Origin of the sequence: Mucilaginibacter sp. 3215, from assembly GCF_050433785.1 — a bacterium.
Lineage (GTDB): Bacteria > Bacteroidota > Bacteroidia > Sphingobacteriales > Sphingobacteriaceae > Mucilaginibacter.
In genome coordinates, this window is sequence record NZ_JBNPWO010000018.1 from 1 (window position 1) to 57,671 (window position 57,671).

53 protein-coding genes (1 of these 53 running past the window's edge) are annotated in these 57,671 nt (G+C 42.3%); 22 read left to right on the top strand and 31 right to left on the bottom strand.

Annotated elements, in window-relative coordinates:
* Positions 1-111 precede the first annotated feature (111 nt).
* From ABIC84_RS22420 to ABIC84_RS22445, 6 genes are all read right to left on the bottom strand, one after another.
* Positions 112-1,434 carry an MFS transporter gene (locus tag ABIC84_RS22420; protein WP_429264998.1) on the bottom strand — a complete coding sequence of 441 codons (1,323 nt, stop codon included), beginning with the start codon at positions 1,432-1,434 and terminating at the stop codon, positions 112-114.
* A gap of 193 nt (positions 1,435-1,627) precedes the next feature.
* On the bottom strand, positions 1,628-3,010 hold the full coding sequence (locus ABIC84_RS22425) for a M20/M25/M40 family metallo-hydrolase (protein ID WP_429264999.1): 1,383 nt from the start codon (positions 3,008-3,010) through the stop codon (positions 1,628-1,630).
* A 209-nt stretch (positions 3,011-3,219) separates the two neighbouring features.
* Positions 3,220-5,319, bottom strand: a complete 2,100-nt coding sequence (gene recG, locus ABIC84_RS22430) for an ATP-dependent DNA helicase RecG (protein ID WP_429265000.1) — start codon at positions 5,317-5,319, stop codon at positions 3,220-3,222.
* A gap of 433 nt (positions 5,320-5,752) precedes the next feature.
* Entirely contained in the window at positions 5,753-6,130 is a 378-nt protein-coding gene (locus tag ABIC84_RS22435) for a RidA family protein (RefSeq protein ID WP_429265001.1), read from the bottom strand.
* Complete coding sequence (locus ABIC84_RS22440) at positions 6,127-6,270, bottom strand: DUF6728 family protein (protein ID WP_243485652.1); 144 nt, start codon at positions 6,268-6,270, stop codon at positions 6,127-6,129. Before ABIC84_RS22440 ends, ABIC84_RS22435 begins: the two co-directional genes overlap by 4 nt.
* A 137-nt stretch (positions 6,271-6,407) precedes the next feature.
* Complete coding sequence (locus ABIC84_RS22445; protein ID WP_426585069.1) at positions 6,408-7,772, bottom strand: OmpA family protein; 1,365 nt, start codon at positions 7,770-7,772, stop codon at positions 6,408-6,410.
* Positions 7,773-7,921: 149 nt separating this feature from the next.
* On the opposite strand from ABIC84_RS22445, the gene ABIC84_RS22450 reads away from it, so the two are divergent.
* Positions 7,922-9,211, top strand: coding sequence for an aminopeptidase P N-terminal domain-containing protein (locus ABIC84_RS22450; protein ID WP_429265002.1), 1,290 nt, complete (start codon positions 7,922-7,924; stop codon positions 9,209-9,211).
* A gap of 68 nt (positions 9,212-9,279) precedes the next feature.
* On the opposite strand, the gene meaB is transcribed toward ABIC84_RS22450, so the two are convergent.
* Positions 9,280-10,164 (bottom strand): methylmalonyl Co-A mutase-associated GTPase MeaB, encoded by an 885-nt coding sequence (meaB, locus tag ABIC84_RS22455; RefSeq protein ID WP_429265003.1) that lies wholly within the window; start codon positions 10,162-10,164, stop codon positions 9,280-9,282.
* 332 nt (positions 10,165-10,496) lie between these two features.
* Here meaB and ABIC84_RS22460 point away from each other — a divergent pair, with 332 nt between their 5' ends.
* Together ABIC84_RS22460 and ABIC84_RS22465 are read left to right on the top strand one after the other, a co-directional pair.
* Positions 10,497-11,489, top strand: coding sequence for a glycosyltransferase family 9 protein (locus ABIC84_RS22460; protein ID WP_426585063.1), 993 nt, complete (start codon positions 10,497-10,499; stop codon positions 11,487-11,489).
* Positions 11,486-12,547: a glycosyltransferase family 4 protein gene (locus ABIC84_RS22465; RefSeq protein ID WP_429265004.1), complete on the top strand. Its 1,062-nt coding sequence runs from the start codon at positions 11,486-11,488 to the stop codon at positions 12,545-12,547. Before ABIC84_RS22460 ends, ABIC84_RS22465 begins: the two co-directional genes overlap by 4 nt.
* Here the strand turns inward: ABIC84_RS22465 and ABIC84_RS22470 are convergent.
* From ABIC84_RS22470 to ABIC84_RS22480, 3 genes are read right to left on the bottom strand one after another with little or no spacing between them, the layout of a single operon-like run.
* Positions 12,520-13,788, bottom strand: a complete 1,269-nt coding sequence (locus tag ABIC84_RS22470) for a glycosyltransferase family 4 protein (RefSeq protein ID WP_429265005.1) — start codon at positions 13,786-13,788, stop codon at positions 12,520-12,522. The two genes, ABIC84_RS22465 and ABIC84_RS22470, sit on opposite strands and share 28 nt — an antisense overlap.
* 18 nt (positions 13,789-13,806) lie before the next feature.
* Positions 13,807-14,460 (bottom strand): glycosyltransferase family A protein, encoded by a 654-nt coding sequence (locus tag ABIC84_RS22475; RefSeq protein WP_429265006.1) that lies wholly within the window; start codon positions 14,458-14,460, stop codon positions 13,807-13,809.
* Positions 14,460-15,776 (bottom strand): glycosyltransferase family 2 protein, encoded by a 1,317-nt coding sequence (locus ABIC84_RS22480; RefSeq protein ID WP_429265007.1) that lies wholly within the window; start codon positions 15,774-15,776, stop codon positions 14,460-14,462. Before ABIC84_RS22480 ends, ABIC84_RS22475 begins: the two co-directional genes overlap by 1 nt.
* 48 nt (positions 15,777-15,824) lie before the next feature.
* Here ABIC84_RS22480 and ABIC84_RS22485 point away from each other — a divergent pair, with 48 nt between their 5' ends.
* Positions 15,825-17,705 (top strand): ABC transporter ATP-binding protein, encoded by a 1,881-nt coding sequence (locus tag ABIC84_RS22485; protein ID WP_429265008.1) that lies wholly within the window; start codon positions 15,825-15,827, stop codon positions 17,703-17,705.
* 105 nt (positions 17,706-17,810) lie between these two features.
* Here the strand turns inward: ABIC84_RS22485 and ABIC84_RS22490 are convergent, their stop codons facing one another.
* Genes ABIC84_RS22490 through ABIC84_RS22500 form a run of 3 tightly spaced genes read right to left on the bottom strand, consistent with a single transcriptional unit; the run spans position 17,811 to position 20,183 of the window.
* Positions 17,811-18,176: a CoA-binding protein gene (locus ABIC84_RS22490; RefSeq protein WP_429265009.1), complete on the bottom strand. Its 366-nt coding sequence runs from the start codon at positions 18,174-18,176 to the stop codon at positions 17,811-17,813.
* Positions 18,169-18,636: a DinB family protein gene (locus ABIC84_RS22495; protein WP_429265010.1), complete on the bottom strand. Its 468-nt coding sequence runs from the start codon at positions 18,634-18,636 to the stop codon at positions 18,169-18,171. Before ABIC84_RS22495 ends, ABIC84_RS22490 begins: the two co-directional genes overlap by 8 nt.
* The gene (locus tag ABIC84_RS22500) at positions 18,633-20,183 is read right to left on the bottom strand and encodes an NAD(P)/FAD-dependent oxidoreductase (protein WP_429265011.1); all 1,551 of its coding nucleotides are present in this window, start codon (positions 20,181-20,183) and stop codon (positions 18,633-18,635) included. Before ABIC84_RS22500 ends, ABIC84_RS22495 begins: the two co-directional genes overlap by 4 nt.
* A 506-nt stretch (positions 20,184-20,689) precedes the next feature.
* Between ABIC84_RS22500 and ABIC84_RS22505 the strand changes: the two genes are divergently transcribed.
* The 6 genes from ABIC84_RS22505 to ABIC84_RS22530 all read left to right on the top strand — a co-directional run bounded on the left by ABIC84_RS22505 (position 20,690) and on the right by ABIC84_RS22530 (position 24,473).
* Complete coding sequence (locus ABIC84_RS22505; RefSeq protein ID WP_254780124.1) at positions 20,690-21,265, top strand: RNA polymerase sigma factor; 576 nt, start codon at positions 20,690-20,692, stop codon at positions 21,263-21,265.
* 291 nt (positions 21,266-21,556) lie between these two features.
* A complete protein-coding gene (locus ABIC84_RS22510) occupies positions 21,557-22,138 on the top strand; it encodes a LemA family protein (protein ID WP_090528807.1) in 582 nt (193 codons plus the stop codon).
* Between the two features lie 126 nt (positions 22,139-22,264).
* Entirely contained in the window at positions 22,265-22,699 is a 435-nt protein-coding gene (locus ABIC84_RS22515; RefSeq protein ID WP_426585043.1) for a TPM domain-containing protein, read from the top strand.
* Positions 22,700-22,710: 11 nt separating this feature from the next.
* Positions 22,711-23,499: a TPM domain-containing protein gene (locus ABIC84_RS22520; protein WP_426585041.1), complete on the top strand. Its 789-nt coding sequence runs from the start codon at positions 22,711-22,713 to the stop codon at positions 23,497-23,499.
* 25 nt (positions 23,500-23,524) lie between these two features.
* Positions 23,525-23,929 (top strand): hypothetical protein, encoded by a 405-nt coding sequence (locus ABIC84_RS22525; protein WP_429265012.1) that lies wholly within the window; start codon positions 23,525-23,527, stop codon positions 23,927-23,929.
* Complete coding sequence (locus tag ABIC84_RS22530) at positions 23,922-24,473, top strand: NUDIX hydrolase (RefSeq protein ID WP_429265013.1); 552 nt, start codon at positions 23,922-23,924, stop codon at positions 24,471-24,473. The genes ABIC84_RS22525 and ABIC84_RS22530 overlap by 8 nt, the downstream gene beginning before the upstream one ends.
* A 5-nt stretch (positions 24,474-24,478) precedes the next feature.
* Here the strand turns inward: ABIC84_RS22530 and ABIC84_RS22535 are convergent, their stop codons facing one another.
* Entirely contained in the window at positions 24,479-24,934 is a 456-nt protein-coding gene (locus ABIC84_RS22535) for a nuclear transport factor 2 family protein (protein ID WP_429265014.1), read from the bottom strand.
* A 164-nt stretch (positions 24,935-25,098) separates the two neighbouring features.
* Here ABIC84_RS22535 and ABIC84_RS22540 point away from each other — a divergent pair, with 164 nt between their 5' ends.
* Positions 25,099-25,983: a PhzF family phenazine biosynthesis protein gene (locus ABIC84_RS22540; protein ID WP_429265015.1), complete on the top strand. Its 885-nt coding sequence runs from the start codon at positions 25,099-25,101 to the stop codon at positions 25,981-25,983.
* Positions 25,984-26,073: 90 nt separating this feature from the next.
* Here ABIC84_RS22540 and dnaA read toward each other — a convergent pair whose 3' ends face one another.
* The 3 genes from dnaA to ABIC84_RS22555 form a co-directional block, all read right to left on the bottom strand.
* Positions 26,074-27,498, bottom strand: a complete 1,425-nt coding sequence (gene dnaA / locus ABIC84_RS22545; protein ID WP_090528828.1) for a chromosomal replication initiator protein DnaA — start codon at positions 27,496-27,498, stop codon at positions 26,074-26,076.
* A gap of 434 nt (positions 27,499-27,932) precedes the next feature.
* Positions 27,933-29,537: an acyl-CoA mutase large subunit family protein gene (locus ABIC84_RS22550; protein ID WP_429265016.1), complete on the bottom strand. Its 1,605-nt coding sequence runs from the start codon at positions 29,535-29,537 to the stop codon at positions 27,933-27,935.
* A complete protein-coding gene (locus ABIC84_RS22555) occupies positions 29,488-30,018 on the bottom strand; it encodes a hypothetical protein (protein WP_429265017.1) in 531 nt (176 codons plus the stop codon). The genes ABIC84_RS22550 and ABIC84_RS22555 overlap by 50 nt, the downstream gene beginning before the upstream one ends.
* A gap of 92 nt (positions 30,019-30,110) precedes the next feature.
* Between ABIC84_RS22555 and ABIC84_RS22560 the strand changes: the two genes are divergently transcribed.
* Complete coding sequence (locus ABIC84_RS22560) at positions 30,111-30,458, top strand: HesB/IscA family protein (RefSeq protein ID WP_426585027.1); 348 nt, start codon at positions 30,111-30,113, stop codon at positions 30,456-30,458.
* Positions 30,459-30,585: 127 nt separating this feature from the next.
* On the opposite strand, the gene ABIC84_RS22565 is transcribed toward ABIC84_RS22560, so the two are convergent.
* Positions 30,586-31,314 (bottom strand): TlpA family protein disulfide reductase, encoded by a 729-nt coding sequence (locus ABIC84_RS22565; protein WP_429265018.1) that lies wholly within the window; start codon positions 31,312-31,314, stop codon positions 30,586-30,588.
* A gap of 152 nt (positions 31,315-31,466) precedes the next feature.
* Here ABIC84_RS22565 and ABIC84_RS22570 point away from each other — a divergent pair, with 152 nt between their 5' ends.
* Complete coding sequence (locus ABIC84_RS22570) at positions 31,467-32,705, top strand: ABC transporter permease (protein ID WP_112652769.1); 1,239 nt, start codon at positions 31,467-31,469, stop codon at positions 32,703-32,705.
* 387 nt (positions 32,706-33,092) lie between these two features.
* Here ABIC84_RS22570 and ABIC84_RS22575 read toward each other — a convergent pair whose 3' ends face one another.
* The 5 genes from ABIC84_RS22575 to ABIC84_RS22595 form a co-directional block, all read right to left on the bottom strand.
* Positions 33,093-33,833 (bottom strand): tyrosine-protein phosphatase, encoded by a 741-nt coding sequence (locus ABIC84_RS22575; protein ID WP_426585023.1) that lies wholly within the window; start codon positions 33,831-33,833, stop codon positions 33,093-33,095.
* A 3-nt stretch (positions 33,834-33,836) separates the two neighbouring features.
* Positions 33,837-34,889 carry a dTDP-glucose 4,6-dehydratase gene (gene rfbB / locus ABIC84_RS22580; RefSeq protein WP_426585021.1) on the bottom strand — a complete coding sequence of 351 codons (1,053 nt, stop codon included), beginning with the start codon at positions 34,887-34,889 and terminating at the stop codon, positions 33,837-33,839.
* Positions 34,890-34,904: 15 nt separating this feature from the next.
* On the bottom strand, positions 34,905-35,927 hold the full coding sequence (gene galE / locus ABIC84_RS22585) for a UDP-glucose 4-epimerase GalE (RefSeq protein WP_426585019.1): 1,023 nt from the start codon (positions 35,925-35,927) through the stop codon (positions 34,905-34,907).
* Between the two features lie 112 nt (positions 35,928-36,039).
* A complete protein-coding gene (locus ABIC84_RS22590; RefSeq protein ID WP_091165770.1) occupies positions 36,040-37,023 on the bottom strand; it encodes a UDP-glucuronic acid decarboxylase family protein in 984 nt (327 codons plus the stop codon).
* Positions 37,020-38,336: a UDP-glucose dehydrogenase family protein gene (locus ABIC84_RS22595; protein ID WP_426585016.1), complete on the bottom strand. Its 1,317-nt coding sequence runs from the start codon at positions 38,334-38,336 to the stop codon at positions 37,020-37,022. Before ABIC84_RS22595 ends, ABIC84_RS22590 begins: the two co-directional genes overlap by 4 nt.
* A gap of 153 nt (positions 38,337-38,489) precedes the next feature.
* Here ABIC84_RS22595 and ABIC84_RS22600 point away from each other — a divergent pair, with 153 nt between their 5' ends.
* From ABIC84_RS22600 to hemH, 9 genes are all read left to right on the top strand, one after another.
* Positions 38,490-39,740, top strand: coding sequence for a 3-deoxy-D-manno-octulosonic acid transferase (locus tag ABIC84_RS22600; RefSeq protein WP_429265019.1), 1,251 nt, complete (start codon positions 38,490-38,492; stop codon positions 39,738-39,740).
* A 220-nt stretch (positions 39,741-39,960) separates the two neighbouring features.
* Entirely contained in the window at positions 39,961-40,770 is an 810-nt protein-coding gene (locus ABIC84_RS22605) for an alpha/beta fold hydrolase (protein ID WP_429265020.1), read from the top strand.
* 2 nt (positions 40,771-40,772) lie between these two features.
* Positions 40,773-41,396, top strand: a complete 624-nt coding sequence (locus tag ABIC84_RS22610; RefSeq protein ID WP_426585010.1) for a lysophospholipid acyltransferase family protein — start codon at positions 40,773-40,775, stop codon at positions 41,394-41,396.
* A 121-nt stretch (positions 41,397-41,517) separates the two neighbouring features.
* Positions 41,518-42,144 (top strand): 1-acyl-sn-glycerol-3-phosphate acyltransferase, encoded by a 627-nt coding sequence (locus tag ABIC84_RS22615; RefSeq protein ID WP_090528862.1) that lies wholly within the window; start codon positions 41,518-41,520, stop codon positions 42,142-42,144.
* A 3-nt stretch (positions 42,145-42,147) separates the two neighbouring features.
* The gene (locus ABIC84_RS22620; RefSeq protein ID WP_429265021.1) at positions 42,148-43,236 is read left to right on the top strand and encodes a glycosyltransferase; all 1,089 of its coding nucleotides are present in this window, start codon (positions 42,148-42,150) and stop codon (positions 43,234-43,236) included.
* Positions 43,233-43,892: a carotenoid biosynthesis protein gene (locus tag ABIC84_RS22625; protein ID WP_429265022.1), complete on the top strand. Its 660-nt coding sequence runs from the start codon at positions 43,233-43,235 to the stop codon at positions 43,890-43,892. Before ABIC84_RS22620 ends, ABIC84_RS22625 begins: the two co-directional genes overlap by 4 nt.
* A gap of 94 nt (positions 43,893-43,986) precedes the next feature.
* Positions 43,987-44,838 carry a 4-hydroxy-3-methylbut-2-enyl diphosphate reductase gene (locus ABIC84_RS22630; RefSeq protein WP_429265023.1) on the top strand — a complete coding sequence of 284 codons (852 nt, stop codon included), beginning with the start codon at positions 43,987-43,989 and terminating at the stop codon, positions 44,836-44,838.
* Between the two features lie 28 nt (positions 44,839-44,866).
* Positions 44,867-45,556, top strand: a complete 690-nt coding sequence (locus ABIC84_RS22635; RefSeq protein WP_429265024.1) for a fatty acid desaturase — start codon at positions 44,867-44,869, stop codon at positions 45,554-45,556.
* Between the two features lie 458 nt (positions 45,557-46,014).
* The gene (gene hemH / locus ABIC84_RS22640; protein ID WP_429265025.1) at positions 46,015-47,034 is read left to right on the top strand and encodes a ferrochelatase; all 1,020 of its coding nucleotides are present in this window, start codon (positions 46,015-46,017) and stop codon (positions 47,032-47,034) included.
* Positions 47,035-47,169: 135 nt separating this feature from the next.
* On the opposite strand, the gene ABIC84_RS22645 is transcribed toward hemH, so the two are convergent.
* The 8 genes from ABIC84_RS22645 to ABIC84_RS22680 all read right to left on the bottom strand — a co-directional run.
* Complete coding sequence (locus tag ABIC84_RS22645; protein WP_090528875.1) at positions 47,170-47,361, bottom strand: cold-shock protein; 192 nt, start codon at positions 47,359-47,361, stop codon at positions 47,170-47,172.
* A gap of 168 nt (positions 47,362-47,529) precedes the next feature.
* Positions 47,530-49,467, bottom strand: coding sequence for an alpha-amylase family glycosyl hydrolase (locus ABIC84_RS22650; protein ID WP_429265026.1), 1,938 nt, complete (start codon positions 49,465-49,467; stop codon positions 47,530-47,532).
* A 210-nt stretch (positions 49,468-49,677) separates the two neighbouring features.
* Entirely contained in the window at positions 49,678-50,655 is a 978-nt protein-coding gene (locus tag ABIC84_RS22655) for a glycoside hydrolase family 43 protein (protein ID WP_429265027.1), read from the bottom strand.
* Positions 50,656-51,031: 376 nt separating this feature from the next.
* Complete coding sequence (locus tag ABIC84_RS22660) at positions 51,032-52,036, bottom strand: family 43 glycosylhydrolase (protein ID WP_429265028.1); 1,005 nt, start codon at positions 52,034-52,036, stop codon at positions 51,032-51,034.
* 3 nt (positions 52,037-52,039) lie between these two features.
* A complete protein-coding gene (locus ABIC84_RS22665; protein ID WP_429265029.1) occupies positions 52,040-54,007 on the bottom strand; it encodes an alpha-L-arabinofuranosidase C-terminal domain-containing protein in 1,968 nt (655 codons plus the stop codon).
* A 7-nt stretch (positions 54,008-54,014) separates the two neighbouring features.
* Positions 54,015-55,187 carry an aldose epimerase family protein gene (locus ABIC84_RS22670; RefSeq protein WP_426584990.1) on the bottom strand — a complete coding sequence of 391 codons (1,173 nt, stop codon included), beginning with the start codon at positions 55,185-55,187 and terminating at the stop codon, positions 54,015-54,017.
* Positions 55,188-55,398: 211 nt separating this feature from the next.
* Positions 55,399-56,058 (bottom strand): fructose-6-phosphate aldolase, encoded by a 660-nt coding sequence (gene fsa, locus ABIC84_RS22675; RefSeq protein ID WP_429265030.1) that lies wholly within the window; start codon positions 56,056-56,058, stop codon positions 55,399-55,401.
* A 17-nt stretch (positions 56,059-56,075) separates the two neighbouring features.
* Positions 56,076-57,671: the 3' portion of a sodium:solute symporter family transporter gene (locus tag ABIC84_RS22680; protein ID WP_090528891.1), read on the bottom strand. It continues 105 nt past the right edge of the window; only the last 1,596 of its 1,701 coding nucleotides appear in the window; its start codon lies off the right edge, out of view; its stop codon occupies positions 56,076-56,078.

The window sequence follows — 57,671 nt, forward strand, 5'->3', positions numbered from 1 at the left end:
ACAGGCAATAAGCACTATAACTCGGTCGGCCACACTGCACGGTTCAGCAAATCTATGTCATTTCACCTTCAGAGGCCACGGATTTAAACACTCAGTATGACGGTTGGGGATCTATCCTTCCTTTATCCCCTCCTCACCCGGCGCGTGGATCTGTTGCAGGGATAGAGGGATCAGTTTCTTAGTTTTCAGATAAGTAATACCCACAATAATCATAGTCATGCTACCGCCAAATAACACCGACGGAACAGTACCCAACAACTGCGCGGCAGTACCAGATTCAAAAGCGCCTATCTCGTTAGATGAACCAATGAACATCTGGTTCACTGCCGATACCCGGCCACGCATATGATCGGGCGTTAAAAGCTGCATCAGGGTACCACGGATGATCACACTGATACTATCAAAAGCACCTTCGGTAAATATAAACAACAGCGACAAATAAAAATTAGTAGATAAACCGAAGCATATAATAGACAAGCCGAAACCCGTCACTGCAATAAGCAAGTTACGCCATGGTTTTCCCATTGGCGAAAAACGCGTCATCACCAGCATGGTCAATACTGCACCCAAAGACGACATGGCCCTCATAATACCCAATCCTTCGGCACCTACTTTTAATATTTCGTTGGCAAAAACCGGTAGTAAAGCCACAGCACCACCAAAAAACACCGAGAACAGGTCAAGGCTCATGGCGCCGATCATCATCTTATTTCCAAATACAAAATGGATCCCTTCAGAAAGGCTTTTCCAGATACTTTCTTTAGGGACATATTGCGCCGGATATTGCCTGAGCATGTATACCAACACCAGCGATACCAATAGCAAAAACAAGATACAGCCAAAAGTGGCGGTAATACCTGTTAAGCCCGGTATCACTTTGTCCGCGTAACCATATATCAAGCCACCAGCCGCCGGACCCAAAATAGATGCCACCTGCCAGCTACTGCTACTCCAGGTACTGCCGTTTGGATACAACTCTTTCGGAATACTGTTGGCATAAATGGTGAAGGTTGCCGGGCCATAAAAGGCACGGGCTACGCCATTGCAAAATATCATAGCATACATAATGGGCACAATCCAACCTGTATGAATAATGCCACTCATGCTTTTAAGGGTAGCAGTAAACATTACCAGTGATGTAAGCAATACGCCGCTAAAGATCAGCAAAAGCATTTTACGCTTTTCAGATTTATCAGCTATATAACCGCCATAAAGTGCGATGCCAATAGCCGGAATAGCCTCGCATAAGCCAATGAGGCCAAGGGCTATTTTACTATGGGTAATGCTGTAGATATAGAAGCCGAGTACCACGGCCTGCATAGAATATGCAAAGGTGAAACAAAAACGCATGCCTATGTAAGATCTGAAATCTTTATAACGCAATGCTGCAAAGGAGTCTATTTTCCGGGGTTTACTATCGCCTTCTTCGGTCACTATTTATTAATTTTTAGATGCGCCGCAAAGGTAGATACGATTTAAGGATTTTTAGAGATTAAAAATCATTTTTCTCATAACAGTTTTTTTATAACGTCATTGCGAGGCACGAAGCAATCTCAAGCTATACAGAGCTAACCTGCTTATAGGGGATTGCTTCGTGCCTCGCAATGACGAGAAGTAGAGCAAGGGCTTACAACCCATGCTGATCTATCAAATAAATAAATGCAGCCATACCTGCCGCACCAAGCTCGAGCTCACGTTTGTTTACGTTTTCAAAAACGTCTTTCGCGGTATGGTGTAAATCGAAATACCGTTGTGAATCCGGGCGGAAGCCAATCAATACTACTCCCGGTATCGTTTCTTTCAACGGCTCAATATCCGTACCTGCCCCTCCGATGGTTAACTTGTCGACATCGTATGGCTCGAGGATTGATTTAAAGTTATCGTTTATTTTTTTGATAAAATCTTTTGATACATCGGCAAAGCTAAATCCACGTGGAGTAAAACCGCCTTCGTCTGTTTCAATAGCGGCAATGTGTTGCTCTTTATTTTGAGCAGCCAGCTCGGCATATTTAGTGCCGCCTTTATGGCCGTTCTCTTCGTTCATGAAAAGTACCGCGCGTACCGAGTTTTTGGGTTTGTATCCTACTGCTTTAAAAATACGCAATACTTCAACCGACTGCATTACACCTGTACCATCGTCATGAGCACCCTCGGCCAGGTCCCATGAATCAAGATGGCCACCAACGGTAATGAATTTATTAGGATTTTCAGAGCCGGTAATTTCGCCTATAACGTTATATGATTTTACATCGGCCAATAACTCACAGTTTTGTTTAAAGTAAAATTTAGCGGCAGGAAATTTCCTCATTTTAAGCATGGCACTCAGCTTATTCGCGGCTTTTGTAGAGATAGCCGCGGCCGGAATCATTTTACTGCCGGGGGCAGCAAGCGTAGCGCCGGTGTGTGGATAATCATCAATGACCTCGGTAAGTGAACGTACAATTACACCAGCAGCGCCAAGTTTAGCTGCAACCGCCGGACCCATAAAACGCTGATCGCCGGCAGTGCCATAGGCCATACCCGTTTCAATAAAACGAGGATCAAACGCACGGTTAAAGAACACGATCTTTCCTTTCACTACACTTTCGCCAAGGCCTTCAAGTTCTTTGATACTTTTAACTTCTATAACATCAGCAGTGATGCCGGTTTTGGGCGTAGCTATGCTCATGCCCAGGGCAACAATTGGCACCGGAACGCGGCTTTTACCATCAATAATAGCCGCTTCTTCTTTCGCTCCGCGAACCCAATGTGGCACCATTACTTCCTGCAGGTAAACTTTGTCAAAGCCGTAGCCGTCCATCAGTTTTTTACTCCAGTCGACAGCCTTTTGCGCATTAGCCGAGCCGCTGAGGCGCTGACCTATATTTTTACACAGGTAATGCAGGTTTTCATAACACTGACCGTTAACCAGTGCTTCATCATACATTTTGCGGATAGCTAAGGAATCTTGCGCTTTTACCTGCGTACAAAGCAACGCGGCAGCAGAAAATAATAAGGAAAATTTCTTCATATATAAATAGTAAGATCAGTTTTAACAAATGTACTATTTGACAGCTAAAGGAGGAAGGGCTACGGGCATTATACTAAATTAAAAAAGACCTCATTGCGAGGTACGAAGCAATCCCAAACTTTACAGGGCAAACCTGCATATCTACTCTGCACATCGGGGATTGCTTCGTTCCTCGCAATGACGCGGGATTATTCTGTAGTATTCCTGGCTTACGATATCTTATCCCAGCTCAGCCCAGCATTTTTTTCTTCAAAAGCATGGTGCAAGATCTGGTTTTCGGGATGGGCCAGTTGAGGGTCTTTTTCAAAAATGGTTTCCACGCATTTACGTACTTTGAAAAGTAACTCCTGGTCGGTTGCCAGGTTGGCCAGCTTCAAGTCGAGCACGCCACTTTGTTGTGTCCCTTCAATATTACCCGGCCCGCGCAACTGCAGGTCAATCTCGGAAATTTCAAAGCCGTTGTTGGTTTTCACCATGGTATCCAGGCGGATTTTGCCGTCATGGCTCAATTTATGGCTGCTCATCAAAATGCAATAGGATTGCTCGGCCCCGCGTCCCACCCTTCCCCGCAATTGGTGCAATTGCGACAAACCAAAGCGCTCAGCATTTTCAATGACCATAACCGAGGCATTGGGCACGTTCACACCTACTTCGATCACCGTGGTAGCTACCATGATCTGCGTTTCATGTTTGATAAACCGCTGCATTTCAAAATCCTTATCGGCAGGTTTCATTTTACCGTGTACAATACTTAGCTGATATTCAGGTTTCGGAAACTCCCGCGACATGGCTTCAATACCATCTTCCAGGTTTTTCAGGTCGAGCTTTTCGCTTTCCTGTATCAGCGGATATACTACATAAACCTGTCTGCCTAATGCTATCTCCTGCTTCATAAAACCGAACATCCGCAGGCGTTGGTTTTCATAAAAATGAACCGTTTTAATAGGTTTACGCCCTGCCGGGAGTTGGTCAATCACAGAAACATCCAAATCGCCATATAGTGTCATGGCCAGCGTGCGGGGTATTGGGGTCGCCGTCATCACCAATATATGCGGCGGGACAATATTTTTACGCCATAGTTTCGAGCGTTGCTCAACCCCAAATCGGTGCTGTTCGTCAATCACTACAAAACCCAGGTTCTTAAACTGCACCTTATCCTCAATAAGCGCATGGGTGCCTACCAATATTTTCAGGTCACCATCCTCAAGCCTTTGATGCAAAATTTTTCGCTCTTTCTGCTTAGTTGAACCGGTTAACAAAGCTACTTCAATAAAATCATCACCCACCAGGCCTTTAATGGTTTGGTAGTGCTGCGTGGCTAATATTTCAGTAGGCGCCATGATGCAGGTTTGAAAACCGTTATCAATAGCTATCAGCATGCTCATCAGCGCTACTACGGTTTTACCGCTGCCCACATCACCCTGAAGCAGGCGGTTCATTTGTATGCCACGCTGGGTATCCTGCCTAATCTCCTTCAACACCCGCTTTTGCGGATCGGTTAGCGTAAAAGGCAGCTTGTTATGATAAAACTCATTAAAATAATGACCAACTTTATCAAACACATTGCCTTTAAATTTTTGCGTATGCAGGAGCTTATTCTTAAGCAACTTAAGCTGAAGAAAAAACAACTCCTCAAACTTTAACCGATATACTGCCTCATTAAGCAAGGTAGCATCTCCCGGAAAATGAATGTTGCGATAGGCATCGGCCCTGTTGAGCAGCTTAAACTGATTTATAATATATAAAGGAATATTTTCACGGATATCTTTAGCATGCAGATCAAGCAATACCGCAGTAAGTTTTTGAATCCCTTTGCTATCCAGCGAAAATTGTTTGAGCTTTTCTGTTGAGTTGTAAACAGGTTGTAAGGATAGGTTGCCTTGTTTTTGGGCACCCGGCATATACAACTCCATTTCGGGATGCGCCATCTGTGGCATCATGTTAAAAAAGCCGGGCTTCCCGAACAATATATAAACCTTACCGGGAATAATGGTTTTCTCTATCCAGTTAATGCCTTTAAACCATACCAGCTCAATAATACCAGTATCGTCCTTAGCCTTTACCACCAGGCGGCGGCTTTGTTTTTCACCAACAATTTCTTTGTTGATAATTCGCGCCAGCACCTGTACATAAGGCAGTTCTTCACGTATCTCCCTTACCTTATAAAAGCGGGTACGGTCAATATACCTGAACGGGAAATGGCGCAGCAGATCCTCAAAGGTGTGCAGTTCAAGTTCCTTTTTCAAAACCTCGGCCCTCGACTGGCCTACACCTTTTAAGTATACAAGTGGCGTTTGAAAAGGATTCATTGATTAACTGTTTTAACCTTTCTTTATAGCGGTAGAGTAAATGTAGTTTATGTGGTTTCCTTAAATTAACAGATGGCTATAAATAACCTATCGACTAATCTATAATATAACGAGACAATCGTTGGTTGGGCCAGGATGCAAGGTAAATGGAGCGTTCTTAAAATCTGCTTATCGAGTTTCATATGCAAACCTAATCTCTAACCTCTAACCGCCAATCTTTAATTTTGGGCGTTCCTGCGGCCGGGCTATCCGCTCATACGCCTGCAGGCCTTAGGCTCGGGCCGGTATCCGCTACTATCCCTAACGCATTTGTCTGAATCAGTATTTACAAAATTTAAGGATTTATAGAATGCTAAATAAATCCTTAAATCTGCTTAATCCCAGTTCAGAGAAAATCCGAAATCGAACATCCGAATTCCGAAATCAAAAAATATTATTTGACCGCTATAACCGATATCTCGACATTTACCCCTTTAGGTAGGGCCGAAACCTGGATAGTTTCGCGGGCCGGAAAATCGGCAGTAAAATAGGTTCCATAAACTTCATTAACCTGTACAAAGTTTTGCAGATCGGTTAAGAAGATACTGGTTTTTACAATATTATCGAAACCTACACCGGCTTCGGTTAAAATAGCTTTGATGTTTTCCATCACCTGCGTAGCTTCGGCCTTGATGTCGCTGCTAATGAGTTCGCCGCTTAGCGGATCAATAGGGATCTGGCCCGAAACAAATAAAAATCCGCCGGCTAAAGTTGCCTGGCTATATGGCCCTATAGGGGCAGGTGCATTGTTAGTATTGATGATTGTTTTCATTTTTTAAATATAAATACCTGTACCAGTTTCCAGATAATCCCGGCCAGGAACATAATAATAGCCAGCGCATTTATAAAATGCATTACCCGCAAGTTAAAGTTGTCGGGCCTGTTTGGATCTTTTTTCCTGAAGAAATACATTACACAAACTTACGCAAAATTTTGCCTCTGTAAACCCATGCCTATTATATAAGGTATAACTATCAAATACGAAACATTATGAAACAAAGAAGGCTCCGGGTTATCCGGAGCCTTCGAAAATAATATTTAATCAGATATTATTTCTTTTTGAATTGAACACGACGGTTAAGTACGCGGCCTTCTTCAGTTGAGTTGTCAGCAATTGGGTTAGTTTCACCGTAACCTTTTACTTTTACTTTCTTAGCATCAACACCAGAGTTAACTAAGTAAGTTTTTACTGAGTTAGCACGGTCTTTAGATAAAGATAAGTTGTGAGCAGCAGTACCTTCAGATGAAGCGAAACCGTCAACTTCAACAGCTGAACCAGATGAACGTAAGTCAGCTGAAGTAGCATCTAACACTGGGTAAGATGAAGTACGTAATACTGAGCTGTCAAATTCAAACTGGATGTTTGAGTAAGCAGTAGCAGCTGGAGCAGCAGCGGTGGTATCTTTAGGGAATACAATAACGCAACCAGAGCCATCAACTACGCTACCTGCAGCAGTACCTGGGCATTTGTCAAACTGATCAGCAACACCGTCACCGTCAGAATCTTTTTTCAGGTCGTTAACAGCAGTTTCAACGTTAGCAACACGGCCTTTTAATGCTTCTACTTCCTGACGTAAAGCTGCATCATACAGCTCGTCATACATCATAGCAACCGGGTTCACCCACTCCAATACTGGTTTTGATTTTGAACCTAAAGTAAATTCTAAACCAGCGTAACCGTATGAGTAGTGGTCTTTAGTTGGATAGTATCTTTTGAAACCATCTAAGTTATCACCATCAACATAGTTTTGAGTATAACCTAAATCCAGGGCAACAGCATCGCTTAACCTGAATTTAACACCCGCACCAACAGGGATAACCAATTCTTTTACGTAATGAGTACCACTGGTCCCATCATTTTTGAAGTGACTGGTTACTTGAGTTCCATTATTAATCCTTGTAATAGTTGGGTCATACGCTGCCAAACCAAAACCGGCTTTAAAGTAGAAGTTAACTGCATTTTTACGACGGATGAAATCGATAGTAGCAACGTTAACAACCGCGCTTAAGCTTCCCTGCCAGAATTTGGTATCGTAGTTAACATAACCATTACGGTAAGTACCGCCAGTACCATCATTTTCGCCTTTAATTTTACCGCCGTTCAGGTCTAATTGTAAAGCAAAAGAATGTGCTAATTGCTCTTTCAATGAAATACCATAACCAAGGCTAAGTTTTTTCTTTTGGAAATCGCTTGAACCACCGGTTGCTAATGATTGTGAAGTAACACCACCATTTACACCAATGCTAAATTTCCTGTACTGGCCTAAACCACCAAATACCTTAGCGGTTGAGGTTTCAGATGACGTTGTAGTTGCCGTTGTTTTGGTTGAGTCGGTTTGCGCGTTCGCCAAACCTGCAACCATCAAAGAAGCAAATGACAATGCGACTGTTTTCTTTAATGTAGAATAATTCATAGTTTTTAAGATTAAACGATTTTAATTGTGATTTTTTTTCAAATTTAGTAATTATGTTTGAATCCATGACCAAACATTGTTCCAAAAATTGTAATAGTTACACAAATAACTAAAAAAAAATGATTTAATAAAATATTCAACCGATAAATATGAAATATCTGCCGATAAAAAATAGCTTATTTACAAATAATAGAAAAAATTTCGTTTCAAGAACAAAACCCAATTCAATCGCTATTTTTCATGCCAGTGACGAGTTCCCGCGCAGTGGTGATCAGGCATTTATGTTTAAGCAAAACCCGGATTTTTTTTACCTAACGGGCATCGATCAGGAACAAAGCATCCTGGTTTTGTACCCCGATTGTCCTAATAAAGCATACAGAGAAGTACTTTTTTTAAGACAAACCAACGAACATATAGCTATTTGGGAGGGCCACAAATACACTAAAGAGGAAGCACGCGAAGCATCGGGCATTGAAAGTATTTTTTGGCTGAATGAATATGATACCATACTTCATAGCATTATTAACTATAGCGAAAATATTTACATCAACACTAATGAAAATGACAGGTACGCTCATACTGTTCCATATCGGGATTACCGCATGTATGAAGCTCTTAAATTAAAGTACCCGCTTCATAATTATACCCGTTCGGCGCCAATTTTACGCGATCTCAGGGTAATAAAGTCAGATATTGAAATAGAGCTCACGCAAAAAGCCTGTGATATTACGCGAGATGCTTTTGTACGTGTTTTAAAATATACCAAACCCGGTGTAACCGAGTATGAAATTGAAGCTGAGATCATTCATGAATTCATCAGGCAGCGTGCTACGGGCCATGCTTACAATCCCATTATTGCTTCAGGTGCCAACGCTATTGTGCTACACTACAACGATAATAACCAGGTATGTAACAAAGGCGATGTAATACTGCTTGATTTCGGTGCCGAATATGGCAATTATAACGCTGATATGACCCGGTCAATACCTGTTAGCGGCCGTTTCACTGAGCGGCAGCGCCAGGTTTATAATGCCGTTTTAAAAGTGATGCGGGAGGCAACCAAACTCATTGTGGCAGGCACAGTATGGAATGAATACCAGGAGGAAGTTGGTAAAATCATGACGGGAGAGCTGATCGATCTGGGCTTGCTTGACAGGCATGATGTTGAAAAACAGGATAAAAACACACCTCTGTATAAAAAATACTTCATGCATGGCACCTCGCATCACCTGGGCTTGGATGTTCATGACTATGCCAGCAGGTATAAACCTTTTGAAGCAGGGAATATACTAACGTGCGAACCAGGCATTTACATTGCCGCGGAGGGGTTGGGTATCCGCCTCGAAAACAATATCCTCATCACCGGCACCGGTAATATAGATTTAATGGGCAGCATCCCGGTTGAAGCAGAACACATTGAAGAAATTATGAACAGCTAAAATTCACATTAATTTATATAAACAAAAAAGCTCAATCTGTATTTTCTTTACATTAAGCTATCAAATAACTATACATAAGTATCCACAAAACTATACAGGTTAAAATTTCCGGATTCCAAAGCTTCAGTTATATCAAGCTGAAGCTTTTTTTTATCGATTCCAGTCATCATTTTTTGCTGAATAAGTTTGTATACTTTTTCGGTCAGCAGTAATTTACGCCTGTTATTTTGTTTTAAATTGGTGTGTTGTATAAAGGCGGCTATATCCCCGAGCCCCTGGTTTTTAGAGGCTATAGTTTTAAAAATAGGCGGCTGCTCGTCAACGCTGTGTCCAATGATCTTTTTTAAGTTATTGGCAAAAACATCGGCCCCTTCCCGATCAGCTTTATTGATAATAAAAGCATCAGCAATTTCCATCAAGCCCGATTTAATATGCTGAATCTCGTCGCCTGCCTCTGGCACCAATACAACCAACGTAATATCGGCAAGGCCGGTAATTTCAATTTCAGACTGACCTACCCCTACTGTTTCAATCAGCACATAATCGAACCCTGAGGCCCTTAACACATCAGTCATCTCAATAATTTTTGCGGACAAGCCGCCTAAAGAACCCCGTGTGGCTAATGATCGGATAAAAACATCGGGATGATTAAAATGGGAAGCCATTCTGATCCTATCGCCCAGCAACGAGCCAAAATTAAAGGGCGATGTGGGGTCAATGGCCAGCACAGCTATTTTTTTTCCGCCTCTTAAAAGTATATCAATAATACCATTTACCAGGGTGCTTTTACCTGCACCTGGTGGCCCTGTAATGCCAATAACCGGGCAGATTTTATCAAGTTTAAGGGTTTTAAGCAGTTCACTGCTGCCGTCAAGATCATTTTCAACAACAGTTAAAGCACGTGCAATTACACGAAAGTTTAATTGGCCGATGATATTTTGATGCAGGTTCAAAGCAAGTGATAATAAAGCTCAAATCTATTCATTATGTAACAAAGACTTATAAGAATATTTAAACCGTGCTGTGCGGCAATTGGCGTATTTACTGCCTATCATACGCATTATATAATTAACATACATAACTAATATTTAAGCAAAAGTCAATAATTTAAAACTATAAACTATTGGCCAAATAAATAAAATATCTATAAGCCACCTTCCATAAAAGATACAGATTAAATATGACATTGAAATAAAATTACATTAACCCTGTAACAGATTTAATCTTATCATTGCAAATTAATGTGTAGCATTTTATTAATCTGCCCGTATAATTCTTCAAAGCAATGGCCGATATCAATCATATAAAAACACCGCACATCTTAATAAGCAGGGTTGATGCCATTGGCGATGTTGTACTTACATTACCCGTAGCAGCATACATTAAGCAATTGTTCCCTGGTACTATAGTGTCTTTTTTAGGTCGTACCTATACACAGCCCGTAATCAACACAATGAGTTCAATAAATTCATTTATTAATTACGACGAGTTAAAAAAGCTCTCCAAACCTCATCAAATTGAATATCTGCAAAAGCAAAATATTGATGCTGTAATACATGTACTGCCTAATAAACATATTGCTAAGATAGCAAAGCAGGCAGGTATTAAGCTCCGGATAGGAACAACAAACAGGGTATTTCATTGGTATACTTGTAACAAGCTGGTAAAATTAAGCCGCAAAAAATCTGATCTGCACGAGGCGCAGCTTAACCTGGTTTTGCTTAAGCCGCTGGGACTTGAGCATGTCCCACCCTTATCAGAAATCATATCCCATAATAGCTTTCATAATAAAGTTGAGCTTACGCCTGCATTAAGTGCTATGCTTGTAAGTGATAAGTTTAACTTGATTATCCATCCTAAATCGCACGGCAGCGGCATGGAATGGGGATTGGATAATTTTACGGAACTTATACATACGTTGCCCGCCGACAAATTCAACATTATTATAACAGGGTCTGAAAACGAAAAAGCTTTGCTTGCCACCTGGTTAAAAACACTCCCCTCAACAGTAAAGGATATGACCGGAAAAATGTCGCTGGGGCAATTGATAGCTTTTATAAGTAAAGCCGACGGCCTTATTGCTTCAGGTACCGGTCCGCTGCATATTGCTGCTTTAACAGGGATTAATACCCTTGGGTTATTCCCTTCATTAAGACCCATACATCCGGGCCGGTGGGCTCCCGTTGGCAAAAAAGCCAGCTATATGGAAAGCGGCACAAACAATTTAGACACAATAACCCCGTTTATGGTGTCAGAGAAAGTTAAAACATGGATATGAATAAACCACGTGTACTGATAACGTTTGACTCAATGCAGTATCCTAACACGGGCTTATTTTATTTTGGAAGAAGCCTCGGGAAAGCACTGATAAAAGAAAACAAAGATTTTGAATTGAGTTACTTTTTATACGATGCTACAACTGATTTTGACAACGACGACGTAAAGCGGGTTTATCGTCAAAAATATCATAAGTTCTTTTTCGTAAATAATGACAATATTAAGTTATTTCATTTTACCGACCAGTTTTCAAGGCTGAAACCTAAAAAAGTACGTAGTAAGTACAAGAAAATCATGACTATACATGATATCAACCAGGTTCACGAAAATATTGGCGAAAAAAAACTAAATCATTACCTGAAAAAGTTAGGTGAACGTATTAATAAATGCCATCGTATAGTAACCATCTCCAAATTCGCAGCCAGGGATGTTATCACTTATTTTCCGGAGGTAGCTAATAGATTGACAGTGATTTACAACGGTGCCGACAAACTTGAACCGCTTCACGGCCACTTACCGGTATATCACCCTAAACGCAACTTCCTGTTTACTATAGGCATTGTATCTGCAAAGAAGAATTTTCATGTTTTACCAGCTTTGTTAGCCAATAATAACTTTGAACTCGTTATTGCAGGGATAAAAACCCCATACGAAAACGAAGTTATGGCAGAAGCAAAAAAATATGGTGTGGAAAGTAGGGTAAAAATAATAGGAACAATATCAGATAATGATAAAGCATGGTATTATAAAAATTGCGAAGCTTTCGTTTTCCCGTCAATAGCCGAAGGATTTGGCTTACCGGTGATAGAGGCTATGCACCACGGTAAGCCTGTTTTTGTTTCAACCCATACTTCGTTGCCTGAAATTGCAGGAGATTGCGCTTATTATTTTTCCGGCTTTGATGGCGGGGAAATGCAAAAAGCGTTTAATGAGGGTATGCAGCATTTCCGGCAACATAACCCATCAGAGAAAGTCAAAGCGCATGCGCAGAAATTTAACTGGAATGAAACAGCAAGGCAATATCTGCAGCTTTACTGTGAAATGCTTGACGAAGAATAGCCGGTTACATGATCGATAGCCGTATCAAATTTCTCTAACACTTTTACCCAGGTATAATTTTCGGCTACATATGTTTTGGCTTTTTCGCTCAGATCCATAATATTTGTATTACTGCTGAAAGCTGTTTGAATTGCCGTTGTAAAAGTTTCCTGGTTTATATACAGAAAGCCGGCCCCGCTTTTATTAATATGATCTTTAATAACCTCACATTTTTCATTGGCTATAACGGGGATACCATGCGCCATGCTTTCGAGCGTTACTAATGATAAGCTTTCAAATATTGAGGGGATTATCAACGCCCTGGCATTTTTGAGCAGGTTAAATTTAGTGTCTTCATCAACAAAACCGGTGTAAATTATTGAGGGATGCTCTGTAACCGGCATAAATGCCCTGCCTACAAATACAAGCTTTATATCATTATCAGTGCCGGCCTTAAACTTTATAAAGTTGCTGATAAGTTCATCACAAGCCTTAGCAACCTCTATACGCCCGATATAAACAATATAATTGCCGGCCTGTTTTATCAGGGCATCGGCACCTGAACTGGGTTGAAGTGCCGGCACATCAATTCCAACCCCAACAATGTCTGAATAGATATCCTCATTATCAAAAAGTTTGTTAACAAAGCGCTTTTCACTTTCAGTATTGTAAAGAATAGCCTTAGGCCGTTTAAAAAAGCTTCTGAAAAATTCAAGATATATCGGCGGCTCGTCGTGAGCGGTAGGTATCAGTATAGATTTATGAGGGGCCACTGAAATACCTATAGCAGTAGGATAATACAAATAGGTAAAAAAGATAAAGGCATCATAATTTTCCTGATTTGTTTTCAGAAACGTAATGAGGTCAGGCACATAAGGTCCCTGTTCCTTTATCCACGCTAATTCGTTTTCGGCCCGGGATTTAACTTTGGTTAGTTTTTCAAAGTTTTTCAGTTGCCCGAAGTAGCTGAGCAACTTTTGATATCTTCGTTGCTTTCTTTTCCGTAACCTGCGTCCTGCAAGTTTAAATCTTTCTAAATCTCTTGGGTGTAGAACGCTAAAACGCATCACTTTAACACCATTTATAAATTCGGTTCCGGCAGCATACTCGTTTGCCCACGACATATAATCTTTGGCACAGGTAGTAAGCACCTCAACATTAAAACGGTCATTAAGTTTTTCAGCAACTAAACGGCAATGATACTCGGCACCGCCATTAACCTCGATGCCATACCGTTGAACAATAAAAGCTATACGTTTCACTAAAATAATTGTGTTTGGTCAGGATTGCAAGGTATCATAAAAATTGTTCTGAGCTTCCTGTCGGTCAAGGTTTTTAATGTGCATCAGGCAATATTTCTCATTTTTTCGCGGCAAATAGCAGCTTTTTTCAAAACCATACAGCTCTTCATGCACCTTATTTTTCCATTTGATATGCCCGTTTAGTTTAAGGATCCTAAACTGGTAGTCCGGAAAATTAACGCGGTTTAAATTATCAATCGTCCAGTTCCATTTTTGTATATGCGCCTCTGTAAGCCCTTCAACAATATTAACCCTTGGTACCAGGAAGCAATCGCAATCTGGCTTCCGGTACAAACGTTTTTTTATACGTTTGATAAGCGTCTTCTTAGGCATTTCATCGGCATCTATCTGAAACAGGTAGTCGCTGGATGCATTTCGCACCAGGTTATTTTTAAACGATGCAAAATCGCTGTTAAGCTTCGCCTTTAAATGTAATACACGATGCTTATATTGTTCAATTACCGCAGTAGTTTTTTCATCCTCCGTAGTAATGTCCTGCAATATTATTACCTCATCATTTTTATCAATGTTTTTAAGCAAATGAGCCAGCAACTCGTTTAATTGCTCATATTCGTTACAAACGGTTATGCCGTAAGATATGCTTATTTTATTTTTGTAAAAACTGAAAAACATTATTTTCTTTTAATGAGCAGGTGTTCATAAGTCGCAAAGTTAGATATCCTGATCCGGAAAATATTCTTTTTAAATATCATATTACCTAATCCTAATATCTTGTAAACTATCGCCGTTCGTTTTTGTCGTTTGCGTGCAATTATACCGCTCAGATTTGCCAGGATCTCCAGCGAGCGCGCATTAATTTTCTTACCATCAAAAAAAACAAGGATATCATTTTCTTTTTTTTGATGGTATGATTTTATCTTATTATTTAAATTAAACAGGGTATTCCGTTGCTCCCGATCAATATATTCGTCGAAATCACCATCTACATAAACAGTAGCACAAAGTGGTTCTATTTTTTCAAGCAACTCTGTGCTTCCATTCTTTACTACAAACCCAACGTCGTATTTTATTTTTACTGCCGATGAATTTTTGAAACCCCACTTCCTGAAAAAATTACGGTTGGAGTTGCGTTCAATCTGCATGGTACGATTTTGATACTCCTCCGAAAATCTGGATGTTTTACTAACAAAGTGATAGCACAATGCATTAACTGTTACATACCCTGTAAGGCCGAGCAAACCAAGCCTTATAATCATATCATCATCCTCACAAAACATCGGATTGTATAAAGGATCAAATCCACCGATATCCAACAGTGTGTCCCTCAGCATACAGAAAAAAAAAGTTGTAGCATCGTTTTTAATATCGGGCTGATTTTTGTTTTGAATATCAGTAGCGTACTTGTAAAACCCGGCAATATCAAAGGTATTCATATCAGCTCCAAAATCTTTTACAAGTTTGCCAGGCCTCTCATCATCAGCAAAAATGGGAGGTTCAACAGTGGTAAATTTGGTAATATTTTGTTCTGATATACTTTTCTCCAGGGCTTCAATAAAATTGGGGGCAATTATAATATCGTTATGTAATAACGCAACGTATTTTTTTGTAGCTATTTCGATACACTTGTTATAGGTATCCGAAAATGTTTTTTCTTCAGTCGAATAATAATATCTAACATTGCTGTCATTCAAACTATCTAACCATAAATGGGTTCCGTCGGTACTATTGTAACTTGTAAAAACAATTTCAACATCAGGGTAAAGCGCGCGGGTAGTAGCATAGAAGTTTTTACTGTAGTCTAAATTATTCTTAAGTCCTACCAGTAATGCTATATTATTATTCATTTTTTTAACGTTGATATGCCTGATATAGTTAAGCATGATCTTTGATAAAGGTATAATAAAATTAGGTAGTTTCTTAAATGGCACATTTTCTATACCCTCGTTAAGGCTTACCCGGGATACCGGATCTGTTCTATATTTTCGCACCTTTTAATTACTTAATTACTATTAGCTTTGCACTTTTAAAATTATTTAATGAAGATTTATTTCAGGCTTCTGTCCTTTGCCCGTCCTATAGGGAAATTCGCGTTCCCTTATTTTATATGCACGTTGTTTTCGGTAATATTTAATACGCTCAATATAGCGTTGCTTGCACCCTTACTTACTACAATTTTTGATAAACACGCTGCAAATGCCGTAATTGTTAAACCCAAAAACTGGTGGGACCCTATTAAGGACTTTGAATTTTTCGCTCATACAGCTAATCAACATTATGGCCCGCTTGGCGCTTTAAAGTTTGTTTGCATAGCAATCGTTACATCAGTTTTACTGAGTAATTTATTCAGGTATTTATCGCAGCGCATAATGGAAAACCTGCGTATTTATACATTGCTTAACCTTCGCCGTACTGTATTTAACAATGTAATGAACCTGCACCTTGGTTATTTTAGTAATGAACGCAAGGGCGATATCCTTTCAAAAATTTCGGCAGATGTGCAGGTGGTGCAGTTTTCGGTTACCGGTACTTTACAGGTTGCTTTCAAAGAACCTTTTCAATTGATAGCCTACCTGATAATGCTGTTTGTAATATCCGTTAAACTAACCTTGTTTTCCATGCTGATAATTCCTGTTTCGGCGTTTATAATATCGAGGATAGTTAAACGGCTTAAAGAACAGGCTGCCGAATCACAACAAACCTACAGCAACATGATCAGTAATCTTGATGAAGCATTATCGGGTATTAAGATCATAAAAGCATTTAATGCTGTTTCATTTATAAAAAACCGTTTCGATCACGAAAACAAGGAATATTCAAGAATTACCCGATCAATGGCCAAGAGGCAGCAAATGGCCTCGCCTGTATCCGAATTTTTAGGCGTTTTAATGGTTGCCGGCATCGTGTTATATGGTGGCTCGCTAATTATAAGCGGTACCGGCACTTTAGCCGCCTCGGATTTTATCGTTTATATTGCCCTTTTTTCGCAGGTTATGCGTCCGGCTAAAGCAATTTCAGATTCTTTTAGTAACATTCACTCCGGCATAGCAGCAGGCGAACGCGTACTGGCGCTGATAGATGAGAAACCACTAATTGTTAACGCTCTTGATGCCACAGAGCTTACCGGCTTTGAAGACAAGGTTACATTTGAAAATGTATCATTTGCTTATGCAGTTAAACCCGATGTTAAGCAATCCGCTGATACCGGAAAGCCATTGATTGAAACTGAAAAATATGTACTTAAAAACATTAACTTCGAAATTCCGAAAGGAAAAACAGTAGCCCTGGTCGGGCCATCCGGCGGAGGAAAATCAACTTTGATGGATCTGCTGCCACGGTTCAGTGAGCCTCAATCTGGTACGATCTCTATCGATGGTAAAAATATCCAAACCGTTACCATGGAATCATTAAGAGCTTTAATGGGTATAGTTAACCAGGAGTCCATTTTATTTAATGATACCATTTTTAACAATATCGCTTTTGGTAAAACAGGTGTAACGCAGGCAGAGGTTGAAGCGGCTGCGCGAATAGCCAACGCTCATAATTTTATTATGGAAACGCCAAACGGATATCAAACCAATACCGGCGACCGCGGCACAAAATTGTCCGGCGGCCAGCGCCAGCGGATCTGTATTGCGCGCGCGGTGCTCAACAACCCGCCAATCATGCTATTAGACGAAGCTACCTCTGCATTGGATACCGAATCCGAAAAACTGGTACAGGAAGCATTGAACAACCTAATGCAGAACCGGACCTCGCTTATAATAGCCCACCGTTTAAGCACCATACAAAATGCAGATATCATTCTCGTTCTTGAAAATGGCTGCATTGTTGAACGTGGCTCGCATTTGGAATTATTGCAAAACAATGGTTTGTACAGGAAACTGATAGATATGCAGGCCTTTAACAGCGGAGAGTGAGTTGAGAGTCTAAAGTCATAAGTCCTAAGCCCTACAAGTTCAAAGTATTAATCTGATCATGTCTGACAGACATCCGACTTTGAACTATCGACTTAGACTTCGAGCTTAATACTCCCCTATCGATAGCATTACCAGCGTACAGGCATACTCCGTTTCGATGCCCTGCTCATTAGCCTTGCGCCTCAGTTCGCTGTTTTCAGTACCAGGGTTAAATATGATCCTTTTAGGCTTTGTGTTTAATATATAATCATACAGCGGAGGCTGATTCTGCGGGCCTACGTACAGCGTTATAGTATCAATATCGCGGTGTATGGTTTCGGGCTTTTCGATAGGCACACCGGCAACCTCTCCTGTTTTTATGCCAACATTAACAATGGTATGTCCACTTTCAACCAAACGGGTAGCCGCAAAGTTGGCATACCTGCTGGTATCGGGCGTTGCTCCTAATATTAACGTTTTCTTATCAGCCATTGATCATCCTGTTTAATAACGCAATTTGCGCGGAATGATAAATATGATGTTGTATCAAACCGCTCACCTGATATTCGTAAGTTTCGGCTTCTTTACCGCCAACAGGTTTGTTCCAATTCTCCTCTGGAAAATTTTGAATAAAACCTGCCAGGTTTACGTTCACCAGTTTTAGATCTTCAACAATCCATTTCCATTTTTGTTCGTCGGGCATGCCGGGTTCGGGCCAATCTCCACGCACTGGCAATTGGGCGTTCATGCCATTCATGCGGTCCATTACCTCTTCTGTCCAACCCACCATATGCAAAATGATTCCGGCAATGTTATGAATTGATCCGGCAGGCTTTTCATAAGCTGCCTCAAAACTGATGGCATCTACAATAGAATAAACCGATGGGCCATACCATGGTTCGCCCGACAAAACGCTTTCAAGCTGGTTAAATAATTTTTGAGATGTTGTCATGATAATATTTTTAAAGCAGCAGTTGCGCAATTAATCCCATCAATAGCAGCAGAAATTATACCACCCGCATAGCCCGCCCCCTCTCCGCAGGGGAATAAACCTGTAATCTGCGGATGTTGCAAGGTTTCCCTATCCCGCGGAATTTTCACAGGAGATGATGTACGCGATTCAACGCCAACCAAAATGGCCTCATTGGTATAATAGCCTTTCATTTTTTTACCGAATACCGGCAGCGCTTTACGTAAGCGCTCATTGATCCACCCCGGTAAAATTTCTTTCAGTTCAACGCTTTTAGTACCGGGCAGGTATGAATTAACAGGCAAATCGTTTGATAAACGGTTCTGTACGAAATCAACCATGCGCTGGCCGGGTGCTACAAGATTACCGCCACCGGCTACAAAAGCAGCCTGTTCAACCTGCTTCTGAAAATTAAGCATCTTGAAGGGGTTGTTATCGTTGCCCGCAACATCTTCCAGGTCAATCTGTACAACCGTACCCGAATTGGCGAAAGGGTTGTTCCGTTTTGACGGACTCCAGCCATTTACTACGATCTCGCCGGCTTCTGTTGAGCAGGGCGCAATGATACCGCCGGGGCACATGCAAAAAGAAAACACACCGCGGTCATCAACCTGTTCAACAAGACTATAGTATGATGGCGGCAGATCAGGGCCACGATGTTCACAATGGTATTGTGCACGGTCAATTATTTCCTGCGGATGTTCTATCCGTACCCCCAAAGCAAAAGGTTTGGCCTCAATCAGGATATTCTGGCTGTGCAGCATTTCAAACACATCCCTTGCTGAATGGCCCGTAGCCAGGATCACAGCGTCAGCCATGATCTTTTCGCCCGCTGATGTTTTCACACCTTTAATTTTCCCAAAATCAACCAACAACTGGGTTACTTTAGTATCAAACATAATTTCTCCACCAGCGTTCAGCACTGTTTCGCGCATAGCAGTAATGATTTGCGGCAGTTTATTGGTGCCGATGTGGGGGCGGGCATCAATCAAGATATCTTCGGCCGCCCCATGGGCCACAAACATTTTAAGCACCTGGTTCACGTCTCCCCGCTTGGTTGATCGGGTATACAGCTTACCATCCGAATAAGTACCTGCGCCGCCCTCGCCAAAACAATAATTTGATTCGGGGTTAACAAGGCCTTGTTTGTTGATATTAGCCAAATCGCGGCGGCGCTGCTTTACATCCTTGCCACGCTCAATAACAATTGGTTTTAATCCAAGTTCGATGCATTGCAGGGCAGCAAATAACCCGGCCGGGCCTGCACCAACGATGATTACTGGTCGGCCAAATTGCACGTTGGGGTAATTAACATTAAAAATTTCGGGTTGGTAGGCCTCCTGCATAAACACCCTTACCTGCATGCGGTAAACCACCCGGCGGCCGCGCGCATCAATGGAACGCTTTAAGATTTTTAACGCCGTAATATTTTTCAGGGGAATTTTCAGCGCTGCTGACGCCAGTTGCTTTAAAACTGCTTCATCTTCCTGTTGCCCGGGAGGGCAAACTATCTCTGTTTCTTTTGTCATGACTGATGCCGGGTTTTTATCCCGGATGATGCAAAGTTAAGAAACCCCCTCTAAATCTCCCCCAAAGGGGGAGACTTTGATTAGCAATTTTTACCTGAGCTTTTTTTCACCCGGAAGCTGTATCATAATCAAGATTAGCCTCTTTTTCTTATTAAACTTTAGGCGGTATATAGTTTTGGATTGGATTGACGCTACTAACAAAGGGGGTTAACAGGGTTAACAGAATTCAGGGTTAGCATTTACACATATAACTAATAATCAAACAATTGGGAGTTTTTTGTCCAAAAAAGTGTTAACCCCCATTTTGTATAAATATTATGGGCTAATTTCAATTATTACCCCCATTCCAATGGTGCTCAAAACCCTCAAAACCGTTCGCCTTTGCACAATGACCGTACGCTATCGAACAGTTTTAAAATCCTCTAAAAAATAATTTACTGAAAATCAATTAATTACAAAATGGCACTCGGATTGGCATGCACCTCATGTATTTAAATAATAAAAAAATGACTACCGCCGACGAACGCTTACAAACAATATGGAATGGCTGCATGACCAATGACAGGAAGAGCCAGGAGCAATTATACAGGTTATTAGCACCACGTATGCTTGCAGTTTGCATGCGTTATGCAACCGATAAAGACGAGGCACAGGATATATTACAGGAAGGTTTTATAAAAATGTTCCGCAACATGAAAAACTACCGTGGCGAAGGCAGTTTGGAAGGATGGATCCGCCGCATCATGGTACATTGCGCCATATCACGTTATCGCAAATTAAAGCCAATAGTTTTGGTTGATGATTTTGCAGCGGAAGAAGCTGCCGTTATACCTATCAGCAGCTCCTATAATGATAATGGACTTGAAGCTAAAGACCTGATGAAACTGGTACAAAAACTACCAAAAACGTATCGGTCTGTTTTTAACATGTACGCCATTGAAGGTTACTCGCACCAGGAAATAGGCTCATCTCTGGGTATGAGCGAGCTATTATCGCGTACCACCTTACACCGCGCCCGTACATTGTTAAAAGACATGGTAGCCAAACTAACCATGCGCGAAGAACATTGCCTGGCAGGATAAACCGGTCTCGCCATTAACCTTATACAAATCATTTACAAAGACGCAGCCCCTGATGGGGGCTTTCTGCTTTTATGGGGCAAAAGAACAGAACATTATCATTTCCCATATCTCACGTCTCATATCTCAAATCCATCTAATTATTTCTCATATCGCGCGTCTTATACCACACATCCTTCTATAATTTCCCAAAAAGCCGTAACTTGACACCTTGTCAGCAACTCACTCCCTTTGTAACAACGGTACGTGATTTGCACTCTAACCCAAAACATCACAAAAACACACGAAAAACAAATGAAAAAGTTATTCTCGGTTATATTAATCATAGCTGCAGCTATGTCCTTAAGCTCATGCAGCTACAACAGCATGGTTAAATTGGATGAAACTGTTAAAGCCAAATGGGGTGCCGTACAAAGCGACTATCAGCGCCGCAGCGACTTGATCCCTAACTTAGTTAATACCGTAAAAGGCGCAGCTAATTTTGAAAAAAGCACCCTTACAGCTGTAGTTGAGGCTCGTTCAAAGGCAACATCGGTGCAAGTTGACCCCAACAAGCTTACACCCGAATCAATAAAAGCTTTCCAGGCATCACAAGGTGAGTTAAGCGCGGCCCTGGGCAAATTGCTTTCCATTACCGAAAACTATCCCGATCTGAAATCGAACTCCAACTTCCACGACTTGCAAATTCAATTGGAAGGCACCGAAAACAGGATCAATGTATCGCGCAAAGATTTTAATGACGCCGTGCAGGAATACAACAGCAAGATCCGTTCGTTCCCGGCCAATATAACTGCCAAAATGTTCGGTTTCTCCGAAAAGGGTTATTTCACTGCCGAACCAGGCGCCGACAAAGCCCCTAAAGTAGAGTTTAATTAATTTGATGGAATTACACCAATTGTTTTATTTTTTGATTTTACCGATTTTTTGAAGGTTAACGAAATACCTGGTAATCGGTGAAATCAAAATCAATCGGTGAAATCCCCAAAATAATCATAAAAATATATGGCTGTATTTAACGAAGAGGAACAGCAGCGCATCCGCAAAGCTATTGAAGACGCTGAGCACCGCTCGTCGGGCGAGATCAGGGTTTGCATCGAAAAGCGGTGCAGCGAAGATGTTCTCGACCGTGCTGCAAAATATTTCCAGCAGCTCAATATGCATAAAACCAAGCTCAGGCATGGAGTGCTGGTATACGTGGCTACTGTCGACCGTAAATTTGCCATCATAGGCGATGCGGGCATTAACCAGGTAGTCCCACCCAATTTTTGGGACACAACCCGCGATGATATGCTACAGCATTTTAAATATGGCGATATAGTTGAGGGGATTGTAACAGGCCTGAAAATTGCCGGCGAGCAACTGCAAAAGTACTTCCCTCACCTGGACGGCGATCAAAACGAACTTCCCGATGACATTGCCTTTATGGATGGCGATTAAAAACTAAAAACATGTTCAAAAAATTTATACTGTTCTTCGGGTTTATACTTTGCGTGATTGCCGCAACGGCTCAGGATTTCCCGCAGCGCTCAAATACCCTTGTTACAGATTATACCAATACCTTAAGCCAGGCTGATAAACAGCAGTTGGAGGCTAAATTAGTTGCCTTCAACGATTCTACCTCAACGCAAATTGCAGTAGTGATCTTAAAATCTGTTGGCAACTATGATATTAACGACTATGGAGTTCAACTCCTGCGTAAATGGGGCATCGGACAAAAAGATAAAAACAACGGTGTATTGGTGCTTGTAGCTATCGGCGACCGTAAAATGAGCATTCAAACCGGCTACGGCGCCGAAGGCGCCTTGCCTGATATTGTTACGCAGGATATTATCCAAAACGACCTTAAACCCCATTTTAAACAAGGCGACTATTATGGCGGACTTGATGCTGGTACCAACAGCATCATCAAAGCTATGAAGGGCGAGTATAAGGCGGCAAAAAAACAAAAGCAAAGTAACGGCGGCCCGGCGGGTTTTATAGTTATAGTCATAATCGTAGTTATCCTGATCCTGGTGTTTCGCAACCGTGGGGGCGGCGGCGGCAGGCAGATCATCGGCCGCCGGGGGGGTGCAAGCCCGTTCTGGTGGTTCCTGGCAGGCAATATGCTTGGCGGCGGAGGCCGGAGCGGCGGTGGCGACTGGGGAGGCTTTTCCGGTGGCGGTGGTTCTGGCGGAGGGGGCTTCGGTGGTTTTGGCGGCGGAAGCGGTGGCGGCGGCGGTTCAAGCGGCAGCTGGTAGTCACTCACTGTACAACATCCTAACCATGCAAAAAGACTACATCTTACGCGAGATTGAAAAGATCATATATTCAATATCAAAGCTCGCGGGTTTTAAAAACGCCGTAAATCCCGAAGCATTTGATCAACATGCTGATCAAATGCTTCGGGATGAGTATGATCTAAAATTGAACGATCTACTTAAACTAACCATCGAAGATTTTGACATTTTACTCGACCAGAGAAACTATTCGCCGGAAAAACTGGATGCTTTAGCTCAGTTGTTATATATGTATTATGAACCTTTTGCAGCTAATGACGAAACCTTAGCCGGTCTACAAAAGGTCATTTCTATATTTAACCGGCTGGAGAAGAATCACAATCGTACATCATTCGAAAACATAAACAAGCGTAACGCTATCTATCAATTTCTGCAAAACAACTATGAGTAAAGACCTCACCTGGAAACTACTTTCATCATCATACATCCATAAAGGCCCATGGGCTACCCTCCGCATCGACAGATGCGAAATGCCAAACGGTAAAATTGTTGAAGATTATTATGTACTCGAGTATTCAAACTGGGTTAACGCGGTAGCCATAACCGAAGACAATAAAGTATTGATGGTGAAACAATACCGTCATGCCGCAGATGTTATCTCGCTCGAAATTCCGGGCGGTGTGATTGATGCCGGCGAAGAACCTGTACATGCCATACGTCGGGAATTGCTGGAAGAAACCGGCTACCAGTTTGACGAATTTGAATTGATCTGCACCGTATACGGCAACCCGTCAACAGCTAACAATAAAACATTTACCTATTTCACCAAAGGCGGCAAAAAAGTGCAAGGCCAGCACCTTGACGAATTGGAAGACCTGATTGTTGAAGAATACACCATTGATGAAGTAAAGCAATTGCTGCTTAATAACGAAATTAAACAGGCCATGCATTGCGCCGGTTTGTTTTATGGAATGATGAAGTTGGGGGTGATGTAATAAAATCACTCCGGGCAATTATCCTTGCGCCTTGTATCAACTATGTAAATGATCTTCCAGCCATCTGTGGTTTTCATTAGCTGAAAAACGTCTACCCCGCAATGGCTGTATTTGTCATCTAAATAAAACTTATATGGCGCCCAAACGCTGGCGAGCGGGCCATCAATCTTGATATCGGCAAAGGTTACGCGCTCATCGTAAACACCTTTATGCGGCGTGCCAACCATTTTAACGAAGTCATCAGGGTTTTCAATTTCCAAAGCTATTGAGCCATCTTTTTTGTTGGCTACGCTATGAAAAGCGATTCCTTTAGCAAAGGTGGATCTAAGCATCGTGCTATCGCCCTTACGCATGGCATTAAACATAGTATTGATGGTTTGCTTAATAGCATCCTGCTCCGTTTGCTGAGCAAAGGATTGGAACGATAATAAAATAAATACTGCGAGGATAAGTTTTTTCATAACTAAATATACCTCATTTGTAATCAAGTTGATATGCTGATTTAATCATTTGTCGATAACAGAAAAAACCAAAACAACTCAAATCAGTCTTTCTTCATTTTTAAACTGTGTTGACATTTAATCTGAAGGCCTTCACTACCTTGCGGCAAGCAAAAATCTACCAAATGAAAAAATTATCCTATTATATACTTGATGTATTCACCCACCAACCATATAAAGGCAATCCGCTATCGGTAGTGTGGTGTGACGACGAGTTGGAATTATCTCAATACTACAATATAGCCCGCGAATTCGGCTATTCCGAAACGTCCTTTGTTTCGTATTCTGACGCTGAGAAGTCACTTAAGGTACGCTCATTTACTCCGGGTAATTATGAGGTTGGAGGCGGTGGTCATAATTTCCTGGGGGCTGTATCATTGGCACTATTAAAAGGGTGGGATATTTTTAACGGTCAGGGTGATGAGCATTGGGTAACCATGAAGAATGAAAAATTGCCCGTTGTGATCAGTGAAGAAAATGGCCTTATATTGGTAGCGGTCAAACAACAGGCCGCGAAGAACCTTGGTACTGTTAGTCCGGAAATTGTGGCAGCAGCGCTTGGTTTAAAAACAACCGACTTAGAACTAAATAATTGGAAGCCCACCATCATGAAAACAGAGGTAGCTCACATCATGGTTCCTGTAAAAAACAGGGCACTTCTTAACCAGGCCATCCCGAGCCCAGATAAACTTAAAGAAATTTCAAAAGATTACGGCTTTGAGGGCTTTTACCTGTATACCACTGATGTTTCGGAAAATGGCTATCTAAGCGAAACCCGCTTTTTTAACCCGGCATATGGCATTGATGAAGATCCTGCCACAGGAACAGCTGCCGGTCCCCTTGCTGGATTTTTGCAGCAGGTCGGTTACATAAACACAGACCAGGATTATACAATTTTGCAGGGAGTATTGGTAAATCATCCATCTACCATCCATATCAAGGTAACGCCCGAAAATGTGCTGGTAAGTGGCTCGTCAGTGATTGTAATGGAAGGCACCTTATTTTTATAACACCGCGTCAATGAATTTTCAGGGATAGCATAATTAAACAAAAAAAGCCCTGCATGAGATGCAAGGCCTTCGTATTAAATGTCGTGTTTATTACGACATTTTCAATTTCTTCTGAATATCGGCAACATACCCTTTAAATTTCTTATCCGTGTCAATCAAATCTTCCACAGTTTGGCAGGCATAAATCACGGTTGAGTGGTCGCGACCGCCAAAAAAATGGCCGATTGACTTCAATGAGCTTTTGGTATGGGCTTTGGCCAGGTACATCGATATTTGACGGGCCTGTACAATTTCACGTTTGCGGGTTTGCGACTTCACCATTTCAATAGGCACTTCAAAATACTCGCAAACTAAACTTTGGATATACTCCATCGAAATCTCTTTAGATGAGTTCTTCACAAAGTTTTTCAACATTTGTTTAGCCAGGTTCAGGTCAATCTCCTTCCGGTTAAGGGTTGATTGTGCCAGTAATGATACCATGGCACCTTCCAGCTCACGTACGTTATTATCAATGTTATGAGCAACGTACTCGATCACATCGTTTGACAGATCGATACCATCCTGGTAAATTTTATTTTTCAGGATAGCCATACGGGTTTCCAGGTCAGGGATCTGCAAATCGGCAGATAAGCCCCATTTAAACCTCGAAAGCAGACGTTCTTCCAAACCAGCCAGATCCTTAGGCGCTTTATCTGATGTAATGATCAGTTGTTTGCCCGATTGGTGCAGATGGTTAAATATATGGAAGAAGAAATCCTGTGTTTTTTCTTTGCCGGCAAAGTTGTGCACATCGTCCATGATCAGCACGTCAATAGCCTGGTAAAAGTTCACAAAGTCGTTAATGTTGTTGTGCTTTAAGGCATCAACAAATTGCTGCGTAAATTTTTCGCATGATACATACAGTACCAGTTTATCCGGCAGGGTACGCTTAATTTCGTTACCAATGGCTTGTGCCAGGTGGGTTTTACCCAAACCTACACCGCCGTAAATCATTAAAGGGTTAAATGAAGTACCTCCGGGTTTAGCGGCAACGGCATAACCTGCAGAGCGGGCCAAACGGTTGCAGTCACCCTCAACAAAGTTTTCGAAGGTGTAGTTACGGTTAAGCTGAGGGTCTACGTTCAACTTTTTGAGCCCGGGTATAACAAAGGGGTTCTTAATATCCTTGTTAATTGAAATAGGTATCGGCATACTCTGATGTTTTGAATCAGCGCCATTTCCGTTTGAAGGCATATTAGTTGTGTATGGTTTACTTGATGATTGCTCAACAACTATATTATACTCTAAACGTCCTTCATCACCCAATTGTTTTTTGATCGTCTTGCGCAGTAACCCTACATAGTGCTCTTCAAGCCACTCGTAAAAGAATAAACTTGGTACTTGTATGGTTAATACGCTCCCTTCCATTCTCAAAGCTTTTATCGGCTCAAACCAGGTTTTAAAACTCTGGGCCGGTATGTTGTCTTTGATGATCTGAAGGCAGCTATTCCAAACGTTCGTACAAGTTTTTTCCATATAAATAAAAGTAAAATATTGATTTCCAACCCCCAGCGAAACAACTTTTGGCCTTGCTACGGAACATCGAATATTGCCAAAAAAAGCTTATAAAAAAATTAAATTTTCACTTTTTTAACAATTGACTATTTACTAACAAATTCGATTTTTAAATGAAATTTTTGTATGGATAACATAATTTTTGGTATAAAAATCACAATCCAAATAATTCTCGATTGTTTTTTTCTTTTTTTGAAATTTCAAGAAAAAGAATAATAAAACCGTCGATTACAACCCTTAATTATACGCCAAAACGGGGGTAATTGTTGAGCCGTTCCAGCTATTATTACAAACTAAAAAATAATACGCTGGTTTAGTGTTTGATAAAATTAAAAATTATCCTTTTTTGATTGATGGCACGCTATAAACACATACCCAAAAAACGCACCCCGATCCTAATATTCCCCAAAAACGCCGCGCAATACGTCGGCAATCTCTCCCAGGGTTGCATAGCTCTCTACCGAAGTTACTATAAAAGGCATTAAGTTTTCAGCACCGGCTGCGGCTATTCCCAAAAGATGTAAACTTTTCTCAACATCTTCACTATTGCGCTCCCGTTTTAGTTGCGCAATTTTCTCTGACTGCATTTTTCTGATCGCGTCATCCACCCTAAACACATTAACAGGGGTTTCCTCCTGCTGGGCAAACCGGTTAACACCTACAATCACTTTTTCGCCGGTTTCAATCTCCTGTTGGTACTGATAAGCTGAAGCCGCTATTTCCTGCTGGATATAATCCTGCTCTATGGCTTTTACCGCGCCACCCATAGCATCTATTTTATCTATATATAATTGGGCTGCTGCTTCTATCTCATCTGTCAATGCTTCGATAAAATATGAACCGGCTAATGGATCAACCGTATCGGTAACACCGCTTTCAAAAGCGATGATCTGCTGGGTGCGTAAAGCTATCTTTGCAGCTGCCTCAGTGGGTAGTGATAGTGCCTCGTCATACCCGTTGGTATGCAGTGATTGTGTGCCTCCCAATACCGCAGCCATCGCCTGGTTGCTTACCCTTATAATATTATTAAGTGGTTGTTGTGCTGTTAATGTTGATCCGCCCGTTTGCGTATGAAAGCGAAGTTTTTGAGCGCCGGCATCGGTAGCCCCCAATTGTTTAGTAATATGCGCCCACATACGCCTGGCGGCCCGGAACTTGGCTATTTCCTCAAAAAAATTACTGTGGCAGTTAAAAAAGAAAGAAAGGCGCTTGGCAAACACGTTAATATCAAGTCCTTTATCCAGTGCGGCTTTTAAATAGGCTTTGCCGTTGGCCAAAGTAAATGCCAGTTCCTGCACAGCGGTTGAGCCTGCTTCGCGGATGTGGTAGCCGGATATGGAAATGGTGTTCCATTTAGGAACCTCTTTACTACAGTATTCAAACACATCGGTAATGAGCCGCATGGAAGGCTCGGGTGGATATATATAGGTACCGCGGGCGGCATACTCTTTTAATATATCGTTTTGGATAGTACCCGAAATCTGTTTCAGATCAGCCCCCTGTTTTTTTGCCAGGGCGATGTACATGGCCAGCAAAATAGGAGCGGTTGCGTTAATGGTCATGGAGGTTGTAATATCCTTTAGCTCAATACCAGCAAACAGGATTTCCATGTCCTTCAACGAATCAATAGCTACCCCTACCTTGCCCACCTCACCTTCGGCAAGAGCATGGTCGGAGTCGTAGCCTATTTGTGTTGGGAGATCGAAGGCTACCGAAAGACCGTTTGTACCCTGGCTTAATAAATAATGATAACGCTTGTTTGATTCTTCGGCAGTTGAGAAGCCTGCATACTGCCGCATAGTCCAGGGTTTGCCCCGGTACATATCTTTTTGGATGCCGCGGGTAAAAGGGAACTCACCTGGCAATTCACTCATATTTGAAGGTTCGGTATAAACCTCCTTAATTTCGATACCCGATGTAGTGGTAATTTTTTTATCCCTGGCCATAAGCTTAGTATAATTCTTCCATGTCCTGCCTGATGAGCCCAAGCGCCACATCATAAGGGTTATCTTCAAGCTTACTTAAATGTACCAGGATAACCTTACTTAACTCAAGTGCTGAGGTATCGGGAGGTAAAGCCTTTACAGCATTATTGATCATATTAATGGTATCGTCCTTTACTCTTTTTACCACGTTCCAAACCCGGGCGCTTACATAAATTTGCTGCGTAATGTTATGCTGAAACTCGTTGCGCACCTCGTTAATAATAACGGCCTGCAATTCGGCGGCAGTATCGGCTGATCCGTTAAGGCGGATAAGCAAGCTTGCAGGATTAACCCTTTCAATAAAAAGTACAACCCTTTCATAGGCCTGTAGGCGTAATGGCAGGGTTTGATTACTGATGGTGCGTTTTAATTCCAATAACTGGATACTTTCTGATTTATCAAGATAGGGTTTAAACAGGTAAAAAGCGATATACACAACGCCTAAGCCCGAAATAGTGTACTTTAAAATATCAAACAAAAAAGGTAGAGTGGGCATGTTTATAAATGTTATACAGGGGTCATAAAATTATGACACTAACAAAAATCTGCATTTTACGTTATATTTGTGTGGAATAAATAAAAATAAAGATGAGTATAGCTGTTGAAGCGGCTCCGGTTTCTTTTACACCGGGCGCAGTAAAAGAACTTTTTAAATTAAAAGACCAGCAAGAAATAAACGACGAATTTGGTTTACGTGTTGGTGTTGAGGGGGGTGGCTGTTCGGGCATGAACTATATTTTAGGCTTTGACATGAAAAAAGACGGCGACCAGGAATATATTATTGATGGTATTAAAGTTTTTATGCACAAGGCCCATGGCATGTATTTGGCCGGTATGCAAATTGATTACCAGGATGGACTAAATGCCCGTGGCTTTACTTTCAACAACCCTAATGCTGCCAGCACCTGTGGCTGCGGCTCTTCTTTCTCGGTTTAAATAAACCCGGTTAAAATATGGAAAGCCGTTTCATTGTAAATATGAAGCGGCTTTTGTTTTGTATTTCGATAATGTGGCAAATTATCAGCAGCGTGCCTATTTAGTTAGCCGGTGATATTTAAAACCATTACTTAATTTCAGATATCGTTTTCCTGATCCAGTTTGGCACCATTCCATCGCTATAGCCCTGGCTATTAAACCGTATAACCCCGTCCCTGTCAATAACCAGGCTCACCGGGCACTCATCAACCCTATAGTAAGAAAACAAAGGCATCGAATCGCTAACCACATGGTATTTAAATGGCAACACCTTCAGAAATCGCTCCACCTGTTCAGTTTTATCTAACGAAATTGCAATAAATACAACATCCTTATTATTCTGATAAGCGTCGACAAGGCGGTTCAGTTCGGGCATTTCATATCTGCATGGCGGGCAGGCAATAAACCAAAAGTTGAGCACAACTATTTTCCCTTTCAGCTCCGCAGCTGTAATTACATTACCGTTAACATCTCTCATATTGAAAAAGCTAAAGGTATTTCCCGTTTTAAAAAACCTGGTTTCGGGCGGCTTAATAGCATTAGCCGGCAAAATACCATCGGCAAGCGGATCACGTTTTGTTAATATAAAAGCAGAGCTATCACTATCATGCTGTACGGGCTTCAACATATAATAGCCGGTTGCCATCAATTCACGCCATTTAGCATAAGTATATTTTTCGCCTTTGGCATTGGTAACTACCGTTTTTTGATTGAAACCATATTGTTCTATCGGCCGTGTTATCTCAATCTGACCATATGCGCTTGAAATACTAAAAACAAGCAATGGGATAGCAAACAGGATATAATAATTTCTCATTTTAAGGTTTAAATTCAACGGAAAATTGTAACATAAATAGCACGTTACCAAATCGGGGCCTTAGCCACACCAATCACAAAAATAAGTTAAATCAGCATGTAACAAACTGGTATAATGCTTAGTCATACCACCAAGTTTTTTATATTTATACCATGCCGGTAAAAACCTCTTACAAAGAAAACATTTCCATTGCATTACAGTCCATAGCCGGCAACAGGCTGCGCACCTCATTAACTGCGCTGATCATAGCTATTGGTATCATGGCGTTGGTGGGTATTTTAACGGCCATTGAAGGCATAAGGCAGTTCACCAACGATGCTTTCGCCGATCTTGGCGCCAACACATTCACCCTGCAAAACCGCGGTGAGGGATTGAACTTCGGCAACGGCGGGCATCGTAAAGTGTATCCGGCCATTACTTATGACCAGGCGGTGCGCTTTAAAAATACTTTTAAATTGCCGGTAGCTGTAGCCATTAATTTAGAGGTAAATGGTACCGCAGTAGCCAAATACGGCAATCAAAAAACAAATCCAAACATATCCATCTCCGGATCAAACGAAAATTACCTGGTTACAGCTGGTAAAAAGCTGGCTTTCGGGCGTAATTTTTCCGCTTCTGAACTGGAACATGGATCGAACGTGGTTATTATTGGCGACGAGATCAAAAAGAAACTGTTTAAAACTGAAGACCCGATAAATAAATCGATATATCTCGGTACCGATAGGTTCAGGATAGTTGGTGTATTTGCATCAAAAGGCTCAAGTTCATTCGGAGGCGATAAATTTTGCGTGATCCCTGTATTGAAAGCTAAACAGATAGACAGTACCAAGAATGCGTCGTTCACGGTAACTATTAAAGTAGCCAGTCCCGGCGCCCTTGACGCTACCATTGGCGAAGCTACCTCCTTATTCAGAAACGTAAGAGGACTTAACGTAATTAACCAGGATAACTTTGAAATAAGCCGGAGCGATTCCATTCAAAAAGAGCTATCAGGCCAGCTTGCGGGTATTACAGCCGCCGGTTTTGCTGTGGGTATTATCACGCTCATCGGTGCCGCCATAGGGCTTATGAATATCATGCTGGTATCGGTAACGGAACGCACACGCGAAATTGGTGTGCGAAAAGCTATAGGAGCAACTCCGGCAATCATTCGTAAACAATTTTTAATAGAGGCAATAGTGATCTGTCTTATAGGCGGTGCAGCAGGTATGATACTGGGCATGGCTGCCGGAAACCTCATTGCCGTACAAATAAGCGGCGCATTTGTAGTGCCATGGGGATGGCTATTCTTCGCGGTAGTGCTTTGTACGTTTATCGGTTTAATATCAGGCTACTACCCCGCAAAAAAAGCAGCAAAACTGGATCCGGTTGAAGCTTTGAGGTATGAATAGACAACGCTTCAAAATCTTAGAAGCTGCCTACAAACAAAAAACGTCATTGCGAGTAACAATCAGGGAAGCCTGAAAAAAAACGCAATGACATGTAAAATATATTTTAGCGGTGTTGCGCGTGGGCCGCGTTAGGGCTTGCAGTGTAAAGCCCGGAGCGAGTAGAGAGACTGCGGGCAGGAAAGGCGAGGACTTGCAACGGAAAGCCCGGGCCGCAGGCAACGCCCATGGTATAAAATCCATCAGAAAAATACACTTAATAATCAATAACTTACGACCATATCATTATAAGGAACGAAGCAATCACGAACCATACAGGGCGGATCGATCTGCTAATCGAGGATTGCTTCGTTCCTCGCAATGACGCTTTTCTTGTTGGATAATACCTGTTTAAAACAACATCTTATTCTTAAGCGGATAGTCGACAAGCAATTTTTCAATATAAGTTGTTCTCAGCGCATCGCCCAATGCGGCGGCATGCCTTAAGTGGTGCATATCGCTTGAAATAAAGTCTATCAAACTATTATCAACCAGTTCTTCGGCCATTTTTTTTATTTCCTTGCCGTAATACCCGGTAAGCGATATGGTGTTAAGCTGAAAGTCGACACCCCAACTGTGCAAATTTTTCAATTTCTCTAAATCAAGGTATTGATAGCGCTCGGGGTGGGCCAAAATAGGTTTATACCCTTTATCATGAAGCTTTTGAATTACACTGTAAGTATTTGGCGGTTGATTTATAAATGAAAATTCAAATAATACGTGATTATCGCCCATGGTCATGATCGGGCCGTTCTCTACACGTGCTTCAAACGTTTCATCAAAATAGTGTTCGGCAGCGGCTTCAACAGGTATATCAATCCCTTGTTTAACCAACTCAGCTTTTAGTATGGTCAGTGCGTTTCCTATGGTTTCGGGGGTGTTGCGATAAAAGTCAATCATGATGTGAGGTGTGGCAATAATTTTTTTTATGCCTAATTCCATCATTTTTTTTATCAACTCTACCGAATCTTCAGGCGTTTTAGCACCATCGTCAATTCCCGGTAACACGTGCGAGTGCATATCAACCATGATCCCCTCATAGCTGTGCTTTGCTTCCCTTACTTCCTTCTTCTTCTTAAAAAGCCCGAACATTTTTTATCTATCGTTATACTGACTGCTGTAATATTGCTGGTAATGTCCCGACGTTACATCATTAAGCCAATCTTCATTAGCCAGGTACCAATCAACTGTTTTTTCCAAACCTTCTTCAAAAGTTATGCCCGGCACCCAGCCTAAATCATTTTTAAGCTTGGTTGCGTCAATAGCATATCTTAGATCGTGGCCGGCCCTGTCGGTTACAAAAGTGATCAGCTTAGCCGATTCTCCCTCGGCCCTGCCCAATTTTTTGTCCAATATACTGCAAAGCAATTTGATGAGGTCAATATTTTTCCATTCGTTATGCCCGCCTATATTATAGGTTGAGCCCGATTTGGCATTATGGAATATGACATCAATTGCGCGGGCATGGTCTTCAACCCAAAGCCAGTCGCGGATATTTTCGCCTTTGCCGTACACCGGCACAGGCTTATTTTGTTTGATATTATTGATTGCCAGTGGAATAAGCTTTTCCGGAAAATGGAACGATCCGTAATTGTTTGAGCAGTTTGAGATCACGGTATCCATGCCGTAAGTGTCCTGGTAGGCCCGCACAAAGTGATCAGAACCTGCCTTTGAAGCCGAATAGGGCGAATGCGGATCATAGGCGGTTTCTTCGGTAAACATGCCATCTTCACCAAGCGTACCGTATACCTCATCGGTAGAAACATGATAAAAACGGGTTTGATTATATTTGCCTTTCCAATGCTCGCGGGCTGTATTCAATAAATTTACGGTGCCAACTACATTGGTCATCACAAAATCAAGGGGGTTAGTGATCGACCGGTCTACGTGCGATTCGGCAGCAAGATGGATAACCGCATCGGGGTTCTCTGCTGCAAAAAGTTCATTGATAAAAGCAATATCAACAATATCGCCTTTTACAAACCTATAATTAGGCTCATTTTCAATATCTTTTAAATTGGCCAGATTACCCGCATAAGTAAGTTTATCTAAATTAACAATGCTGTAATCAGGATAGTTTTTCACAAACCTGCGTACTACATGCGAACCAATAAAACCAGCACCCCCTGTTATAATGATTTTTTTCATTCCCTGCTGTTGATATTAATTGAACGGATTTTGAGCAATATATTTTTCCCACTCCCAGGCTGATGACATCATTTCGCCAATACCAAGTTTAGCTGTCCAGCCAAGTTTGGTTGATGATTTGGTAACATCGCCCCAAACCTGCTCCACATCACCTTCACGGCGCGGGCCAATTTCATAGTTCAGTTTTTCGCCAGTAGTGCTTTCAAAAGCATGAATTACTTCCAATACTGAAGTGCCGTTGCCTGTGCCCAGGTTAAACACATCATAACCTTTAAATTCGTCTTTTTCGGCAAGCCTTAACGCGGCTACATGGGCTTTCGCCAAATCAACTACGTGAATATAATCGCGGATGCAGCTACCATCAGGCGTGTTATAATCATTACCAAAAACGGTTATTTTTTCGCGTTTGCCTATGGCAGTTTGTGTAATAAAAGGCACCAGGTTTTGTGGTACACCTATTGGCAACTCCCCAATCAAAGCAGACTCATGGGCACCTACAGGGTTAAAATAACGCAACGAAATCACTTTATAATCGCTGCCGGAATTTATCATATCAACCAAAATTTCTTCGGCTATTTGCTTGGTATTACCATATGGAGATTGTGCAGGCTGCACCGGGGCATCCTCTGTAACGGGTAATTTTTCGGGCTGTCCGTAAACTGTGCAGCTTGATGAAAATACAAAATTGATAGCCTTACCGTAATAAGCTTCGAGCAGATTGATAAGCGAATAAAAATTATTCCGGTAATATTTCATTGGTTTTTTTACCGATTCGCCCACCGCTTTAAAGGCTGCGAAGTGGATGATACCACCTATTTCGGGTTCGGCAAGAGCAAGTGATCTAACGGCAGCTTCATCACAAAGATCAAGCTTATGAAATACCGGGGTAAAGCCTAAGATCTTTGTAAGCTGATCTAATATTTTAGGGTCCGAATTCGACAAGTCGTCAACGATAATGGGGTCATACCCCGCGTTAACCAGCTCAACAACGGTGTGCGAACCAATAAAACCCAAACCGCCTGTTACTAATATTTTCATGGTTTAAATAGAGAGTATGTTTGAATGTTTGGCAAAGTAAGCAGATTGTGACAATTCATCCACTTTTATATTATAAAAAAGGCCAAAAAAATTAATTTCCGGCCTCGTTACCTTACTTATTGTAATAAGTAAAGTCTTTATGGTTTATTTCATGTTCGGGCAACGACTTGAAGTATTCTAAGGTGATCTTCAAACCTTCACTTCTGGATACTTTTGGCTCCCAGCCTAATATAGCTTTAGCCTTGGTAATATCCGGGCGGCGTTGCTTCGGATCGTCCGTTGGCAAAGGCAGGCTGATCAGCTCCTGGTTGGTGCCCGTCAGCTTAATGATCTCCTCGCCAAATTGTTTTATCGTGATTTCGTCCGGGTTGCCGATGTTCACCGGCTGGGCGTAATCGCTGTGCAGCAACCTGTAGATCCCTTCTATCAAGTCATCTACATAGCAAAACGACCGCGTTTGTGAGCCGTCGCCAAACATCGTCAACGGTTCGCCCCGCAGTGCCTGCCCTATAAAAGCCGGTAACACCCTTCCGTCGTTCAGTCGCATTCTTGGACCATAGGTATTGAAAATCCTAACGATCCTGGTTTCCAACCCGTGGAAGGTATGGTAAGCCATGGTAATAGCTTCCTGGAATCTTTTGGCTTCATCATACACCCCTCTCGGGCCTACCGGGTTTACATTACCCCAGTATTCCTCTGGCTGCGGGTTGATGTTCGGATCGCCGTATACTTCCGAGGTGGAGGCGATCAGCATCCGTGCCTTCTTGTTCCGGGCCAGTCCCAGCAGGTTATGGGTTCCCAGTGAGCCTACTTTCAATGTCTGGATCGGAATTTTCAGATAATCTATCGGGCTGGCCGGTGAGGCAAAATGCAGGATATAATGCAGTTCACCCGGCACATATACAAACTTGGATACGTCATGGTTATAAAACTCAAAGTTCTCCAGTTTGAACAAATGTTCGATATTCCTTAAATCACCGGTGATCAGGTTATCCATCCCGATCACATGATAATCTTCCTTAATAAACCTGTCGCACAGGTGCGAGCCTAAAAAACCGGCCGCTCCTGTAATCAGGATTCTTTTTCTTTCTGTCATATTGCTACTGTTTTACGGCCTATACTGTTATAATAAAATCCATAATCTTTCATCCTGTCCAGGTCATACAGGTTACGCCCGTCAAAGATCACCGGCGATTTCAGCTTTTCCTTCATAAAGTCAAAGTCTGGAGTACGGAATACCGGCCATTCGGTCACAATCAGCAAAGCATCTGCATCATCAAGGGCATTGTACCGGTTGGTGGCATAGCTTATTTTATCGCCAAGTAGTTTTTTAACGTTTGGCATGCCTTCCGGGTCGTAGGTGGTTACTGTTGCCCCGGCTGCTAACAGCTCATCGATAATGTACAGTGCCGGTGCTTCGCGGATATCGTCGGTCTCCGGTTTAAAAGCCAGTCCCCACAGGGCAAAATGTTTTCCTTTCAGTCCGCCTTCGCCATAATATTCACGCATTTTAACTACCAGCCGTTTCTTCTGAGTTTCGTTCACTTCCATCACCGAGTTGAGGATCTTGAAGTCGTATTTATTTTCTTCGGCTGCTTTGGAAAGGGCCTGCACATCTTTAGGAAAACAGCTGCCCCCATAACCAACACCCGGGAACAGGAATCGTTTGCCAATGCGGCCATCTGCCCCTACCCCCTTGCGTACCATATCTACATCCGCTCCTACCAGCTCGCACATGTTGGCAATCTCGTTCATGAACGTGATCTTGGTGGCTAAAAATGAGTTGGCTGCATATTTGGTTAGCTCGGATGAGCGTTCGTCCATATATAATATAGGGTTGCCCTGGCGCACATAGGGTGCATATAAATCGCCCATTACCTGGCGGGCTTTTTCATCCGTTGTACCGATCACTACCCTGTCCGGTTTCATGAAATCTTCTACGGCTACACCTTCGCGTAAAAACTCGGGGTTGGATACCACCGCAAACGGAACATCGGTATTGGCTTTCATCACTGCGGTTACCTTATCTGCCGTACCTACCGGTACCGTTGATTTGGTTACGATCACTTTATATTCGGTGATCAGTTTGGCTATATCTTTTGCTGCGCCAAGCACATAACTCAAATCGGCTGCTCCATCCGCTCCCGGAGGCGTAGGTAATGCCAAAAAGATCACTTTGGCCGGGCCTATTGCTTCGGCAAGATTAGTGGTAAAGGTTAGTCTTTCCTGTTTAATATTACGCAGAAATAAAATATCAAGACCCGGTTCATAAATCGGCATCTCGCCATTCCGCATCTTGTTTACTTTTTCTTCCACGATATCCACACAGGTTACTTCATTTCCCGTTTCGGCTAAACAAGTTCCCGTTACCAAGCCTACATAGCCCGTACCAATTACTGCAATTTTCATAGTGTTAAATGTGTTTTAATTTTAAGTAAGCAATATTTGTATGATCAATCATATAACTGACTTATTATAGCACCGGGCGGGCCATAAACTAATATTGTAATTATTGTTATTACTTTTATGCCCGGCTAAGATAATCATTCAGCATTAAAATTGATGTTATTATATAATATAGGTATCAAATTATATTCCCTTTTTATCCGTTTTGCCGCATTGTTTAACAACAAGGCAAAACTTTGGGTTGCAGGGCGTAAAAATCCTGTCTTTGTACGTATAGAAAGCAGTATTTGGTTTCATTTTGCTTCACTTGGCGAATTTGAGCAAGGAAGGCCTATACTGGAAGCAATGAGAAATTTACACCCCAAAAAGAAAATAGTAGTCACTTTTTTTTCTCCTTCGGGATATGAGATCAGGAAAAACACACCGCTTGCTGACTTTGTTTACTACCTGCCTTTGGATACTGCCCGAAACGCCCGCAGGTTTATCGATGCCATTAACCCCGAGATTGTCATTTTTACTAAATACGAGTACTGGTTCCATTTTTTTAATGAAGCAAACAAGCGTAACATCCCCCTGTATATCGTATCAGGCATCTTCAGGCCCGCACAGGTGTTTTTTAAATGGTATGGAGGTTTTAATCGCAGAATCCTAAGTCTGGTATCGCACTTCTTTTTACAGGATGAGGCATCTGCGCAATTATTGAAAGGTATCGGTATTACTAACGCATCAGTGAGCGGCGATACCCGGTTTGATCGCGTTTGGGCAAATGCACAAAACCCTAAAGTGCTGCCTTTGATAGAACAATTTAAAAATGGTCACAAGTTATTTATAGCAGGCAGCACCTGGCCACAGGATGAGAATATATTAGCCAAATTAGTAAGCCAGTATCCCGATTGGAAATTCATTTTTGCACCTCACGAAATACCGGAGGAAAAAGTTAATAACCTTATTGACTTGCTTCCGCAGGGAAAGGCGATCACTTTTTCTCAGCTAAGAACTGAGGCAGAAGGCTTAAAGTCAGGAGATTTTATTAACCAATCGCTTACATCTAACAATCTTCAATCGCTGGTGATAGATAATATCGGCATGCTTTCGTCGCTTTATGCCTACGCCGATATTGCTTATATAGGCGGAGGTTTTGGTGTGGGCATCCACAATACCCTGGAGGCGGCAGCTTTTGGCCTGCCGGTTATCTTCGGCCCTAACTATCAAAAATTTAATGAGGCCAGGGAGCTCATCGCGCTCAAAGCAGGATTTAGTATCAGCAATGAAACAGAATTAAAAGATATTGTTGACACACTGGTTAATGACGAGCCGTTTTATAATATTACCCGTAAAAAGGTATTTAATTATGTGAAGGAAAATGTAGGGGCCACGGAAATGATCATGAAGTATATCGATAAATAAAAAATGTCATCTATCATACGAGGAACGAGTGAGACTTTGTACACCCGGTAAGTAAACCAGGTATGGTGGATTTACAGGAAGCAGAAGATTTCTCTTCACGCCCCGCTTCCCTCCTCCGCGGTTCATCGAAATGACAATTTTATAAAAAGACTATTCCCTCATTCAAAACAAAACATGGTTGTTTACTGTACAAAAGTCATAAATTCTTAATATTGCCTTAATGGGTTTTTTACATCTGCCCGGCCTGGGCAAAGCGCATTTTCACGAGTATGGTACCGGTCAAAAACCGCTGCTGGCCTTTCATGGCTATGGCATGACAGGGAAACAGTTTCATGTACTTGATCAGTCTATCCTCCCTCAATATCATATTTATGGTTTCGATCACTTTTTTCACGGCGAAAGCAGGCTGGATGGCTGGACAGAACAACAGATCGTGGCCGGGATGCCCAAAACCATGGTACGCAGCTACATGGAAGAATGGTTTAAGCTTTACGGCCGGCAACGTTTTTCGGTAATGGGCTATTCTATAGGCGCCAACCTCGCCCTGATATTGGTTGAGGAATATGCCGATATGATTGATGACATCATTTTAATGGCCCCTGATGGCCTGGCTGTATTTAAAGGCTTTCATTTTATATTGCATAATAAGCTTGGACGCGCAATTTTCCGCACGGCTACAAAAAGCAAATGGCTGGCACCTTTTTTAGTTAAAAGCATGAAAACCGTTGGCGCTATTGACGAAAGCCTTTACCGCATAGCTTATAATGAAATTGATACCGAACAAAAACGGCTTGACACTTATTATACCCTAAATTTGATCAGGCAGTTAAAACCTGACGTACAGAAAGTAGCACAACTAATCAATCAGCATACAATTAAATGTTTGCTGATATTTGGCAGGCATGACCAGCTATTCCCTAAATCGGCGGCAATGCCATTTTTAGGAATGCTCCATAATGCCGAAGTACATGAAGTTGAGCTTGGGCACTGGTTGGTTACAAAGGCACTTGACGAGTATTTAGTTAAATAAACATGGTACCTTCACGTAAAAAGAAATTTTGGAGTAAACTATTCATCCGTTGCGTAAAATGGTGGATCGGCCGTAATTTTAAAGAGGTTAATGTACAGCCTTTTGAGCCACGCCCGGGCCATTCAATATTGCTTTTGACCAATCATTTTAGCTGGTGGGATGGTTTCATTGCTAACCGGACAGCTGTTTATGATCTTAAAAAGCAATTCTACATCATGATGCAGCAGGATCAGTTCGATCAGCATAGTTATTTTCGGTACATTGGTGCTTACTCTATTCAAAAAGGGTCGAGGGCAATACTCGACTCGCTCAGTTACTCGGCCGGGATATTAAATGATCCTGATAACCTCATTGTGATATTTCCGCAGGGCGAGCTTTACTCAAACCATGAAACGCATATCCGTGTTGAAACCGGTGTTTATAAACTGATGCGACAGATAAAAGGCCCCTGTCAGGTGGTTTATCATTGTACCCTGATCGATTACTTTGAAAGCCTGAAACCCCGTGCCTATGTTCATTTATTTGATTTAGGCGTTGCCAATGAGCTTACTTTTGAGCAGTTAAAGGAAAACATTAATAACGCACATCAGCAAGCGTTAAAGAACCAGATCAATATGGAGCACTAATTAATTGACACTAATTTCCTGAATTGTTTCGAATTGGTGCTAATTCCATTTGATAAGCCATCAGCAAATTTCGTGTAATTCGATAAAATTGTAGCCGACATGCAATACATTCGTGTAAAATATGATCCGCAATAAAGAAAACTTTTTCATGAACCGTATTGTCCATTATTATATTAAATGGATAGTTGGCAAAACGTTTCATGAACTATTGTTTAACGATATTGTGATTGATAAAAACAAATCGGTGCTGCTGATAGGCAACCATTTTAGTTTTTGGGATGGGTTGATATTATATTGCGTAAACGATAAATTGCTGAAGAAAAAGTTACATGTCATGATCCTGGAAGAGACTGCCCGTAACGAGCGCTTCCTGAAATATGTAGGTGCTTTTTCGGTAAAAAAAGATTCAAAAAGTATCATCCAATCACTTGACTATGCTGCCGGATTGCTTACCGATCCGGTAAATTTGGTTTTGATGTTTCCGCAGGGCAAACTGTATGCTAACTTTGTTACCGGCATACACTTTGAAAAGGGGGTTATGAGGATCATTGAAAAAGCAAACGGGAATTTCCAGCTCGTTTTTGCTTCAACTTTTATTCAGTACTTTAAACATAAAAAGGCAACGGCAACCGTTTATTTAAAAAACGAACCAGAAAATTACACCGGTAAAAGCATAAGTAAATTACAAGAGGCTTACCAAAGGCATTATGAAGCCTCCAAAGCGCTGCAAACCGAATTTGATATATAAAAAGTGACCATAGCTATATTAATAACCCTCTTTTTTATCATACTCAGGTTTGCAGTAACGCTATTCAATTATATCTCCAACCCTAAGCTGCCCCATATAGGGCGGTATTATTCGGATAAAGTTTCTATCCTGATCCCTGCACGTAACGAGGCCGGAAACATATTAACCCTGTTAAATTCCATTCATCAGCAGGATTATAACAACTACGAGGTTATCATTTATGACGATGATTCAAGCGATGATACTTATCAGGTTTGTACTGAATTTGCCGCCGGTCACCCTCATTTCAGGGTGTTAAAGGGAGGTAAATTACCGGATGGCTGGATGGGAAAAAATTACGCCTGCCATCAAATGGCTAAACAGGCCGATGGTAAATACCTGCTGTTTTTGGATGCTGACGAACAAGTTAGTAACCGCCTTATCAACAGCGCGGTACACCGTATGCATTTGCACCAGCTGGGTTTACTAAGCCTGTTTAGCAATCAAGCCATGCTTACCCTTGGCGAGAACCTGGTAGTACCTCTCATGCATTTCATATTGCTAAACCTGCTGCCTTTACGCCTGGTATATATATTAAAAAACGCCTCAGTAGCAGCCGCCAGCGGGCAGTTTATGTTGTTTGATGCTACTATTTATCACAAACACCAATGGCACAAAGCAGTAAAAAACAAGGTGGTGGAAGATGTGGAGATCATGCGCCTCATAAAAGCGGAGCGTTATAATGGCGAGGCCCTGCTGGCCAACGGCATGATCAGCTGCCGTATGTACCGGGGATATGGCGAAGCTATAAACGGGTTCAGTAAAAATTTCCTGGCGGCTTTTAACTATAGCATCATTGGTTTTTTGGTGTACATTACCATCACTATTGCCGGTCCGCTGATTATCCTGACAACCCTGAACATGCCGCTGATATTTTTTACCGCAGGGCTGATTTTTCTTACGCGGATCATGATCTCCCTTTCGGCCGGTCAAAAAGCGGAGTATAACATCCTTTTACATCCTGCCCAAATGTTTAGCCTGCTTGTCGTAGCTGTTTTATCCATCCAAAGGTATCTCACCAAAACCACGATGTGGAAAGGGCGAAAAATTTGAGACCCATAGCATCCGATAATTCTGTCCGGGCAAAAAACAGGATCTGTATCATAGTTATTTTCCTGTTTCATTTGGTAGGGTTGGCAGGCTTTATTATCCCCTCATTAACCGTATTATTTATAACCCTGGTACCATGGCATTTACTATTGATGCTTGGGATTATCGTTTATAGTTATGACAATTTTGACAGCAGGTTTCTGCTGTTTGCATTGACCGCCTTCGGCATCGGCTTCCTGGCCGAATACATCGGTGTACATACCGGTTGGCTCTTCGGGCATTATCAATATGGCAGAACACTTGGCATCAAACTATTTGAAATTCCCCTGATGATAGGGGTAAATTGGTTCCTGCTGGTCTATGCCGCAGGCATTACCCTGCAGCGAAGCCGCCTAAAAAGTACGTTGGTAAGAATACTTTCAGGAGCTACGATCCTCACCTTGCTCGATGTGCTGATTGAGCCTATTGCCATACATTTTGATTACTGGCACTGGCTGGATGCCGGCGTTCCGTTTAAAAACTATGGTTGCTGGTTTATGCTGAGTGCATTGCTGCTTTTTATATTTGAGCAGTTTAAATTTAAACGGCAAAGCATTGTTGGCCCGGCATTACTGATTGCACAATTTGTATTTTTTGCTGTCTTGAATTTGGTATATTGAGCCAAGGTGATCAACTATTTAGTGATATAATAATCATCAAAATCAACGTAATCATTACAATCAACGGTTATTTTTGCCGTAAATTTGTAGCACCATGGGAGATTATCAGTTAAAGGTTACTATTGACCAGGATTCGGGCTTTTGCTTTGGGGTGGTTTATGCCATTGATATGGCCGAGGAGATTTTAGAAGAGGATGGCTATCTGTACTGCCTTGGTGATATTGTGCATAATGACGAAGAGGTTGAACGTTTGAAAGCAAAAGGCCTGCGCATCATTGAGCACGGCCAGCTTAAAGATCTCCATAATGAAAAGGTGCTCATCCGTGCCCATGGTGAAGCTCCCGACACCTACCGTACGGCTTTAGAGAATAACATCACCCTTATTGATGCCTCATGTCCGGTAGTGCTTAAACTACAAAACCGCATCAAAACCTCATATGACTCGAACGAGAAGATCCTGATTTTTGGCAAGCACGGTCATGCAGAAGTGGTTGGCCTGCAGGGACAAACCAATGATGAAGCGATAGTTTTCCAGGATATTGCCGAGCTTGACAATGTAGAACTACCGCACAACATTACGTTGTATAGCCAAACCACCAAGAGTATGGATAAATTTTACTCGGTTAAAGATGAGCTTATTTCACGCGGCTACGCCCTTAAGGCTAATGATACTATTTGCCGCCAGGTAAGTAACCGAGATAAAGACCTGCCCAAATTTGCAACGCGCTTTGATAAGATTGTTTTTGTATCGGGCAAAAAATCATCAAATGGTAAGGTATTGTATGAAGTATGCCGCAAGCACAATCCCAATACTTATTTCATATCCTCAACCGACGAACTGGATAAAAACATGTTTGCACCAAATGATACCATTGGTATTGCCGGTGCAACATCAACCCCCATGTGGCTGATGCAGAAAGTAAAAGCCGCTATAGAAAGCTTTTAACAGCACGCTTTTTGCTGTAATAGGTAACATGCAAAAAAATCCGTCAAATACTGGTTTATTTGTGGCCGCGCTGGTAATTGGCTGCTGGGCAACAAGTATTACATTACTGATGCAATGGCATTTCAGCTTCAGCAATCCTCTTGTTTATGTACTGATGCTGGTGCAAATGCATCTTTATACCGGGCTGTTCATTACCGCTCACGATGCTATGCATGGTACAGTTTCGCCTGATAAGGGCTTAAATAACTTTGTGGGTTACCTCAGCACTTTCCTATATGCCTCGTTCTGGTACTCGCAATTGTACACCAAACACCACAGGCACCATAACCATGTACATACGCATGAAGATCCGGACTATCATCAGGGCAGCTTTTTTGCGTGGTATGTACAATTTATCCGCAATTACCTGTCCATATGGCAAATTGTGGTGATGGCTGTTGTATTCAATATCCTGAAGGTTTGGATTCCACAGCCAAACCTGATCATGTTTTGGGTTGTACCATCATTACTGAGCACATTACAGTTATTTTACTTCGGCACGTACCAACCTCATAAAGGCGAACACGACAACAGGCACTTTGCCCGGAGCCAGCGCCGTAATCATTTGGCTGCATTTTTTAGCTGCTATTTTTTTGGTTATCATTATGAGCATCATGAATCGCCGGGTGTACCGTGGTGGAGATTGTGGAAAGCTCCGTTGCCGAAAAACACAGATTAACCAATCCATAATCCGCTATTCGTCATCGTATCCACTATTAAGCTCGGAAAAAATCGTAATGATGTATAAAATATATTTTAGGGATGTTGCGCAGGGCTGCGTTAGGGATTGCAGCGGAAAACCCACAGCCTTGTGCAGGCCTCAGTGCGTACAGGCAAGGCGAGGATTTGCAGCGTAAAGCCCGGGCCGCAGGCAACGCCCATACCATGAAACCGGCTCAAAAAAACCTTTAATAATCAACCTCTTACAACCACATCATGATAAAAACACCAACAATCCTCTCAAACAGAAAGGTAATCGTGCAAATCTCCCTGCAAAGCTGGGGATTGCTTCGTCCCCTATAATAACGGGAGTATACTGTGACAGGGAATAAATAAACCTTACACCTCATTTATTTGTAAATTGTGACCACCGTCATAACTTACGGGGCATTTTTTGCTATTTTTGCGCCTACAGTTATGGCTAAAAAAGGAATTTTACTGGTTAACCTGGGCACCCCGGATAGCCCCAGCACAGCAGATGTAAAGCGTTATTTAAATGAATTTTTGATGGATCCGCGGGTTATTGATATCGGGGCCATTTCACGTACCCTTTTAGTTAAAGGCCTTATTGTTCCGTTCAGGGCGCCTAAATCGGCCAAATTGTACCAGGCCATCTGGGATCCTAAAACAGGCTCACCGCTGTTACACTACAGCATTTTACAACAGCGGGCCTTGCAACAGCGCCTTGGCGATGACTATATGGTTGAGCTGGCTATGCGTTACCAAAACCCTTCTATCGAATCAGCTTTGGAGAAACTGAAGGCAGCCCTCGTTGAAAGTATCCAGGTAATCCCTTTGTTTCCGCAATATGCCTCGGCCAGTACCGGGTCTGTTTATGAAAAGGTGATGGACATTGTTGGTAAATGGCCAACATCGCCAAATATTACGTTCATCAATTCTTTCCATGATAATGAGCTGATGATTGAAACTTTTGCTGATAACGCTCAAAAATATAATCCTGAAACGTACGATCATGTTTTATTTAGCTTTCACGGACTGCCGCAAAGGCAACTGATTAAAGCCGATCATACTCATAATACCTGCCTTAAATCTGCAGGCTGCTGTGAAACGCTTACTGATGTCAACAGGTTTTGCTATTCGGCACAATCGCACCATACCGCGAAACTGATAGCTGAAAAAATGGGCATTCCGAAAGAGAAATATACCATCTGCTTTCAATCGCGCCTGGGCAACGACCCATGGGTGCAGCCTTACACCAGCGAAATTGTAGCCAAACTGGCCGGCGAAGGTAAAAAACGTCTCCTGGTATTTTGTCCCGCCTTTGTAGCCGACTGCCTTGAAACCGTATATGAAGTAACTACCGAATATGGTGACGAATTTAAAGCCCTCGGCGGTGAGCATGTGCAACTGGTTGAGAGTTTGAATGATGCACCTAAATTTATTGATGCCTTAGTGCAGATGGTAAAGCCTTTTTAGGAAAACTCCCCTGTTGAATATAATTATTGCCTAACGGAGCTGTTTTATAGCATACGTTAGGCTTTTTTTATTGTATAAAAAAAGCATCTGCCCATTGCTGAACAGATGCTGTACGATTTTTATATAATTGATAGTTTAACCTACTTTTACATTTACCGCATTTAAGCCTTTTTTGCCTTGCTCTACATCGTAGGTAACGCTATCGTTTTCACGGATAGTGTCGATCAGGCCTGATACGTGTACAAAAACTTCGGCACCACCATTAGTTGGCGTAATAAATCCGAAACCTTTGGTTTCATTAAAGAATTTTACTGTTCCTTGCATTATATTTTTATTTAATTACTACAAAGGTAACATTAATTATTAACAATCAATTAAAAATAAGGCCATTACACGTTTAAAGTTTTCGGAAGTGTAATTCCCTGTTGAAAACTACGTCGTAAAAACAGCATTTATCAACTCCCTGAAGCCTTAACACTTAGTGTTTTAACCTCGTTATTGCTGTAAAGGAACACTGCTGTAAACATGATATTCGCCGGGTTTCAGCGTCATGGAATATTGCAATGATGTTACACTTATACTGGTTTTGGTAATGTTATCGTACCAGGTTCCGGTAGCCGGGAAGCTGATATTGCCGGTTTGCGGCACCACGTCAAAATTGCCTACCACCTCAACATTCGCGCCGGCATCTTTTAGTTGGATTGTTTTAATGGGACCGGCAAGATCATAAGTATAATTGGTTGAGGCAAATACAGCGTTCTTTTCCTTCATCTTAATCATCTTTGCATAAACACCATATAAATGCCTCCTGTTAGGATCGGTGTTATAGTTCCAGTAGATAGGTTTATTGCTGGTGCGGCCTCCCTGGTTAATACTTACATCGTAACCAAGCTCGCCAAACTGCCACAGCATCTTAGGTCCCGGAACCGAAAACAGGAACGCGGCTGCCATTTCTTCGCGCGCCAAACCTGTGTTTTTATCTTTTACATTGTAGCTGCCAACCGCATTGCCATAACTTTCATTTTTAAACTGCAGGCGTTCCTCATCATGGCTTTCAAAATAGCCTACCAGGTTATACGGCTGCGTAAACGTATGCTGATCATAAAACAAACCCTGAAAATTGGAGTTGGTTAGCCAGCCCATAGTAGCTTCGTTGGCATTATAGTTCAGGTTGTTCCAAAGCATCATGCCTTCGCCGGCCAGTTCTTTTTCTTCCTGGTTAGCCGCAAAATGTTCCAGTATTACGTAGAAATTATTATTATCGATGCTTTTGATGTAGTTGTTATAATCTTTCCAGATGGCTACACGACTGGCATCATATTGGCTCCATGCGTTCACGGCTGCATCAGACGTGCCATAGTTAACCTGGGTAAAACCTTTTGAAAGGTCAAAGCGGAAACCATCGATCTTATACTCCGTCATCCAGAATTTGAGCACGTTTTTTACAAAATATTTAGTGTCGGCGCTTTCATGGTTAAACTGGTAGCCGACATTGTAAGGATGCGTTGGATCCACATTATACCAGGGATTGTTGGCCGCAGGTTTACCTGCTGTTGTATTAAAATACATCTGTACCATTGGTGATTGGCCAAAGGAATGATTAAGCACCATATCCTGGATCACCGCTATACCCCGCGAGTGGCACTCATCAATAAAAGCTTTCAAGGCGTTTTTGGTACCGTAGTATTTATCAGGCGCAAAATAAAAAGACGGATTATACCCCCATGAAAGATTACCTTCAAACTCATTAAAAGGCATCAGTTCAATAGCATTAACTCCCAGGTTTGAGAGATACTTCAAAGTATCTGTAAGGGTTTGATAGTTATGGGCATCAATAAAATCTCGTAATAATAATTCATAAATAACCAGGTTCTTTTTATCGGGGCGGGTAAAGCTGGTGTTTTTCCAGCTATACGCAGGCTGATTGGCCTGAAAAACGCTTACATTACCGGTAGTTTTCCCGGTTGGATACTTTTTTAAGTTGGGATAGGTATCTGAAGAAATGTATGAATCGTTATCAGGGTCAAGCACCTTTTCGGTATATGGATCAGCTACCTTCAATGATTTATCAATATAAAACTGATAACCATATTCAGCAGCGGGATCGATGTTATCTATTTGTACCCACCAGCGTTTGCCATCGGGTGTGTTGTTCATCACGGCCTTGGTGTCATTTACATCCCAACCGTTAAAATCACCTGTTACTGATACGGATTTTTTGCCCGGCGCATACAGGTTAAAAATTACCGATTTACCCGAATTGATAAAGGTAACCCCGTCTTTTGCACCCGCCGGCAACGCCTTTCCGGTGTTTATCACCGTATCACCGGGAACGTTCCCGGAATTACCCGGCAAAACTTCTTTCTTTTTGCATGAAGTAAAACCGGCCAATAAAAGTCCGGCAAGTAATAAGTAAACATTTTTAATGATCATATTTTGTTATAATTGGTTTCTTACCAAAGCAATCATAGCCAACTGGTTACAGGCCATATTGCTTCAGCAATGCAATATCAGTAAAATAATTGGTAAAATTACTTTTCATCAAATTATGTATTTATCAACCGGAATAATTCGCCCTTTGGACTATCATGTCAGGACAACCTTAAAGCCCTACCTACCCGGGGAAGGCTTGAGTGGGACTAATTATTTGGCCGGCTTAACCCCTTCGCTGGTCATTATCACCCTCTTAATGCTCCCATCTTTATTGTAATACAAATAATCGATGCAAACGGAACGGTGAAAACTGCCCGCATCAGGCACTAACGCTCCGTTATGATATATAAAATACCATTTGTCTTTAAACTCAATAATAGCCTGGTGATTGGTATTGGAATTTCCAGCTATTTCGTTAATGATCCCCTTATATTCCCACGGGCCATTGATATTCCGGCTCATAGCATACGCTATTTTTTCGGGAAACTCATAGGCATATGAAAGATAATACCAGCCGTTACGCTCGTGGATCCACGGCGCTTCTGTATAATGCGGCAGGGTAATCGTTTTAATCTCGCCGTCAAGCTCGGTCATATTGCTTTTAAGTTTAGCATAATAGCAAATGCCATTTCCCCAAAACAGGTAGGCCTGCCCGTCTTTATCAATAATAACTGTTGGGTCAATATCATCCCAGGAATGCTTAACGGCTTTCGTCATATCATTGGTAACCAAAGCACTGCCGCGCGCATCCTTAAACGGCCCCAACGGACTGTCAGATACCGCCACGCCAATAGCTTTGCCATGAATAGTGCCATGTTCAACAGCCACATACCAGTAAAACTTGCCGTTCCGTTCAATCACCTGCGAAGCCCATGCATCATCCTTAGCCCAATGAAAAGCCTTAACATTCATAGGCGAAGGATGCTCTGTCCAGTTCACCATATCGGTTGTAGTGAAGCAGGTCCAGTCGTGCATAGTATAGCCGTTATGACCGGGAGCAGCTTCATCATGGCCGGTGTACAGGTATACCTTATCCTTATAAACCATAGCCGCCGGATCGGCAGTAAACTTATGCCTGATAATCGGGTTGCCATCGGCGTGAATGATGGTATCTCGGGCTGCGGCATTGGCATGTGTCAGGCTGCCAAGTGCCAGGCCTAATGCGATCAGGTATTGTGATATTTTCATATTGTAATCGATTTAAATTCACCGGCCAACCGGCCTGTGCTCCTTTTCCAATTCCCTCCCTTGGGAGGGGTGCGGCCGATAAGTGCGGTGGCAGGGAGGGGTTTCTACGCTTTTTATATTGACGAAATCCTTCTCTACACATGGGCATAGCCGTCAACTTAAGCAGCTATTGAACAAAATCCCCTCTCGAGAGGGGGCGCGGAGGGACGAGCGGTGCAGGGGTGTGTTTCTGCTGTAGGCTTATCAAAGCAGAGACACACCCCTCCGCCCCTCTCAAGAGGGGAATCGCACCTTCCCCGCTTTTTATTCCTTAAGTTGACGGCTATGCTCCCAAGGGGAATCGCACGGCTCTACCTTGTTTTTCAGGTTAATTAATTCATTTCCCCACTACCGGCCATCCATCAACCCAATCCAGCTTTTCTATCCTCAATTTCGAAATCCCCCTATCCGCGGCATCATAGCCATGGAAAATGATGTAATCAATCCCGTCAAAAGTACTTACCCCATTATGGCCTACGCCATACCAATTAGCATCGCCGGCCAGCAGGATACTGCCGCCACCTTTGTTCATGGCTATGCCTTCTTTATCCAGGTATGGTCCCTTCAATTTTTTTGAACGACCGATAATCATTTTGTAAGTACTCTTTGGCCCTTTGCAGCAATAATCTATTGAGGCAAACAGGTAAAAGTATTGATCGTGTTTAAAAATAAACGGAGCTTCAATGGCATTGCCGCCGGCGTCAACTGGGTTCCCGTCAACAGCGGGTAGATTTTCCGTTGCTATTTTTCGGCGTGTTGCAATGGTTGGAATGTTATCAATATTTTCCGCAACGCTTAACCTGTCTTTATTCAGCTTCACCAATTTTAATCCATCCCAAAACGAGCCGAAAACCAAATATGGTGTACCGTCTTTATCGGTAATTAAATTAGGGTCGATGGCGTTCCAGTTGGTTTTACCGGGGATAGATTGAGTTACCTTGCCATGATCAATCCATTTATAGTTTGGATCATTGGTATGCAACGTGGCATTGGTCGCCACACCTATGGCCGAAGTATTTTTGCCAAAGGCCGATACAGAATAAAACAAGTAGTACAGCCCGTTGTAAAGCGAAATATCCGGTGCCCAAATATGCCCTTTAAAACCGGGGATAGCATCAACTGCCCATTGCGGGGGCGTTGCAAATACAGGTTTCTCAGCCTTCCAATATACCCTATCGCCTGACGACCACATAGCAATGCCATTACCTGTACAGAAGATGTAGTAAGTGCTATCCTGCCGGATCATTACCGGGTCGTGTACCGATATATCAGTCCTTAGTTCCTGGGCATTGCAGAAAATGCCCGGGAACAATAAGGATATGATCAGAAGGATCTTTTTCAACGATTATTTGTTTTTAAGCCTTACTACTTTGAATGAGTACGGCTCAACTGCCAGCTTTAAGGTATTGCCTGAAATGTCAATAGTGCTTTCAACAGGGCTAACTGCTGTGGGCGTGGCTAATGAATTTTCGGCATCCTTGTCATCGGCTTTTAGTGTAGTAACCGTGGCCTGTTTTTGATAACCTTTTGAGCCGGTAATCTTAAAGCTTACATTTTGTGCCGAAGTGCTGGTATTCACAAATTTGATCACCAGTTCATTGGTATTCTTATCTAAACTGGCAGTAGCATAGCTATCATTTTGGCCGGCTACGGCTTCGTTGTTTAACGTAAGCGGCACTACATCTGTTCCTTTATTAATGGAAAACAGTTGCTGCACATAATAATTCGGCGTAGCATAACTTTTCAGGTTATCAAACCAGATCAGGTTTGGTGTCCACTGCCAGCCTTCTACGTGTGCGAAAAGAGGGGCGTATGAAGCCATGTTCACTACATCGGCATTACGCTCCAAACCGGTCATGAAGGCCGCTTCAGACAATGCACATTCCCAATTGTTTTTGTTATCGGGGTTTACGGTTGATTTGCTTTGCGCAGCATATTCACCGGCGAAGATCTTAGGGCCTTTACGGTCGTAGTTATCATAACGGCGGGCATTATCCCTAAACCATTTTGCAGGCGCATAATAATGCTCATCCAAAATATCGGCACCTAAACCGCGGAAGGTTTTATTTAACAGTTCAAACTCTTTACCATCAGGTGATGGGCCTAAAGCCGATACGATCTTGATATCCGGGTATTTAGTTTTGATGGCTTTGGTAAAGATTTTCCAACGGTCGATATATTGCGGGCCCCATTGCTCGTTACCTACACCGATCATTTTTAAATTAAACGGTGCCGGGTGACCGAGATCGGTACGCAGCTTACCCCATTTGGTGCTGGCATCGCCATTAGCAAACTCAATCAGGTCGAGCGCGTCCTGTACGTAAGGATCAAGTTTATCCAAAGGCACCAGCTCACCGGTGTTGAATTCGCAGGCCATACCGCAATTCAGGATAGGCAGAGGCGAAGCGCCAATATCCTCGGCAGTCATGAAATACTCCATAAAGCCCAGACCGAAAGTTTGGTAATAATCAGGCGTTGGACGGTGTTTAAACTCGGTATTCCAGCGGTTAATGATATTCTCGCGTTTATCAACCGCGCCGATAGTTTTTTTCCACTGATAGCGGTTGCTCAACTCGCGGCCTTCAACAATACATCCACCGGGGAAACGTAAAAAGCCGGGCTTAAGATCAGCCAATCGCTGTACCAGGTCGGCACGCAGGCCAGCCGGGCGGTTTTTCCAGGTGTGCTCGGGGAATAGGGAGATCATATCCAGGTCGATTACGCCCTTACCGCTCATCCAAACATACAACTGTGCTTTCTGCGTTGTAGCATCCGATTTAAATTTCACGCTATAACGGTTCCATTCTTTATCAGTTGGCGTAAGTTCGGCTTTACCTATAACGGCATCATTATCGCCGTGCAGCTCAATATTCAGTTTTACGTTGGTATCACCTTCCTGTTTGGCTATCACCGAAAAGCTGTATTCCTCGCCTTCCTTAACCCCCATCCCGCGGAAACCCTCGTTCGAGAAACCGTAAAAACCGGCATCAGTTGTAATGTAGCTTTTTATAAAGTGCGCATTCTCAGGGCGTTCAACGGCACGGTTTATTACTTCTGTACGACCGTCACCGCCGTCCTTTTTATGTTCCTTCCACCCCATCAAAGGCATGTTGAACTCAAACGAACGGTTTTTTACCAGTTCGGCATACACACCGCCATCGGCAGCAAGATTAATATCCTCAAAAAATATCCCATACATGGTTGGCTGAATGTGTGCCTTTACCTTATCAGCCGCTATGGTATATTGTGTTTGCGCATGCAGCGCGGTAAAAGTACCGGCAGCACACAGCATTAAAAAAGCTCTTTTTAGCATCGCTTATTTATTTGGAGAATTTGTAAATGGTTACCGTATGGTAAGTTTGGCCTGGCTTTAACACGGTTGAAGCAAACGCCGGCTGGTTTGGCGCATCCGGAAAATGCTGGGTTTCCAAACAAAACGCCGAACGGTAAGGGTAAGCTTTGCCGCCTTTGCCGTCTTTGGTTTCGCCGGTTAAAAAATTGCCCGAGTAAAATTGCAGGCCGGGCTCTTCGGTGAATACCTCCATAGTAATGCCGGTAACTGTACTCTTAACAGTAGCAATTGGAGTGCTAAGGTCATGCTTGTTCAATACAAAGTTATGATCATAACCTTTGCCGTTTTTCAGTTGCTCATCAGCAATGCCAATGTCTTTACCAATGGTTTTTGAAGTGGTAAAATCAAATGGGGTACCTTTAACCGGCTGCAGCTTGCCTGTGGGGATCAATGTGGTATCTACCGGCAAAAATGCATCAGCATTTATTTGCAACACATTGTCGGTAATAGTTGGGTTACCCGCGCCATTCAGGTTAAAGTATGCGTGATTGGTTAAATTAACTATGGTAGTTTTATCGGTAGTTGCTTTATATTCAATCTTAAGCGCGTTATCATCGCCCAGAGTATAAACCACAGTTGCAGTTAAATTGCCCGGATAACCACCTTCGCCATCTTTTGAAATATAGGTGAATTCCAGCTGCGAAGCGCTCAGTTGCTTAGCAGAAAATACCTTTCCGTAAAAGCCGTTGAAACCGCCATGCAGGGTGTTTACGCCATCGTTAATATCCAACTGGTAAGCTTTGCCATCAAGGGTGAATTTACCTTTGGCAATACGGTTGCCATAACGACCTATAATGGCGCCGAAATACGGCTCCTTTGGTTTTTGATAGCTTTTCAACGAGTCGTAACCTAAAATAACATCGGTAGCTTTACCGTCTTTATCAGGTACCAGTAAGCTTACCAGCCTGCCACCATAATTGGTAACGGCCACTGTTGCGCCGCTGTTATTTTTCAGGGTAAAGAGTTTTACTTTCTTCCCCTGTACATCCGCCTCAAAATTGGCCGAATCGGGTATTGACTGGGTAGTTACCGAGGTCGAATCTTTCACGGTTGAATCAGTTGCTTTTGGATTACCGTTACAAGCCGCAAAAAGCGCTGCCGAACAGCTTAACATCATTAATAAATTCTTGTTATTCTTCATAATTTGAGGTTGTTAGCTTGCCTTTTAAAGCATTTGCCGTTTAACTATTATAATTTCCGGTACAAATAAATTGGTTTAACTAATGGTTTGGGAATCAGTGAGACCAATGTATAAAAATTAATTTATAATTGTTAAAAAAACACTTAAAATATTTAATTAAAAAAAGCCCGCCTCGCGCGGGACTTTCTTATTCAAAAATCAAATATTTCAACTAAACACCTGCAGCCTTGGCATGGTCGGCCAGGAACTGCGCAAGTCCGTTATCTGTAAGCGGATGTTTTAGCAAAGCGGTAATAGCACTCAGCGGACCGGTTATCACATCGGCCCCCAGCTTAGCGCAGTTAACAATGTGCATAGCGTGGCGTACCGAAGCTGCCAGGATCTGTGTTTCATAACCGTAGTTATCATAAATCAGCCTGATATCTTCAATCAGTTGTAAACCATCTGTTGAGATATCATCTAAACGGCCAATAAATGGTGATACATAAGTAGCACCAGCCTTAGCCGCCAACAGGGCCTGGCCTGCCGAAAACACCAGCGTACAATTGGTTTTAATTCCTTTTTGCTTAAAATATTTTAAAGCTTTTACGCCATCTTTTATCATGGGCAGCTTTACCACAATGCGCTCGTGAAGGGCAGCCAGCGCTTCGCCTTCGGCAACCATCTCGTCAAAAGTGGTTGATATAACTTCGGCACTTACATCGCCATCGGTAATTTCACAAATGGCTTTGTAGTGGTTAATGATATTTTTATGGCCGGTAATACCTTCTTTAGCCATCAATGATGGGTTGGTGGTAACGCCGTCTAATACACCCAAATCGTGGGCTTCTTTAATTTGTGCCAGGTTGGCTGTGTCAATAAAAAACTTCATTTTATAAATTATTGTACTTACCAGAATTTAGCATAAAGCATGGTAAGCAGGATCAGTGTAACTACAATTAATGCCATAGTTGATTTTTCAACCTTGAACATACTACGCGGAATTTCAAATGCTTTCGGATTAACTTTCGGACCGGCAAGGCTTATGGCTACCATCACAATAATGGTAAACATGAAAGATAGCCCCATACAAATCAGGAACGGAATCTCATAGCCGCCTTTTCCATTAGGGAAAGCTGTATAAAGCAGGGTTTCGTTACCAAACAATTTTGGTGCATAGTTATTGAACAATACCGACATGCCAAAGCCTGTCAAAATACCTGCAATAGCGGCTGCGCCTGTGGTACGTTTCCAGAAGAAACCTAAAATAAAAATGGCGAAGATCCCCGGACTGATAAAGCCTGTGTATTTCTGGATAAAGGTAAAGCCGCCTTCGCCGCCTATGCCTAAAAGATCTTTCCAGGTAAGCATGATAGAGAACACTAATGCAGCCAAAATAGTAAGCCTGCCTACATTAACCATACTCTTTTCACTGGCTTCTTTGCTGATATGTTTTTTGTAAATATCAAGCGTAAAGATGGTACTGATACTATTAGCCTTACCTGCCAGCGAAGCCACGATAGCAGCAGTTAAAGCTGCAACCGAAAGACCTTTTAAGCCGGTTGGCAAAAAGCCCAATATAGCCGAGTAAGCATTATCTGAGTTGAAGTGCCCACCTGATGCCATTTCTTGTTGCAAGCCACCGTTTTTGTACAATACGTAAGCAGCAATACCCGGTAATACCACTATAACAGGCATAGCCAGTTTCATTAAACCTGCAAAAAGGATCCCTGTACGTGCAGTTTTCAGGTTAGCACCCAAAGCCCTTTGTGTGATGTATTGGTTACAGCCCCAGTAGTTCAGGTTCACGATCCACTGACCGGCAAAATACATAGCAATACCAGGCAGCGCAAGGTATTTGTTGATCTCTGCCTGCGGAGCGCCCGGCTTAGGTTTAGCCATCATCATTTTAAAGTGATCAGGCGCATCGCTCATCATTTTATTTAGGCCCGCCATGGCATCTTTGCCCAAGCCAAAATGCTCGCTCACCAAAGTAAGTGCTATGTAAGTAGTAGCTAAACCACCTACGACCAGTACCAATACCTGTATAACATCGGTAAAGCCGATAACCTTCATACCACCAAGGGTAATGAACAGCGCGAAAATGGATAATGCGATGATGATCTCATGCAGATATCCGCCGCCCATTAAGTTATTAATGGCCAATGCACCCAGGTAAAGTATAGAGGTTAGGTTAACCAACACATACAGCAACAGCCAGAAAATGGCCATGATAAAACTCACCGTTTCGTTATACCGAGTATGTAAAAACTGCGGCATGGTGAAAATCTTGTTTTTAAGGTATACCGGTATAAACCATACAGCCACAATAATCAGCGCTATGGCAGCAACCCATTCGTAAGCTGCAACGGCCAAACCCACGGCAAAACCCTGTCCGCTGGTGCCTATAAATTGCTCGGCAGATATATTCGACGCGATTAGCGAAGCACCAATGGCCCACCATGTAAGCGACCCCTCGGCCAGGAAAAAGTCGTGACTATCAGA

Coding starts and splice junctions, on each gene's coding strand:
- ABIC84_RS22460 (WP_426585063.1), top strand. CDS start 10,497: ATGGCCGATATCAATCATATAAAAACACCGCACATCTTAATAAGCAGG.
- ABIC84_RS22500 (WP_429265011.1), bottom strand. CDS start 20,183: ATGACAAAAGAAACAGAGATAGTTTGCCCTCCCGGGCAACAGGAAGAT.
- ABIC84_RS22515 (WP_426585043.1), top strand. CDS start 22,265: ATGGCTGTATTTAACGAAGAGGAACAGCAGCGCATCCGCAAAGCTATT.
- ABIC84_RS22525 (WP_429265012.1), top strand. CDS start 23,525: ATGCAAAAAGACTACATCTTACGCGAGATTGAAAAGATCATATATTCA.
- ABIC84_RS22570 (WP_112652769.1), top strand. CDS start 31,467: ATGCCGGTAAAAACCTCTTACAAAGAAAACATTTCCATTGCATTACAG.
- ABIC84_RS22440 (WP_243485652.1), bottom strand. CDS start 6,270: ATGTATTTCTTCAGGAAAAAAGATCCAAACAGGCCCGACAACTTTAAC.
- ABIC84_RS22505 (WP_254780124.1), top strand. CDS start 20,690: ATGACTACCGCCGACGAACGCTTACAAACAATATGGAATGGCTGCATG.
- ABIC84_RS22630 (WP_429265023.1), top strand. CDS start 43,987: ATGGGAGATTATCAGTTAAAGGTTACTATTGACCAGGATTCGGGCTTT.
- ABIC84_RS22520 (WP_426585041.1), top strand. CDS start 22,711: ATGTTCAAAAAATTTATACTGTTCTTCGGGTTTATACTTTGCGTGATT.
- fsa (WP_429265030.1), bottom strand. CDS start 56,058: ATGAAGTTTTTTATTGACACAGCCAACCTGGCACAAATTAAAGAAGCC.
- ABIC84_RS22655 (WP_429265027.1), bottom strand. CDS start 50,655: ATGAAAATATCACAATACCTGATCGCATTAGGCCTGGCACTTGGCAGC.
- ABIC84_RS22530 (WP_429265013.1), top strand. CDS start 23,922: ATGAGTAAAGACCTCACCTGGAAACTACTTTCATCATCATACATCCAT.
- ABIC84_RS22555 (WP_429265017.1), bottom strand. CDS start 30,018: ATGCCCACTCTACCTTTTTTGTTTGATATTTTAAAGTACACTATTTCG.
- ABIC84_RS22435 (WP_429265001.1), bottom strand. CDS start 6,130: ATGAAAACAATCATCAATACTAACAATGCACCTGCCCCTATAGGGCCA.
- ABIC84_RS22450 (WP_429265002.1), top strand. CDS start 7,922: ATGAAATATCTGCCGATAAAAAATAGCTTATTTACAAATAATAGAAAA.
- ABIC84_RS22610 (WP_426585010.1), top strand. CDS start 40,773: ATGGTACCTTCACGTAAAAAGAAATTTTGGAGTAAACTATTCATCCGT.
- ABIC84_RS22670 (WP_426584990.1), bottom strand. CDS start 55,187: ATGAAGAATAACAAGAATTTATTAATGATGTTAAGCTGTTCGGCAGCG.
- ABIC84_RS22565 (WP_429265018.1), bottom strand. CDS start 31,314: ATGAGAAATTATTATATCCTGTTTGCTATCCCATTGCTTGTTTTTAGT.
- recG (WP_429265000.1), bottom strand. CDS start 5,319: ATGAATCCTTTTCAAACGCCACTTGTATACTTAAAAGGTGTAGGCCAG.
- ABIC84_RS22560 (WP_426585027.1), top strand. CDS start 30,111: ATGAGTATAGCTGTTGAAGCGGCTCCGGTTTCTTTTACACCGGGCGCA.
- ABIC84_RS22635 (WP_429265024.1), top strand. CDS start 44,867: ATGCAAAAAAATCCGTCAAATACTGGTTTATTTGTGGCCGCGCTGGTA.
- ABIC84_RS22600 (WP_429265019.1), top strand. CDS start 38,490: ATGTTATTATATAATATAGGTATCAAATTATATTCCCTTTTTATCCGT.
- ABIC84_RS22425 (WP_429264999.1), bottom strand. CDS start 3,010: ATGAAGAAATTTTCCTTATTATTTTCTGCTGCCGCGTTGCTTTGTACG.
- ABIC84_RS22535 (WP_429265014.1), bottom strand. CDS start 24,934: ATGAAAAAACTTATCCTCGCAGTATTTATTTTATTATCGTTCCAATCC.
- ABIC84_RS22475 (WP_429265006.1), bottom strand. CDS start 14,460: ATGTTTTTCAGTTTTTACAAAAATAAAATAAGCATATCTTACGGCATA.
- ABIC84_RS22510 (WP_090528807.1), top strand. CDS start 21,557: ATGAAAAAGTTATTCTCGGTTATATTAATCATAGCTGCAGCTATGTCC.
- ABIC84_RS22540 (WP_429265015.1), top strand. CDS start 25,099: ATGAAAAAATTATCCTATTATATACTTGATGTATTCACCCACCAACCA.
- ABIC84_RS22495 (WP_429265010.1), bottom strand. CDS start 18,636: ATGACAACATCTCAAAAATTATTTAACCAGCTTGAAAGCGTTTTGTCG.
- ABIC84_RS22615 (WP_090528862.1), top strand. CDS start 41,518: ATGATCCGCAATAAAGAAAACTTTTTCATGAACCGTATTGTCCATTAT.
- ABIC84_RS22650 (WP_429265026.1), bottom strand. CDS start 49,467: ATGATCATTAAAAATGTTTACTTATTACTTGCCGGACTTTTATTGGCC.
- ABIC84_RS22665 (WP_429265029.1), bottom strand. CDS start 54,007: ATGCTAAAAAGAGCTTTTTTAATGCTGTGTGCTGCCGGTACTTTTACC.
- ABIC84_RS22550 (WP_429265016.1), bottom strand. CDS start 29,537: ATGATGTGGCGCTTGGGCTCATCAGGCAGGACATGGAAGAATTATACT.
- ABIC84_RS22465 (WP_429265004.1), top strand. CDS start 11,486: ATGAATAAACCACGTGTACTGATAACGTTTGACTCAATGCAGTATCCT.
- dnaA (WP_090528828.1), bottom strand. CDS start 27,498: ATGGAAAAAACTTGTACGAACGTTTGGAATAGCTGCCTTCAGATCATC.
- rfbB (WP_426585021.1), bottom strand. CDS start 34,889: ATGAAAAAAATCATTATAACAGGGGGTGCTGGTTTTATTGGTTCGCAT.
- ABIC84_RS22575 (WP_426585023.1), bottom strand. CDS start 33,833: ATGTTCGGGCTTTTTAAGAAGAAGAAGGAAGTAAGGGAAGCAAAGCAC.
- galE (WP_426585019.1), bottom strand. CDS start 35,927: ATGAAAATATTAGTAACAGGCGGTTTGGGTTTTATTGGTTCGCACACC.
- ABIC84_RS22445 (WP_426585069.1), bottom strand. CDS start 7,772: ATGAATTATTCTACATTAAAGAAAACAGTCGCATTGTCATTTGCTTCT.
- ABIC84_RS22590 (WP_091165770.1), bottom strand. CDS start 37,023: ATGACAGAAAGAAAAAGAATCCTGATTACAGGAGCGGCCGGTTTTTTA.
- ABIC84_RS22605 (WP_429265020.1), top strand. CDS start 39,961: ATGGGTTTTTTACATCTGCCCGGCCTGGGCAAAGCGCATTTTCACGAG.
- hemH (WP_429265025.1), top strand. CDS start 46,015: ATGGCTAAAAAAGGAATTTTACTGGTTAACCTGGGCACCCCGGATAGC.
- ABIC84_RS22485 (WP_429265008.1), top strand. CDS start 15,825: ATGAAGATTTATTTCAGGCTTCTGTCCTTTGCCCGTCCTATAGGGAAA.
- ABIC84_RS22595 (WP_426585016.1), bottom strand. CDS start 38,336: ATGAAAATTGCAGTAATTGGTACGGGCTATGTAGGCTTGGTAACGGGA.
- ABIC84_RS22490 (WP_429265009.1), bottom strand. CDS start 18,176: ATGGCTGATAAGAAAACGTTAATATTAGGAGCAACGCCCGATACCAGC.